The organism is Streptomyces sp. NPDC034049 (assembly GCF_055575575.1).
On record NZ_JBVISJ010000007.1, the window covers coordinates 334203 to 389985 of the forward strand.

The 55783-nt window shown below is 70.8% G+C and carries 55 protein-coding genes (2 of these 55 only partly in view); 17 read left to right on the top strand and 38 right to left on the bottom strand.

Annotated features, from left to right (window positions below; genetic code table 11):
• Window positions 1–958: the 3' portion of a protoporphyrinogen oxidase gene (gene hemG, locus ACZ52C_RS22420; protein WP_469076388.1), read on the top strand. The gene continues 545 nt to the left of window position 1, outside the view; 958 of the gene's 1503 nt are visible here — the last part of the coding sequence; its start codon lies off the left edge, out of view; the stop codon is at window positions 956–958.
• Window positions 959–963: 5 nt separating this feature from the next.
• Window positions 964–1695 carry a hydrogen peroxide-dependent heme synthase gene (hemQ, locus tag ACZ52C_RS22425; RefSeq protein WP_033529407.1) on the top strand — a complete coding sequence of 244 codons (732 nt, stop codon included), beginning with the start codon at window positions 964–966 and terminating at the stop codon, window positions 1693–1695.
• Between the two features lie 6 nt (window positions 1696–1701).
• Here the strand turns inward: hemQ and ACZ52C_RS22430 are convergent, their stop codons facing one another.
• The 7 genes from ACZ52C_RS22430 to ACZ52C_RS22460 form a co-directional block, all read right to left on the bottom strand.
• The gene (locus ACZ52C_RS22430; protein WP_469076389.1) at window positions 1702–3348 is read right to left on the bottom strand and encodes an alpha/beta hydrolase; all 1647 of its coding nucleotides are present in this window, start codon (window positions 3346–3348) and stop codon (window positions 1702–1704) included.
• A gap of 87 nt (window positions 3349–3435) precedes the next feature.
• Complete coding sequence (locus ACZ52C_RS22435; RefSeq protein WP_469076390.1) at window positions 3436–4206, bottom strand: TIGR04222 domain-containing membrane protein; 771 nt, start codon at window positions 4204–4206, stop codon at window positions 3436–3438.
• 169 nt (window positions 4207–4375) lie between these two features.
• Complete coding sequence (locus ACZ52C_RS22440) at window positions 4376–5167, bottom strand: DUF4142 domain-containing protein (protein WP_469076391.1); 792 nt, start codon at window positions 5165–5167, stop codon at window positions 4376–4378.
• A 254-nt stretch (window positions 5168–5421) separates the two neighbouring features.
• Window positions 5422–6741, bottom strand: a complete 1320-nt coding sequence (locus ACZ52C_RS22445) for an MbnB/TglH/ChrH family RiPP precursor modification enzyme (RefSeq protein WP_469076505.1) — start codon at window positions 6739–6741, stop codon at window positions 5422–5424.
• 156 nt (window positions 6742–6897) lie between these two features.
• The gene (locus ACZ52C_RS22450) at window positions 6898–7704 is read right to left on the bottom strand and encodes a DUF4142 domain-containing protein (protein WP_469076392.1); all 807 of its coding nucleotides are present in this window, start codon (window positions 7702–7704) and stop codon (window positions 6898–6900) included.
• 132 nt (window positions 7705–7836) lie between these two features.
• Complete coding sequence (locus tag ACZ52C_RS22455) at window positions 7837–8445, bottom strand: DUF4142 domain-containing protein (RefSeq protein ID WP_469076393.1); 609 nt, start codon at window positions 8443–8445, stop codon at window positions 7837–7839.
• 173 nt (window positions 8446–8618) lie between these two features.
• The gene (locus tag ACZ52C_RS22460; protein WP_469076394.1) at window positions 8619–9347 is read right to left on the bottom strand and encodes a peptidyl-tRNA hydrolase; all 729 of its coding nucleotides are present in this window, start codon (window positions 9345–9347) and stop codon (window positions 8619–8621) included.
• Between the two features lie 69 nt (window positions 9348–9416).
• Here ACZ52C_RS22460 and ACZ52C_RS22465 point away from each other — a divergent pair, with 69 nt between their 5' ends.
• Both ACZ52C_RS22465 and ACZ52C_RS22470 read left to right on the top strand, forming a co-directional pair.
• Window positions 9417–10370, top strand: a complete 954-nt coding sequence (locus tag ACZ52C_RS22465) for an ABC transporter ATP-binding protein (protein WP_469076395.1) — start codon at window positions 9417–9419, stop codon at window positions 10368–10370.
• Window positions 10370–11041 (top strand): ABC transporter, encoded by a 672-nt coding sequence (locus ACZ52C_RS22470; RefSeq protein ID WP_469076396.1) that lies wholly within the window; start codon window positions 10370–10372, stop codon window positions 11039–11041. The genes ACZ52C_RS22465 and ACZ52C_RS22470 overlap by 1 nt, the downstream gene beginning before the upstream one ends.
• Here ACZ52C_RS22470 and ACZ52C_RS22475 read toward each other — a convergent pair.
• From ACZ52C_RS22475 to zapE, 10 genes are all read right to left on the bottom strand, one after another.
• Complete coding sequence (locus ACZ52C_RS22475; RefSeq protein ID WP_469076397.1) at window positions 11033–11239, bottom strand: hypothetical protein; 207 nt, start codon at window positions 11237–11239, stop codon at window positions 11033–11035. The genes ACZ52C_RS22470 and ACZ52C_RS22475 overlap by 9 nt on opposite strands.
• A gap of 34 nt (window positions 11240–11273) precedes the next feature.
• Window positions 11274–12152 (bottom strand): polysaccharide deacetylase family protein, encoded by an 879-nt coding sequence (locus ACZ52C_RS22480; RefSeq protein ID WP_469076398.1) that lies wholly within the window; start codon window positions 12150–12152, stop codon window positions 11274–11276.
• Window positions 12153–12191: 39 nt separating this feature from the next.
• Window positions 12192–12404 carry a DUF397 domain-containing protein gene (locus ACZ52C_RS22485; protein ID WP_060886989.1) on the bottom strand — a complete coding sequence of 71 codons (213 nt, stop codon included), beginning with the start codon at window positions 12402–12404 and terminating at the stop codon, window positions 12192–12194.
• Window positions 12401–13222 (bottom strand): helix-turn-helix domain-containing protein, encoded by an 822-nt coding sequence (locus ACZ52C_RS22490; RefSeq protein WP_469076399.1) that lies wholly within the window; start codon window positions 13220–13222, stop codon window positions 12401–12403. The genes ACZ52C_RS22485 and ACZ52C_RS22490 overlap by 4 nt, the downstream gene beginning before the upstream one ends.
• A 129-nt stretch (window positions 13223–13351) precedes the next feature.
• Window positions 13352–13963, bottom strand: coding sequence for a hypothetical protein (locus ACZ52C_RS22495; protein ID WP_469076400.1), 612 nt, complete (start codon window positions 13961–13963; stop codon window positions 13352–13354).
• Between the two features lie 20 nt (window positions 13964–13983).
• Window positions 13984–15351 carry a PhoX family protein gene (locus ACZ52C_RS22500; protein WP_469076506.1) on the bottom strand — a complete coding sequence of 456 codons (1368 nt, stop codon included), beginning with the start codon at window positions 15349–15351 and terminating at the stop codon, window positions 13984–13986.
• A gap of 115 nt (window positions 15352–15466) precedes the next feature.
• Entirely contained in the window at window positions 15467–16315 is an 849-nt protein-coding gene (locus ACZ52C_RS22505; protein ID WP_469076401.1) for a slipin family protein, read from the bottom strand.
• A 220-nt stretch (window positions 16316–16535) separates the two neighbouring features.
• Window positions 16536–18050, bottom strand: a complete 1515-nt coding sequence (locus ACZ52C_RS22510; protein ID WP_469076402.1) for a SulP family inorganic anion transporter — start codon at window positions 18048–18050, stop codon at window positions 16536–16538.
• A gap of 20 nt (window positions 18051–18070) precedes the next feature.
• Window positions 18071–18649 carry a carbonic anhydrase gene (locus ACZ52C_RS22515; protein ID WP_469076403.1) on the bottom strand — a complete coding sequence of 193 codons (579 nt, stop codon included), beginning with the start codon at window positions 18647–18649 and terminating at the stop codon, window positions 18071–18073.
• Between the two features lie 713 nt (window positions 18650–19362).
• Window positions 19363–20508 carry a cell division protein ZapE gene (gene zapE, locus ACZ52C_RS22520; protein ID WP_469076404.1) on the bottom strand — a complete coding sequence of 382 codons (1146 nt, stop codon included), beginning with the start codon at window positions 20506–20508 and terminating at the stop codon, window positions 19363–19365.
• Between zapE and ACZ52C_RS22525 the strand changes: the two genes are divergently transcribed.
• From ACZ52C_RS22525 to ACZ52C_RS22545, 5 genes are all read left to right on the top strand, one after another.
• Window positions 20507–21415, top strand: coding sequence for a pyrimidine reductase family protein (locus ACZ52C_RS22525; RefSeq protein ID WP_469076405.1), 909 nt, complete (start codon window positions 20507–20509; stop codon window positions 21413–21415). The two genes, zapE and ACZ52C_RS22525, sit on opposite strands and share 2 nt — an antisense overlap.
• A gap of 121 nt (window positions 21416–21536) precedes the next feature.
• Window positions 21537–21992, top strand: a complete 456-nt coding sequence (locus tag ACZ52C_RS22530; protein WP_469076406.1) for an indole-3-glycerol phosphate synthase — start codon at window positions 21537–21539, stop codon at window positions 21990–21992.
• Window positions 21993–22163: 171 nt separating this feature from the next.
• Window positions 22164–23549 (top strand): UDP-N-acetylmuramate--L-alanine ligase, encoded by a 1386-nt coding sequence (gene murC / locus ACZ52C_RS22535; RefSeq protein WP_469076407.1) that lies wholly within the window; start codon window positions 22164–22166, stop codon window positions 23547–23549.
• Between the two features lie 13 nt (window positions 23550–23562).
• Window positions 23563–23970: a peptide-methionine (R)-S-oxide reductase MsrB gene (gene msrB, locus ACZ52C_RS22540; protein WP_319117457.1), complete on the top strand. Its 408-nt coding sequence runs from the start codon at window positions 23563–23565 to the stop codon at window positions 23968–23970.
• A 196-nt stretch (window positions 23971–24166) separates the two neighbouring features.
• Window positions 24167–25408, top strand: coding sequence for an MAB_1171c family putative transporter (locus ACZ52C_RS22545; protein ID WP_469076408.1), 1242 nt, complete (start codon window positions 24167–24169; stop codon window positions 25406–25408).
• A 57-nt stretch (window positions 25409–25465) separates the two neighbouring features.
• Here ACZ52C_RS22545 and ACZ52C_RS22550 read toward each other — a convergent pair whose 3' ends face one another.
• From ACZ52C_RS22550 to ACZ52C_RS22565, 4 genes are all read right to left on the bottom strand, one after another.
• On the bottom strand, window positions 25466–26890 hold the full coding sequence (locus tag ACZ52C_RS22550) for an FAD-dependent oxidoreductase (protein ID WP_469076409.1): 1425 nt from the start codon (window positions 26888–26890) through the stop codon (window positions 25466–25468).
• Window positions 26891–27050: 160 nt separating this feature from the next.
• Window positions 27051–28358, bottom strand: a complete 1308-nt coding sequence (locus tag ACZ52C_RS22555; RefSeq protein ID WP_469076507.1) for an MFS transporter — start codon at window positions 28356–28358, stop codon at window positions 27051–27053.
• Between the two features lie 211 nt (window positions 28359–28569).
• On the bottom strand, window positions 28570–29538 hold the full coding sequence (gene rfbB / locus ACZ52C_RS22560) for a dTDP-glucose 4,6-dehydratase (protein ID WP_469076410.1): 969 nt from the start codon (window positions 29536–29538) through the stop codon (window positions 28570–28572).
• Entirely contained in the window at window positions 29535–30611 is a 1077-nt protein-coding gene (locus ACZ52C_RS22565; protein ID WP_469076411.1) for a glucose-1-phosphate thymidylyltransferase, read from the bottom strand. Before ACZ52C_RS22565 ends, rfbB begins: the two co-directional genes overlap by 4 nt.
• A 140-nt stretch (window positions 30612–30751) precedes the next feature.
• Here ACZ52C_RS22565 and ACZ52C_RS22570 point away from each other — a divergent pair, with 140 nt between their 5' ends.
• Genes ACZ52C_RS22570 through ACZ52C_RS22585 form a run of 4 tightly spaced genes read left to right on the top strand, consistent with a single transcriptional unit; the run spans window position 30752 to window position 35278 of the window.
• Window positions 30752–31573 (top strand): SAM-dependent methyltransferase, encoded by an 822-nt coding sequence (locus tag ACZ52C_RS22570; protein WP_469076412.1) that lies wholly within the window; start codon window positions 30752–30754, stop codon window positions 31571–31573.
• Window positions 31574–31633: 60 nt separating this feature from the next.
• Window positions 31634–32770: a glycosyltransferase gene (locus ACZ52C_RS22575; protein ID WP_469076413.1), complete on the top strand. Its 1137-nt coding sequence runs from the start codon at window positions 31634–31636 to the stop codon at window positions 32768–32770.
• Between the two features lie 51 nt (window positions 32771–32821).
• Window positions 32822–33973 (top strand): DegT/DnrJ/EryC1/StrS family aminotransferase, encoded by a 1152-nt coding sequence (locus tag ACZ52C_RS22580; protein ID WP_469076414.1) that lies wholly within the window; start codon window positions 32822–32824, stop codon window positions 33971–33973.
• A gap of 24 nt (window positions 33974–33997) precedes the next feature.
• Entirely contained in the window at window positions 33998–35278 is a 1281-nt protein-coding gene (locus ACZ52C_RS22585; protein WP_469076415.1) for a DUF6365 family protein, read from the top strand.
• Window positions 35279–35296: 18 nt separating this feature from the next.
• Here the strand turns inward: ACZ52C_RS22585 and ACZ52C_RS22590 are convergent, their stop codons facing one another.
• Genes ACZ52C_RS22590 through ACZ52C_RS22600 form a run of 3 tightly spaced genes read right to left on the bottom strand, consistent with a single transcriptional unit; the run spans window position 35297 to window position 38000 of the window.
• Window positions 35297–36265 (bottom strand): NAD-dependent epimerase/dehydratase family protein, encoded by a 969-nt coding sequence (locus ACZ52C_RS22590; RefSeq protein WP_469076416.1) that lies wholly within the window; start codon window positions 36263–36265, stop codon window positions 35297–35299.
• 4 nt (window positions 36266–36269) lie between these two features.
• On the bottom strand, window positions 36270–36839 hold the full coding sequence (locus ACZ52C_RS22595; protein WP_469076417.1) for a dTDP-4-dehydrorhamnose 3,5-epimerase family protein: 570 nt from the start codon (window positions 36837–36839) through the stop codon (window positions 36270–36272).
• 9 nt (window positions 36840–36848) lie between these two features.
• Complete coding sequence (locus ACZ52C_RS22600) at window positions 36849–38000, bottom strand: nucleotide disphospho-sugar-binding domain-containing protein (RefSeq protein ID WP_469076418.1); 1152 nt, start codon at window positions 37998–38000, stop codon at window positions 36849–36851.
• 190 nt (window positions 38001–38190) lie between these two features.
• On the opposite strand from ACZ52C_RS22600, the gene ACZ52C_RS22605 reads away from it, so the two are divergent.
• The 4 genes from ACZ52C_RS22605 to ACZ52C_RS22620 are packed head-to-tail and all read left to right on the top strand — an operon-like array spanning window position 38191 to window position 43006.
• A complete protein-coding gene (locus tag ACZ52C_RS22605; RefSeq protein WP_469076419.1) occupies window positions 38191–39486 on the top strand; it encodes an NDP-hexose 2,3-dehydratase family protein in 1296 nt (431 codons plus the stop codon).
• Window positions 39483–40523, top strand: a complete 1041-nt coding sequence (locus ACZ52C_RS22610) for a Gfo/Idh/MocA family protein (RefSeq protein ID WP_469076420.1) — start codon at window positions 39483–39485, stop codon at window positions 40521–40523. The genes ACZ52C_RS22605 and ACZ52C_RS22610 overlap by 4 nt, the downstream gene beginning before the upstream one ends.
• On the top strand, window positions 40523–41821 hold the full coding sequence (rfbH, locus tag ACZ52C_RS22615) for a lipopolysaccharide biosynthesis protein RfbH (protein WP_469076421.1): 1299 nt from the start codon (window positions 40523–40525) through the stop codon (window positions 41819–41821). Before ACZ52C_RS22610 ends, rfbH begins: the two co-directional genes overlap by 1 nt.
• Window positions 41822–41869: 48 nt before the next feature.
• A complete protein-coding gene (locus ACZ52C_RS22620; RefSeq protein WP_469076422.1) occupies window positions 41870–43006 on the top strand; it encodes an acyl-CoA dehydrogenase family protein in 1137 nt (378 codons plus the stop codon).
• 60 nt (window positions 43007–43066) lie between these two features.
• Here ACZ52C_RS22620 and ACZ52C_RS22625 read toward each other — a convergent pair whose 3' ends face one another.
• The 14 genes from ACZ52C_RS22625 to ACZ52C_RS22690 all read right to left on the bottom strand — a co-directional run.
• Entirely contained in the window at window positions 43067–43903 is an 837-nt protein-coding gene (locus tag ACZ52C_RS22625) for an AfsR/SARP family transcriptional regulator (protein WP_469076423.1), read from the bottom strand.
• Between the two features lie 159 nt (window positions 43904–44062).
• Window positions 44063–44272, bottom strand: coding sequence for an acyl-CoA carboxylase epsilon subunit (locus ACZ52C_RS22630; RefSeq protein ID WP_469076424.1), 210 nt, complete (start codon window positions 44270–44272; stop codon window positions 44063–44065).
• On the bottom strand, window positions 44269–45831 hold the full coding sequence (locus ACZ52C_RS22635; protein ID WP_469076508.1) for an acyl-CoA carboxylase subunit beta: 1563 nt from the start codon (window positions 45829–45831) through the stop codon (window positions 44269–44271). The genes ACZ52C_RS22630 and ACZ52C_RS22635 overlap by 4 nt, the downstream gene beginning before the upstream one ends.
• A gap of 102 nt (window positions 45832–45933) precedes the next feature.
• Window positions 45934–46857, bottom strand: a complete 924-nt coding sequence (locus ACZ52C_RS22640; RefSeq protein WP_469076425.1) for an MBL fold metallo-hydrolase — start codon at window positions 46855–46857, stop codon at window positions 45934–45936.
• 143 nt (window positions 46858–47000) lie between these two features.
• Window positions 47001–47435, bottom strand: a complete 435-nt coding sequence (locus ACZ52C_RS22645) for a nuclear transport factor 2 family protein (protein ID WP_469076426.1) — start codon at window positions 47433–47435, stop codon at window positions 47001–47003.
• A 73-nt stretch (window positions 47436–47508) separates the two neighbouring features.
• Window positions 47509–48471, bottom strand: a complete 963-nt coding sequence (locus tag ACZ52C_RS22650) for an aromatase/cyclase (protein WP_469076427.1) — start codon at window positions 48469–48471, stop codon at window positions 47509–47511.
• A gap of 88 nt (window positions 48472–48559) precedes the next feature.
• Window positions 48560–48814 carry an acyl carrier protein gene (locus ACZ52C_RS22655; RefSeq protein WP_469076428.1) on the bottom strand — a complete coding sequence of 85 codons (255 nt, stop codon included), beginning with the start codon at window positions 48812–48814 and terminating at the stop codon, window positions 48560–48562.
• Between the two features lie 60 nt (window positions 48815–48874).
• Window positions 48875–50098, bottom strand: coding sequence for a ketosynthase chain-length factor (locus ACZ52C_RS22660; protein WP_469076429.1), 1224 nt, complete (start codon window positions 50096–50098; stop codon window positions 48875–48877).
• A complete protein-coding gene (locus ACZ52C_RS22665) occupies window positions 50088–51362 on the bottom strand; it encodes a beta-ketoacyl-[acyl-carrier-protein] synthase family protein (RefSeq protein WP_469076430.1) in 1275 nt (424 codons plus the stop codon). Before ACZ52C_RS22665 ends, ACZ52C_RS22660 begins: the two co-directional genes overlap by 11 nt.
• Window positions 51363–51582: 220 nt before the next feature.
• Window positions 51583–52176: an NADPH-dependent FMN reductase gene (locus ACZ52C_RS22670; RefSeq protein ID WP_469076431.1), complete on the bottom strand. Its 594-nt coding sequence runs from the start codon at window positions 52174–52176 to the stop codon at window positions 51583–51585.
• A gap of 60 nt (window positions 52177–52236) precedes the next feature.
• Window positions 52237–53235 carry a quinone oxidoreductase family protein gene (locus ACZ52C_RS22675; RefSeq protein WP_469076432.1) on the bottom strand — a complete coding sequence of 333 codons (999 nt, stop codon included), beginning with the start codon at window positions 53233–53235 and terminating at the stop codon, window positions 52237–52239.
• A gap of 122 nt (window positions 53236–53357) precedes the next feature.
• Window positions 53358–54044 (bottom strand): mycothiol-dependent nitroreductase Rv2466c family protein, encoded by a 687-nt coding sequence (locus ACZ52C_RS22680; RefSeq protein WP_469076433.1) that lies wholly within the window; start codon window positions 54042–54044, stop codon window positions 53358–53360.
• Window positions 54031–55077 (bottom strand): 3-hydroxyacyl-CoA dehydrogenase NAD-binding domain-containing protein, encoded by a 1047-nt coding sequence (locus ACZ52C_RS22685; protein WP_469076434.1) that lies wholly within the window; start codon window positions 55075–55077, stop codon window positions 54031–54033. The genes ACZ52C_RS22680 and ACZ52C_RS22685 overlap by 14 nt, the downstream gene beginning before the upstream one ends.
• A gap of 102 nt (window positions 55078–55179) precedes the next feature.
• A protein-coding gene (locus ACZ52C_RS22690) for a hypothetical protein (RefSeq protein WP_469076435.1) crosses the window boundary here: on the bottom strand, window positions 55180–55783 show its 3' portion. It continues 35 nt past the right edge of the window; only the last 604 of its 639 coding nucleotides appear in the window; the start codon falls outside the window, past its right edge — the gene reads right to left on this strand; its stop codon occupies window positions 55180–55182.

A 55783-nucleotide genomic window follows, 5' to 3' on the forward strand; every position in this document is an offset into this window, starting at 1 on the left:
CATCTCGATGCGCTCGGCCGTCCCGCAGCTCTTCGAGGCCGCCCGGACCCACACCTCCCTCACCGAGGCGGTCCGGGGCATCCAGGAGCGAGCGGCCGCCGCTCAGCAGACCGGGCCGGTCTTCATGGGCATCGAGGGCGGGGTGGGCCGACTGCCGCTCGCCGTCGCCGAGTCGGTGCGGGCACGCGGCGCCGAGATCCTCACCCGGACCCCCGTCACGGAACTGCGCCGCCTGGCCTCGGGCGGCTGGCGCGTCGTCGCCGGAGCCGGCAGCGCGGGTGAGCGGGGCGCCGGGGCCGCCCCGCGTGTCCTGCACGCCGACGCCGTCGTCGTGGCCGTCCCCGCCCCGGCCGCCGCCGGCCTGCTGCGGGCCGAGGCGCCCGCGGCCGCCGCCGAGCTGGCGGCCGTCGAGTACGCCTCGATGGCCCTGGTCACCCTCGCCTACCGCCGCGCCGACGTCACCCTTCCCGAGGGCAGCGGGTTCCTGGTGCCGCCGGTCGACGGCCGCACCATCAAGGCGTCCACGTTCGCCTCCCAGAAGTGGGGCTGGATCGCCGAGCGGAACCCGGACCTGCTGATCCTGCGCACCTCGGTCGGCCGGTACGGCGAGACGGCGATCCTGGAGCGCGACGACGCCCACCTGGTGGAGGTGTCGAGAACCGACCTGCGGGAGGCCACCGGTCTGTCCGCCGTTCCCGTGGAGACCCGCGTCACCCGCTGGGACGACGGCCTGCCGCAGTACCCGGTCGGCCACCACGCGCGCGTGGCCCGCCTGCGCGAGCACCTCGGCAAGCTGCCCGGCCTCGCGGTCTGCGGCGCGGCGTACGACGGTGTCGGCATCCCGGCGTGCGTCGCGAGCGCGGCCGCCGCGGTCGACCAGATCCACGGTGACCTGCGCGCGGTGCGGCACCTCACGGCCCACCCGGTGCAGAGCCTCCACGGCGGAGCGGGAGAATGAGACCCATGAGCGACGACGCCCCCACCACCGAGTCCGGCCGGATCCCGAACAAGGGCAAGCTGGCCAAGGACCTCAACGAGGTCATCCGTTACACGCTGTGGTCCGTCTTCCGGCTGAAGGACGTGCTGCCGGAGGACCGCGCCGGGTACGCCGACGAGGTCCAGGAGCTGTTCGACCAGCTCGCCGCCAAGGACGTGACCATCCGCGGTACGTACGACGTGTCGGGTCTGCGCGCCGACGCCGACGTCATGATCTGGTGGCACGCCGAGACCAGCGACCAGCTCCAGGAGGCGTACAACCTCTTCCGCCGCACCCGCCTCGGCCGCGCGCTCACCCCGGTGTGGTCGAACATGGCGCTGCACCGCCCCGCCGAGTTCAACCGCTCGCACATCCCGGCGTTCCTCGCCGACGAGACGCCCCGCGACTACGTCAGCGTCTACCCCTTCGTGCGCTCCTACGACTGGTACCTGCTGCCCGACGAGGACCGCCGCCGGATGCTCGCCGACCACGGCAAGATGGCCCGCGGCTACCCGGACGTCCGGGCCAACACGGTGGCCTCCTTCTCGCTCGGCGACTACGAGTGGATCCTCGCCTTCGAGGCCGACGAGCTGTACCGCATCGTCGACCTCATGCGGCACCTGCGCGCCTCGGAGGCCCGGATGCACGTCCGCGAGGAGGTCCCGTTCTACACGGGCCGCCGCAAGTCGGTGGCGGAGCTGGTCGCGGGCCTGGCGTAGGCGCCCCTAGAGGGGCGCGGGGAACGGCGCGATCAGCCGGGACGGGCCCGCGGCCGCCTGGCCGCGGGGCCCGGCAGGACCTGATCGCGCGGTGCCGGGCCTCGGCTCCGGCCGCCCCGCGCACGCGGCCCTCCGGTCCGGGACCCGGCCCTCCAACAGGTACGCCTCCAGGTACCCGTTGACGCACCTGTTCGTGCCTCCCGCGACCCCGTGGTTCCCCGCGTCCCGCTCGGTCACCAGGGCCGCGCCCCAGAGCCGCCGGTGCAGCTCGATCGCGCCGTCGTAGGGCGCGGCCGCGTCCCGCTCGGCCGCCAGGATCAGCGTCGGCGGCAGCTCGTCCGGCCCGGTCCGCACGTCGAGCGGCCGCTGCCGGGGGCCGCTCCAGTAGGCGCACGGCAGGTTCGTCCACACGTTGTCCCAGGTCTCGAAGGGCGCGGTCCGCGCGAGCCGGGTGTTGTCGCGGTCCCAGTCCCTCCACCGCGTCGGCCAGGGCGCGTCGTTGCACTCGACGGCCGTGTAGACGGCCTTCGCGTTCTCCTGCTCGACGGCTGCCTCCGGGTACGGCCCGGCGATCTGGACGAGCGGCTTCGGGTCGCCCTTCAGATACGTGGAGAGCGCCAGGGCGCGCTGCGGCCAGAGGTCGTCGTAGTACGCGGCCTGGAGGAACGCGCCCTGCAGCTGGGCCGGGCCCACCTTGCCGGCGGCGGGCCGGGCGGCCAGCCGTGTCGCCGCCCGCTCGTAGCTCCGCAGCACCTCCTGCGGGGTGTCGCCCAGTCCGTAGACCCGGTGGTGCCTGGCGACCCAGGCCCGGAAGTCCGCCCAGCGCCCCTCGAACGCGGCCGACTGGTCGAGGTTGTTGCGGTACCAGATCTGCTCGGGGGCCGGGTTCACGACCGAGTCGAAGACCATGCGGCGTACGTGGGAGGGGAACAGGGCCGCGTACAGCGCCCCGAGGTACGTCCCGTACGACGCCCCCATGAACGTCAGCCGTGGTTCGCCGAGCGCGGCGCGCAGGACGTCCAGGTCACGGGCGTTGTTGAGGGAGTGGTAGTGCCGCAGCGCGCTCCCGCCCCGTCGCGCGCAGTCCCGCGCGTACGCCTTGGCGCGTGCGACGCGCTCCTTCTTGTACGACTCCGAGGGGTGTGTCGGCGCCGGTGCGGGCCCCCGGTGCAGTCGCTGCGGGTCCTGGCAGGACAGCGGTGCCGAGCGGCCGACCCCTCGCGGGGCGTAGCCGACGAGGTCGTAGGCGGCGCCGAGGCGCTTCCAGTCCGGGAGGTGACCGACGAGCGGGAAGAACATCCCGGAGGCGCCGGGCCCGCCCGGGTTGAACACCAGTGCCCCCTGCCGGTCGACCTTCCGCCCCTTCGCGTCCTTGCCCCGGGCCTCGATCCGGCTGACGGTCAGGGAGATCTGCCGGCCGCCCGGCCGCGCGTAGTCGAGCGGTACCGCGAAGGTCCCGCACCGCACCACGTCCGGCAGCCCCTCCGCCACCGGGCACGGGCCGAACCGGATGCCCTCGTCGGCGGCCCGCGCGGCCGCGACGGCGACCGACTCCGCCGCCGTCCGGCTCAGGTCCCTCTCGGCGGGCGGCGCGGCACCGAGGCAGCTCAGCACCACCGCCCCGACGGTCCCGTGGAGAACGGCAGCCCGCATGGCGAATCCCTCCGAAGCACGACAGCGACAAAGGGATGTTTGGCGGTATACGGGGCGAAAGTAAAGGACTGTCAGGGAGTGTCGCCGTCACTGCCGCTGCGCGAACGCCGCCCGCAGTTCCGGGGACCCGACCGCGCCGACGCCCCGGACCGCCACGGAGACGAGGTCCGCCAGGTCGCCTCCGCCCCGGCCGGCGACGGTCCGCAGCACCCGCATCCCCTCCGGTGTCGCCCACCGTGTGCCCGGCTGCCGCTCGACCCGTGCGATGACCAGGCAGCTGAGCGTCAGCACCAGCGGCAGCGCGAACCACAGCGCGACCAGCGTCCGGTGCTCCTCGAACCCCTGCACGGGCAGCATCAACGCCAGCGCCCCCAGCACGCACACGCCCAGCGCGGCGCCCCGTACCTGCGTGACCGCGTCGGCCACGGCCGTGCGCGCGGCGTCGGGCACGGCCAGCCCCGCCGCGACGAGCCGGTCGGAGAGACGGCGTACGGGATCCGCGGCCGCGGCGGTCCGCCGTACGGGCGCTATCCGGGCCTGCCCGCCGGGGCCTATCGCGTCGATGACGGAGCGCTCCAGGTCGTCCCGGCCCTGCGGGTCCACCACCGTCACCCAGCCGGTGTGCGCGAGCAGGAGCCTGCGCCGGCCGGCCATGGAGACCAGGGTGAGGTCGGCGACGCGGGCCGGACCGCCGGAGAGGAACGCCGCCTCGTACAGCGTGAGCCGGTGGCAGTGGTGGGCGTGGTCGGCGTGGACGTCGGAGTCGGCCGCCGCCGCGCGCATCGAGGTGAGACAGAGTCGGGCACAGGACACGCCGGCGGCGGCCCAGGCCGGCAGGAGGAAGAGGACCCAGAGCATGGCGTGTTTCTATGCGCCGGTCCCGGGCCGCATCGGGCGTTGTCCGTAATCCGCAGGGAAGGTGGCCGCTCTCTTCCGTTTGTTCGCCGTCGCGGCCCGCAATTGCCAGGACCGGGCGGCGGCGGGCGGGCGGCGTCGCGGGGGCTCTGCCGGGGCTGCCGCGTCGGCGTCAGCCGTCGTCCACCGGGCCGTTGGCGGCCGGGGGCAGGGTGTAGGTCGGCGACGGGTCCGGCCGTGACGGGACGGGCGAGGGGGTCACGGGGACGGGGGAGCCGGGGTCGTTCAACGGAGTCGGCGGCGTGGGGGAGTTGGTGAGGGGCGGGGCGCTCGCCGAGGCGGCGTCGCGGGCGATCGCGTCGTAGTCGACGAGCCCGGTGGCCTCCAGCGCCTTGATGTGGTCGAGGACGGTGGTGTTGGCGTCGTCGGCCAGCTCACGGACCAGCGAGTTGCGGGTGGTGGCCCGGACCTGGGCGACGACGGAGAAGACCCTGCCGTGCGCGAGGCGCGCGATGTTGGCGAACTCGCGGTCGTAGGTCTCGCCCTGCGCCGCCGTCAGGGTGTCCAGCCATTCCTTCTGCTGGTCGCTCGGCTGGTTGGGCAGGGGCAGCGCGAGGCGGGCGGCCACGTCGCGGACCCGCGCGTCGAGGAAGGTGTGCCCCTCGACGAGATGCTCCCCGGCGGTGCGGACGGCCTGGGTGGTGCCCTTGGTCTGCGCCTGCTGTCCGGCCGGCAGCTCCCACAGCCCCGCCAGCCTGACCTTGGTGACGAAGTCCCGGTCCAGGGCGGACAGCGGGCCGTACTGCGTCGTCACGGTGGAGGCGTTGAGCACGCTCACGCCGGTGCCGGAGCGGTCCGCGTACGACCAGATCGGGAAGAGCAACGCGACGAGCGTCGCCGTCAGTCCGGCGACGATGAGTCCTGTGCCACTGAACGGTCCCCCTCTGCCGTCGGTGGTTCGCATGGTGCCTCCTGCGCACGGCACCGCACGCTGGTGCGCAACGGGTGCTTGTCGGCCTACACACCGGCATGTTACTGCCCGGTCCGAGTCAACTGCCGTATGAGGAGGAACGGTTGAGGAGGGGACAAAGGCCGTCGGATGGGGCGCGGGAAAGGGTGGGCGAATCATGCCAAACCATGGCGCACGAGACGGTAAACCCGTGTGGGGGACATGGGTCTGTTAATCGCAGCACATTCCCGCGGCCCACCCCCCTCGCCTCACCGGCGCAGCAGCACCCTGCGGGTCGCGCGGGCCAGCCGGGCCGTCGGCCGTTGCGAGAGCGGCACGGGACCCGAGCGCTCCAGCCACCAGCGGCGCACCTCGCGCAGGACGGCCGCGTCGTCCGGGCGGCCCGTGAGCAGCACGTGCTCGGCGAAGGAGAGGGCGTCCCGCCGGTAGCCGTCGGTCATCGGGTGGCCCTGCGCGTACGCGACGAAGGCCGGCCGGTACGACGCTCCGAGGATCTCCGGGAGCTCCGGCGCCACCTTGGCCACCACGTCCGCCCGCTTGGCGGCGAGGGCCCGCGCCTGCACGCCCAGCCGCACCCGGTCGAACCCCTCGGGCACCGGGGTTCCCGCGACCAGCGCCGACAGCAGCGCCGCCTGTGCCAGCCCGAGCCGCTGCCGGGCGACGGGTTCGGCCTCCTCGACCGCCTCCTCACGGGCCGTCGGCACGGCCTCGACCGCCTTCGGTTCGGCCTTCTTCAGCACCCCTCGGATCGCCCCCAGCTCCCGCTCCAGCTCGCCCGGCTCGGGGAAGTTGTCGTCGCGCTCCAGGAGCACGCCCGGCGGGGTGACCCGGGAGGCCAGGTCGGCGAGGACGTCGAGGACCTGCTGCGGGACGGGGTGGGCGTGGCTGTCGTGCCAGACCCCGTCGCGCTCGAAGCCGCCCGCGACATGGACGTACGCGATGGCCTCGACCGGCAGCTCGTCGAGCGCCTTGGCGGGGTCCTCGCCCCGGTTGACGTGGTTGGTGTGCAGGTTCGCCACGTCGATGAGGAGGCGGACGCCGGTGCGGTCGACGAGGTCGTAGAGGAACTGCCCCTCCGTCATCTCCTCGCCCGGCCAGTTGATGAGCGCCGCGATGTTCTCCAGCGCCAGCGGCACCGGCAGCGCGTCCTGGGCGATCCGGACGTTCTCGCACAGCACGTCCAGCGCGTCCCGGGTGCGCGGCACCGGCAGCAGATGGCCGGCCTCCAGCAGCGGCGACGCGGTGAGGGCGCCGCCCGCCCGGACGAAGGCGATGTGCTCGGTCACGAGGGGGGCGCCCAGCGCCTCCACGCGCTCCGCGAGGGAGCGCAGGCGCTGCTCGTCGGGGCGGTCGGCGCCGCCGAGACCGAGGGAGACCCCGTGCGGCACGACCGTGACGCCCCGCTCGCGCAGCCGCAGCAACGATTCCGCGATGTGGCCGGGGCAGACGTTCTCGGCGACGACCTCGACCCAGTCGACACCGCCGTCCGCTCCGGCCATGCGCTCCACGGCGTCGGCGATCTCCGGCCGCCAGCCGATCCCCGTCCCCAACCGTGCGATCTGCTCCATCGTCCCCGTCCCCTCCTCGGTCACGTCGGCCACGGCTTCACCAGGACCCTGTGTGTCTCCTTACGGCGGACCTGTGTTCCGGCGTGACGGAGTCATGGCCCCGACAGCCGGGGCCGAACCCCGAGGAGGGGACCTTCAGAGCAACATTTGAGCTTTCTACTGGACCTGCGGCTGCCCCTGGTCCTTGTTGATCTCCTCCGGGTCGGGACGACCGGTCGGGACCGCCCCCGACTCGAACGGCGACGGCTTCGACTGCACGTCCGGGTTGGTGGACGGCACCGCCGGGGGCGCGGCGGGCGGCAGCTGGCCGGGGACGGGCGGCGGCGGGCCGGTCGGGCTGGCGGTACCGCTGACCGAGTTGTCGGCGATCGTCGCGAAGTCGACCTCGCCGGTCTTCTCCAGGATCGTGATGTGGTCCAGCACGGTCTGGTTGGCGTCGGAGGCCAGCTGGCGGATCAGCGTGTTGCGGGTGGAGTTCCGCACGGTGGCGATCGCCGGGAAGATCTTGCCGTGCGCGGCCCGCAGCAGGTTCGCCCACGTCTTGTTGTACTCGGCCTCGGTCTTGGAGGCGGTCATCTGGTCCAGCCAGCCCTGCTGCTCCGCCGTCGGCTGGTTCGGCAGTTCGACGCCCAGCTTCGCGGCGATGACCCGCGACCGCTTGTCGAGGTCGGTGTGGCCCACGATCAGGTGGTCGGCGGCCTCTCTGACGGACTGGCTGCCGCTGCGCTCCAGTGCCTGCTGACCGGCCGGCAGCTCCCACAGGCCCGCCAGCCGCACCCGGATCAGCAGGTCGCGGTCGGCGGGGGTGAGCGGCCCCCACTGCGTGGTCACCGTGTCACCGGTGAGCGCGGCCGCGGCTGTCGCGTTGCGGTTGGGGTACGAGTAGAAGATGGGGTAGGCGACCGCGGTGAGTGTGCCGGCGATCGCCAGGGCGACGAGCACAGAGCCCTTGGAGCGTCGCAAATGAGCCTCCCGGAGGAAACCAACTGATCGTTGGGGACTGAACTGTTGCTTGGGGCGCGGAGCGTGACCGCGAGGGTGTGGCCGGGCCTGTCGGGCCCCGGGCCGCCGCCCGGAGGCGGCGCCGGGGGCGCGTCAGATCGTGCCGTTGGCGATCGCGTCGAAGTCGACCTGGCCGGTCTTCTCCAGCATCGTGATGTGGTCGAGCACGGTCTGGTTGGTGTCCGAGGCCAGCTGGCGCACCAGGGTGTTCTCGGTCATGTTCCGCACCTGCCCGATGGCCGGGAAGATCTTGCCGTGCGCGGAGCGCAGCAGGTTGGCCCAGACCCGGTCGAACTGGTCGTCGGTCGCGTTGTCCATCTGCGCGAGGAAGCCCTGCTGCTGCTCGTTCGGCACGTTCGGCAGCTCGACGCCCATCTGGGTGGCGACGTTCCGCACCCGCTCGTCGAGGTCCTTGTGGCCCACGATCAGGTGGTCCGCCGCCTCCCTGACCTCGGGGCTCTTCGACCGCGCCATGGCCTTCTCGGCGGCGGGCAGCTCCCACAGTCCCGCGAGGCGTACGCGGATGATGAGGTCCCGGTCGGCGGCCGTCAGCGGCCCCCACTGGGTGTTCACCGTGCTGGCGGCCATGTTGGCCTGCGCGGTCCCCGAACGGTCGGCGTAGGACCATACGGGGAACGCCAGCGCGCCGACGGTGACGACGAGAGCCAGGCCGGCGATGAGCGAGCCGTTGAGACGCCGCAAAGTGATCCTCCCGGGTGATGCCAACTGGTCGTTGGGGCAGTTGCTTGGCCAGTACCGGGAAGTACGTGCGGTGCGGTGGAGTTGTTCAACGGCCTTTGAACCGGCTGAGAAAGGCGCTCAGGCGGACACGATTCAGCGCGGCCCGGGCCCAGGGTCCGCCGCCGCTCAGCCGCTCAGCCGCGCAGCGGCCGGTGGTCCGCGACCACCGTGCAGGAGCCCGGGGCGATCTCCGTGAAGCCGGCGTCGCGTACGACGGGGAGGCCGGACGTGGTGAGGGTCTGCCAGTGGGCGGGGGCGGCGGTGCGGACGGCGAGCGGGAAGCCCGCGTCCCGCCAGGCGGCGCGGGCCGTGTCGTCCAGGTCCCACCAGGCGAGCTGGGCGCCGTGGCCCGCCTGGGCCATCGCCTTGCCCGCCGACATCTCCACCTCGGGGTTCAACCACAGGATCGGGGCCGCGGGTTCCGGGTCGGCCGGCGGCTCCGGGTCGTCGAGGTCCGTGCCGGAGACCTGGAGGCGGGCCAGGTCCTTGGGCCACCCGTCGAGCGGGACCGGCGGGAACACGCGTACCTCGGCCGTCTTGCCCGTCACCGTGATCCCCGGCAGCGCCTCGGCCCGCCGCCACTCCGCGCCGCGCGCCCGTCGGACCACCTTGCGGATCCGAGCGTCCTGCCAACTCCGCATCGTCTCGGCCCACTCCCCGCCCAGCGACCGCGCGTCGCTCAGCATCACCAGCACCGCCCGCGCCGCCGTCTCCAGCGCGTCCGTGCGCGCCGGGGGCGAGGCCTTCTCGATGTGCGCGACCAGCGGCAGCACGAACTGCGGTGCCTCGTCGCGGGAGGTCCGCTCGTCGCGGAAGGGGCTGTCCGGCGTGGGGCTGTCCTGAGGGGCGTCACTGGTGGTCACCCGCCCAGTCTGCCAGGCACCGGACGCGTTCCCCCGCCCCCGCTCGCTCGCCTGTACGAGGATGGGGACATGGAACGTGAGTCACTGCTGAGGCTGGAGGGGGTCGGCCGACGGTACGGCTTCCGTGGCGACTGGGTGCTGCGCGGCGTCGACCTGGAGATCGCAACCGGCGCGCTGATCCGGGTGGAGGGCGCGAACGGCACCGGGAAGTCGACGCTGCTGCGCGTCCTCGCCGGGCTCGACGCCCCCACGGAGGGCCGGGTGACGGGACGCCCGCAGACGGCGTACGTCCCCGAACGCTTCCCCGCCGCGCTGCCGTTCACCGCCGTCGAGTACCTCACCCACCTCGGTGCCGTGCACGGCCTGGACCGCCCGTCCGCCGCCCGCGCCGCGCACGCGTGGCTGGAGCGCTTCGGGGCCGCCGCGTACGCCCGTACGCCGATGGCGGAGCTCTCCAAGGGCAGCAGCCAGAAGGTCGCCGTCGCCCAGGCGCTGCTCGCCGAACCGGAGTTGCTCGTCCTCGACGAGGCGTGGACCGGCCTGGACACCGACGCCCGCGCGGAGTTGGAGCGCGTGGTGGTCGAGCGGACCGCCGCCGGTGCCGCGGCGGTCTTCGTCGACCACGACCCGCGCCGGCTCGCGGGCGCCTCCGACGCGACGTACGCGGTGGTCGACGGCGCGCTCGACCTCCGGTCGGACGAAGGGGACGCCTCGGCGGGTGCCTCCGTCGTGGTCGAGGCGCGGGGAGCGGCGGACGCCCAAGTGCCGGCCGAGGTGGGCGGGTTGGCGGCCGGGGTGGAGGAATCCCGGTCGGGCGCCCACCACTTCACGGTCCCGGCGGCCCGGTCGGACGCGCTGCTCAGGGCGTTGCTCGGGGCGCGTCCCGCCTGGCACGTGGTGCGCGTGACCCCGGTGCCCGAGACGGCCGACGCGCCCGAGCGGGCCGGCCTGCCCGCCCCCGCGGCCCCAGCCCAGATCCCGACCTCGACCCCGGAACCTGAACTGGAAGTGGAAAGCTCCTGATGACCGCCCTCCTCCGCTACCAGGCGGCCCTGCTCGTCCGCTCCCAGCGCTGGTTGCCGCCCGTCATCCTGTACGCGGCGTTCCTCGCCATCGGGGTGCAGAGCGGACAGCCGGTGCTCGACTCGCTCGGCTACACGGCCGCCGCGCTGCTGCCCGTGTCGGCGTGGCTGACGCGGATCTGCGTCACCAACGAGCCGCCCGCGGCCCGCAGTTGTACCGGGGCGGCGGCGGGCCCGGGGCGTGCGCACCTGGCCTGCGTCCTGGTCGCGTTCGCGGCGGCCGCGCTCCTCGGGACGGCGGCCACGCTCTTCGTCACGTTCATCAGCGCCCCCACGAGCACCGACCACCAGACGCGCGTCGAGGCACTCCCGGCGGCCGGCGCGGGCCTCCTGGCCGCCCTCGTCTGCGCCCTGGTCGGCACGGCCGTCGGCGCGCTCACGAACTGGCCGTTGCTGCGGTCGCCGGGCCGGGCGGTCCCCGCGCTCCTGCTCGGCGCGCTGCTGGCCCTGGTGGTGGCCGGTTCCCCGGCCAGGGCGGCCGTCACGGCCCTGGTCGACGGGTCACGGCACGCGACGATCCCCGTCCCCGTCCTGCCCCTGCTCGCGGCCGGGCTCCTCACAGCGGCCGCGACCGCCGTGGCGTGCGCCCTGACCAGGCGCCGCTCAGCCTGAACAGGCGGTCCGCTCGGCCTCCCGCCAGTCGCACACCGGACACAGGGTGATCCCCTTGTGGGACTCCGGGTACTCGGTGGGCTGCCGGCACAGGACGCACTCGGCGAGGGGAGGGCCGTCGGCGCCCCCCGTCGCCCGGGCCCGCGCCGGATCCGGTGTCGCGGCCGTCCCCTCGCCGCCGCAGTAGTCGTCGCTCATACCTCCAGCGTAGAGCGGCCGCGCACGGATGCGCTCAGGGCACCGCCACGGCCTTCGCCGCCGCCGTCCCGACCAGCTCCGACACCTTCACGAACCGGAAACCGCGCGCCCGGAGCGCCGGCACGATCTTCCGTACGGCCCGCTCCGTGACCGGCGCGGCACTCCGTGTGCAGTGCATGACCACGACGGACCCCGGCCGCACCCCGTCCAGCACCTCCCGCACCACGTCGTCCGGAACCGTCGCGAACGCGTCGCCGCTCGTCACGTCCCACTGCACCGCCGTCACCCCGGACGCGCTGAGCCTGCGCAGCGCGCGGCTGTCGTAGCAGCCGCCGGGGAACCGGAAGTACGGCATCGGATCGCTGACGCCCGCCTCCCGAAACACGCGGTATGCCCGCTCCAGATCCGCCCGCATCAGCGCGGGCGCCATGGTCGGCAGGCCGTAGCAGTTCTCGGTGAAGGCGTGATGGCTGTACGAGTGGTTCGCGACCTCGAACAGGGGGTCCCGCCCGATGGACCGCGCCTGGATCGGGTACTCCTCGACCCACCGCCCCGTCATGAACAGCGTGGCCGGAACCTTCAGCTGACGCAGCGCCGCGATCAGCTCCGGATTGTCGAACCGTTCCCCCGCGGCGGCCCGCTCGCCCTGGTCCGCGGTCATGTCCGCGTCGAAGGTGAGCGCGACGGTCTTGTCGGTACGGCTGCGCGGACCGTGCTCGAACACCGGGGTGAGCCCGGCGGGGCCCGGCGCGAGCGTGGGCGGCCGGGACGCCGACGCCGCCGAGGGGCTGGCGGTGGCGTTGACGATGCGCGTCGAGGCGTGCGGGGTGCCGCAGGCGGTCAGGGCGACACCGAGTGCGCCCAGCGCGCCCAGCGCGCGGAGCGCGGTGCTGCTTCGTGCGGGACTGATCACCGTACGAAAGTACGGCGATGGGGTCAGCCGACAGTCGGTTCAACTGCCCAACGCCGGGGAGTCCGCCCCGAAGTCACCCGCCTGGGCGATGAAGGGACCCCAGGCGGCGTGGGAGAGGGTGAGCGCGGGACCGGCGGGACGCTTGGAGTCACGAACGCGGACGACGGAGGGGAGGGGGGCGACTTCTACGCAGTCGTCGCCCTGGGCACTGCTGTAGCTGCTCCTGGTCCAGCGCGGTGCGGTGGTGCTCATAGCTCTCCTCGCATTCTCTTCAACAGGCCCACGGAGTCCTGCGGGGAGAGGGCCTGCGAACGCAGTCTGGCATAGCGCAGGGAAAGCTTGGCCACCTCCTTCCTGTCGGCGATCAGGCGCCCGCTCTCCTGACCCTCGGAGTACGCGTACCGCTGTGCGTCAGGGGTTTCGAGGAGGCGGATGGGGCCGGCCAGACAGGCGTGGTGCTCGGTGCGCACCGGCATGATCTGGAGGGTGACGTTGCGCAACGTGCTGGCCGCCAGCAGGTGGTCGAGCAGATCGACACAGACGTCCGTGCCGCCGAGGCGCCGCATGAGCACGGCCTCCTCGATGACGAAGTCGAACGTGGTCCTGGGCTCGTCGCGGAACAGTGTCTGCCGCTGCAAGCGTGCTCTGACGAGGGCCTCCAACTCGTCGTCGGGCAACGGCGGGACGTCCTCGGCGCACAGGGCCCGCACGTACGACTCCGGCTGCAACAGGCCCGGCACGAGCCGGCACTCGTACGTGCACAGGCTCACCGCGTGCCGTTCCAGTTGGGCCCACCGGCGGAACCACGACGCCAGGCCCGGTTGCCGTGAGACATGCTTCGCCGCCCTGCGCAGCGCGCCCGTGTCCCCGAGCACCCGGTCCGCCCGCTCCACGAACACCTCGTCCGCCATCCGCCTGCCCAGCTCGATCGAGGCGACCGTGTGCACGCTGAAGCGCACCAGCGGAGCGAACTGCTCCCGCGTGTAGCCGTGGTGCTCGCGCAGCGCCTGCACGAACGCCCCGAACGTCTTGAGACTGTCGGACGGGTCCGGCTCCCAGTCGACACCCATGCTCGGCCACCTCCAGATGAGTCGGATCTCCCCACGATCAACTCACCCAGCGTCACGAACGGTTACGCGTACTGTCCATCGAACAGGCGTGTACGGCGCGGTGCCGTACATGCTCGCCGCGCGCCGCCGCTACCAGTCGGTGAGGTCCACCAGGAGATCGCAGTGCGGGTCGTCGGGGCTGGGCCGGTGCCGTTCGTCCTCCTCCACGAGGGAGGGGAGTGCGGAGATGAGGGCGGTGACGGCGTCGGCGGGACGGATGTCCGCGCCGATGACCCGCGTGCCGTCGGGGTGTCGGACGTACAGCCGCAGCAGGCCGTCGCCCCGCATCAGGAAGCCGATCAGGAAGGGGTCCTCGTCGTCGCCGGGGTCCGACAGCGCGCGCAGCACGCCGAGGGTCCGCTCCTCCTCGGATTCGGGGGCGGGGGTGATCCGTTCCGGGTGGAGCCGGATCAGCGTCATCCCCATGACCTCACCGATGTCGCCGCTGCTGTAGAGCTGGGTTCCGGCCAGGGTGGTGCGCAGGATGCCGGGGATGTACGCGGGGGCGACGACGTCGTGGGGGATCTCGTAGAGGAAGGTGATGCCCTCCTCGGGGTCACCGGCGTGGACGGCGATCCGTACGGCCGCCGGGGCGGGCAGGACGCCGAGCAGGCGGCAGCCCTCGGAGAGGGGCCTGTTCAGGTGGTACAGCAGCAGACGGCTGACGGCCGCCTGCTGCTCCCGGTCCTCGGAGTGCGTCACTTGTTCCCTGGGTCAGTGGGTCATGTCCGGCGCCACGGGCCCGTGACCGCGAAGGTCGTGCCCGGGGTGTAGCAGTTGACGTACATCGTCTCGCCGTCGGGGGAGAAGGTGACGCCCGCGAACTCGCCCCATTCCGGTTCCTCGGCGGTGCCGATGTTCTGGGCGTTGCGGGCCATGGCGTAGACCTCGCCGCGGCGGGTCACGCCGTAGACGTGCTGCGCGCCGTTGCCGTCCTCGCAGACCATGAGGCCGCCGGAGGGGGCGAGGCAGATGTTGTCCGGGGATTCGCCGGGGAGTTGGAGGTCGGTGTCGGGGCCGAAGGCGATGACCAGGGTGAGGGTGCGGTGGTCGGGGTCGTAGCGCCAGATCTGGCCGTAGTGGTCGGCGGCCGAACCGTCCGAGCTGCGGGCGAAGGAGGAGACGAAGTAGACGCAGCGGCCGCCCCAGTAGCAGCCCTCCAACTTCTGCGCGTGGGTGATGCCCTTGGGGCCGAAGTCCTGGTGGCGGATGGGGGTCTGCGCGGCCAGGGGGTCGGGGACGTCGACCCACTCGATGCCGTCGAAGCAGGCTCCCGGCTCCTGGATGGGGGAGAGGTCGGGGACGCCCGGGACGCGCATCGCCTGGAGACGGCCGCCCGCGCGCAGTGAACCGAGGCCGCCCTTGGGCCTGTCGGGGAGGAAGCGGTAGAAGAGGCCGAAGGGCCGCTCGAAGGCGTCCTCCGTCTCGTAGACGACTCCCCGCTTGGGGTCCACCGCGATCGCCTCGTGCTGGAAGCGGCCCATCGCGGTGAGCGGCACGGCTCCCGAGCGCCGCGGGTCGGCCGCGTCGACCTCGAAGATGAAGCCGTGGTCCTTGGTGTAGCCGTTGGTGCCGGCCTTGTCCTCGTTCTCCTCGCAGGTCAGCCAGGTGCCCCAAGGGGTGGGCCCACCGGCGCAGTTGACCGCGGTGCCGGCGATGGCGACCTGCTCCGAGAGGACCTTGCCCCGGGCGTCGAGCGTGAGGGACGTACAGCCGCCCTTGCCCATCGGGTCGTAGGTGAGGCCCTCGATCGTGGGGACCGGGATCCGGCCGTTGTGGCGGTTCTCGTGGTTGCGGACGAGGTGGACGCGACCGTGTCTGCCGGGGAAGGCGGACATGCCGTCGTGGTTGCTGGGCACCGTTCCCTCGCCCGAGCGGAGGGGGTCGCCCTCGCGGGAGAGGACCCGATAGCGGAAACCTTTCGGCAGGTCGAGCAGGCCGTTCGGGTCGGGGATCAGGGGGCCGTAACCGGAGTGGCCGAGGGTGCTCTGCGCGGTGGCCGTGCCCACGAAGAGCTCGGAGAGGGCTCCGGTGAACGCGATGCCTGCGATACCGGCGCCCGAGCGGGCGAGGGCCTGACGGCGGGTCACTGACACGGGGAAACCTTCCTGTTGGCGGACAGGATGTGACCCGCCTGTGTGTATCACGCGGTCAACGCCACGTGAACCACGCGCGTAGAGGTCGGGGGCGGAGTCGTCCCCCGTGTCACCCGGTCGGAGGGGGCGGGAAGGGTGGGGCGGGGGGAGACGCGGGGGGTGCCTGGGGAGGTGTGGGCGGGAGGTCCGACGGGGGGCCGGCCTGGGATCGTTCCAGGAAGCGGAGGAGTTCCACCGGGAAGGGCAGGACGAGGGTGGAGTTCTTCTCGGCGGCCACCGCCACCACCGTCTGGAGCAGGCGGAGTTGGAGCGCGGAGGGGGTGTCGGACATCTCCTTCGCCGCCTCGGCGAGCTTCTTCGACGCCTGAAGCTCCGCGTCCGCGTTGATGATGCGGGCGCGGCGTTCCCGGTCGGCCTCGGCCTGGCGGGCCATGGAGCGCTTCATGGTGTCGGGCAGGGAGACGTCCTTGATCTCGACCCGGTCGATGGTGACGCCCCACTCCACGGCGGGGCTGTCGATCATCAGCTCCAGGCCCTGGTTGAGCTTCTCGCGGTTGGAGAGGAGGTCGTCGAGGTCGCTCTTGCCGATGATCGACCGCAGGGAGGTCTGGGCCATCTGGGAGACGGCGAACCGGTAGTCCTCGACCCGCACGATCGCGTTGGCCGCGTCCACGACCTTGAAGTAGACGACCGCGTCGACACGTACGGTGACGTTGTCGCGGGTGATGCCCTCCTGGGCCGGGACGGGCATCGTCACGATCTGCATGTTGACCTTGCGGATGTGGTCGATGCCGGGGACGACCATGGTGAAGCCGGGCTTTCTGGGGACGCCCCGCAGCCGGCCGAGGCGGAAGACCACGCCCCGTTCGTACTGCTTGACGACTCGGGCCGCGGCGGCGACGTAGACGACCGCGGCGGAGCCGATCGCCGCGGCGGTGATGAGCAGCGTCTCGACCATGACGACCCCCTGAGCCGTCCGCTCTCGGTGCGTGATGGGTGCGTATACCACGATATGCCGGAGGTAGGGGGTGGGGCGAGTGCCGGCCGGGGGTGGGGGTCTCGCTCACCGGCGCTTGCCGGGTGCCGCCTGCGCCCACCCGTGCCGCCCCAGCGGCACGATTGCCCGCAGCGAGGGCAGCGTGCGCCGGGACGGCACAGGTGGACGGTTCAGGGTGAGGTCAGAGCGTCGCCGACGTCGCCTTCTCCGGTTCCGGGACCGTCATCCGGACCGGTTCCGTACCTGCCGTGCTGTGGCGGGCCGCCCAGTTCTCCAGGGCGGTGCGGCAGGCGTGGTCCAGGTGGTGGAGGCCGGTGAGGTGGAGTTCCACGGGACGGTCCTGCGGGAGGGACTCCAGGCTGTCGAGGATCTTGGGCAGGCGCAGGAAGGTCGCGTTGCCGGAGAGGTAGGCCTGGACCGGTCCCGCGCCCTTGTCGATGACCTCCAGCTTGATGTGCGAGGCTTCCCAGGCGGTCTTGGCCACGGACAGCGCCAGACCGATCAGGACACCCTCGAACATGTTGACCGTGACGATCGCCACCGCCGTGGCCACCAGGATCAGCGCCTCGCCCCGGTGCGTGCGCCAGAGGGAGACGATCCCGCGGAACGGGATCAGCTTGAAGCCCGCGTGGACCAGGATGCCGGCCAGGGCCGGCAGCGGTATCAGCGCGAGCGCGCCCGGCAGCACGGCCACGAAGAGCAGCAGCCAGACACCGTGCAGCACCCGGGAGGCCTTCGTCTTCGCGCCGGCCTGGAGGTTGGCGGAGCTGCGCACGATCACCGCCGTCATCGGCAGCGCGCCCAGCAGCCCGCACACCGTGTTGCCGGCGCCCTGGGCCATCAGCTCCTTGTCGTACTCGGTGCGCGGACCGTCGTGCATCCGGTCCACGGCCGCCGCGCTGAACAGGCTCTCCGCGGAGGCGATGAGGGTGAAGGCGAGGATGGTGCCGAGCAGTGCCACGTCGGCGAGCTGGCCGAAGGCGTCCAGGCCGGGCGGCTGGATGACGTCCAGCAGTCCCTTCACCTCGACGTTCGCCACCGGCAGGCTGAAGGCCAGGGTGGCGAGGGTGGCCAGCAGGACCGCGGCGAGCGCGCCGGGGACCAGCTGGACCTTCTTCGGCAGCCGCTTCCACAGCACCATCACCGCGATGGTGCCCGCGCCGACCGCCAGCGAGGCGAGGGCGGTGGTGCTGCCGACGGCGTCGACGAAGGCGCCGGGCAGGCCCGCGATCTTGTCGATGCCGGAGGCGGGGGCCTTCAGGCCGGCCGCCGCGTAGAGCTGGCCGGCGATGATCACCAGGCCGATGCCCGCGAGCATGCCCTCGACGACGGAGACCGATATCGCACGGAACCAACGGCCCAGCTTCAGCGCGCCCATGGCGAGCTGGAGCAGACCGGCGGCGAGCACGATCACACCGAGGGCGGGCAGCCCGAACTGGCGGACGGCCTCGAAGACCAGCACGGTCAGACCGGCCGCGGGGCCGGAGACCTGGAGGCTGCTGCCGGGCATCAGCCCGGCGACGATACCGCCCACGATGCCGGTGACCAGGCCGAGTTCGGCCGGGACGCCGGAGGCGACGGCGACGCCGACGCACAGCGGGAGGGCGACCAGGAACACGACGAGCGAGGCGCCGAAGTCCTGCCGCAGATGGGGGAACCTGGGGGACGGGGACTGAGGAGAGGTCGTGGAGTTCATCTCGGACACCTGGCCGCCGGTCACAGGGTCTCGAACGTGTCGGAGTCCGCGCGGTGTTCGCGCACGGCACCTGTGTGGACCTCGTAGTACCAACCGCGCAACCGCATCCGTCCGTCCGCGAGGCGCTTCTCCACGCACGGGTAGGAGCGCAGGCGCAGCAGCTGGCTGAGGACGTGGTTCTGCACGCCGTCGGCGACCGTCGGGTCCTCGACCGCTCCTTGCGGGCGGGGGGTGGCGTTGGTCAGCCAGTCGCGTACGGCGGGTACGGCGTCCAGGTCGTCGCCGCGCACCAGGGCGCCCACGGCACCGCAGTGCGAGTGTCCGCAGACCACGATGTCGGTGACGCCGAGGACCTCCACGGCGTACTCGATCGTGGCCGTCTCACCGGTGGGGCGGTCGGCGGTGTACGGCGGGACGATGTTGCCGGCGGTGCGCAGTTCGAAGAGCTCGCCGGGGCGGGCGCCCGTGATCAGGGCCGGGACGACCCGCGAGTCGGAGCAGGTGATGAACAGGACCTCGGGGGACTGGCCTTCGGCCAGCCTGGCGAACTCCTCAGGGCGCTGTCCGAACGTACGGGCGTTGTCGATGAGGGGCTGCATGATGTGGTGACTCCTCCTGGCGCGCCTCGTGGCGCGTCGGGCTTGCACGACAGAGTGGGGGGAACGGGCGCTCCGCGGCTCAGCAGCGGAAGACCTGGAGAGCGGCCGGGGTGTGGGCCGTGAGAGGTCTCGACGCCCGGTGGTAGGGGGCCGAGGGCCGTTCGGGTGCGCTCGCGGTCGCCGGGTTCTCCCCCAGCGGCGGGCGCGCGGGCGTCCCGGGAACGGCGTGGGCGACCATGCGATGCCGGTCGCGTGTGCGATGAGGACCGGTCGGGTCCTGCGAGGGCGCGCACGGGCGGTGGGTGACCGCCGTGTCACACAGTGGCTTCGCGGTGTGGGTGTTTCCGGGCTCAGCTTTGGCCTTGGCATGACCAAGTGTGTGCGCGGCTGCGAAGGATGCCGCGGGAGTGAAGAACGCCAGGGTGAGCAGGACGGCGGCTAGGGCCGAAAGGACGGTCCGGGTCGTCGTACCTCGCAATATGAGCCTCCCCACTGGCAGTTCCTGGTGTCTCTCACGCGTCGACAATTACTCGACTTGGTCAACCGATGGTCAACCACTGGTCAAGAAACACGTTAACCCTGCAAAGTTGTTTGCAGGGTTAACTTAACGTTGCGAGCTGAAGAGAGCCTGAAAAGCGAGGGCGAGTTGGCTGGAATCGGCCCTTGACCTGGGAGGGTTCAGCTGGATCGCGACACGGCCGATGGCCGTGCGCTCAGTGCTTCACGAGTCGCTTCGCGTCGCGCGCGAGAGCGGTGAGGCGGGAGATGGCGCGGAAGTACTTCTTCCGGTAGCCGCCGTTCAGCATCTCCTCGCTGAACAGCCGGTCGAAGGGCAGCCCCGAGGCGAGCACCGGCACCTCGCGGTCGTACAGCCGGTCGGCGAGCACCACCAGCCGCAGCGCCGTGGACTGATCCGGCACCGGCTTGACGTCCGTCAGGCAGACCGCCCTGAGACCGTCCGTCAGGGCGCCGTACCGGCTGGGGTGGACGCGCGCGAGGTGGTCCAGCAGGTGCGGGAAGTCGTCGAGCGAGGCGCCCTCGGTGGCGTACGCCGCCTTGGTGACCTCCTCGTCGGAGTACGGCGCCGGAGCCTCGGGCAGACCGCGGTGGCGGTAGTCCTCGCCGTCGATGCGCAGGGAGCGGAAGTGGGCCGACAGGCCCTGGATCTCGCGCAGGAAGTCGACCGACGCGAACCGGCCCTCACCGAGCTTGCCCGGCAGGGTGTTCGACGTGGCCGCCAGGGCCACGCCCGCGTCGACCAGCTTGCCCAGCAGGGTCGACACCAGGACCGTGTCGCCCGGGTCGTCCAGCTCGAACTCGTCGATGCACAGCAGACGGTGGCCGGAGAGGGTCTGGACCGTCTTCTGGAAACCGAGGGCGCCGACCAGGTTCGTCAGCTCCACGAAGGTGCCGAAGGCCTTGAGGGAGGGTTCCGCCGGGGTGGCGTGCCAGAGAGAGGCGAGCAGGTGCGTCTTGCCGACGCCGTAACCGCCGTCCAGGTAGACGCCGCGGGGGCCCGCCGGGGCCTTGGGCGCCTTCGCCCGGCCGAGGCCGAGGAAACCGCGCCGGCCGGCGCCGGTCGCGTGCGCCCCGCCGAGGCCCGCCGCGAAGCCGCTCAGGACGCGGACGGCCTCGGTCTGGCTGGGCTGGTTCGAGTCCGGGAGGTAGGTGGCGAAGCGCACCGAGTCGAAGCGGGGCGGCGGCACCATCTCGGCGACGAGCCGGTCCGCGGGGACATGGGGCTCGCGGGTGCACAGGGACGCGGGGGCCGCTTCGGGTATCGGACCGATTCCGGACACGGTGGCAGAGGACGACGACACGGTTACCGAGTCTAAGGGTCGTGCCACACTGCACGACATGCGACGCCTGTTCCCTGTGACCGAAGAGACAGCGGCCCGGACACCGGAAGCGACCGGTGGGGCGGGTGCGGCCGAGGTGCCGACGGCGGGCGGGGGCGAGAGCCCGGCGGCGGCCGGGACGCCGGACGCGAAGGACGGCCGGCCCCCGGCGGTCGGCGGCCGGTCGGAGCTGGTCGAGCGGGAGTGGAGTCTCGACGAACTGGCGGCGGCGTACGCCTACCCCGAGCCCGCGCCCGGCGGGCGGGAGCCGTGGCTGCGGGCCAACATGGTCTCCACCCTCGACGGCGCGGCCCAGCACGGCGGGCGCTCGCAGCCGATCTCCAGCGACGCCGACATGCGGATCTTCGGCACGCTGCGCGGCCTCGCGGACGTGGTGATCGTCGGCGCGGAGACCGTCCGGCAGGAGGGGTACCGCCCGGCACGCGCGCGGGAGGCGTTCGCCGAGGCGCGCCGGGCGGCCGGACAGCCGCCCGCGCCCGCCGTCGCCGTGATGAGCGCGAGCCTGGACCTGGACTTCTCGCTGCCGCTGTTCACCTCCCCGCTGACGCCCACGCTGCTGCTCACCGGGGCCGCCGCGGCCCCGGACCGGGTCGCCGCCGCCGAGAAGGCGGGGGTCCGGGTGGTCGTCGCCGGCGACGGGATGGGCGTCGACCCCGCCCGCGCCGTGCGCGCCCTCGCCGACCTGGGGCTGACCCGGCTGCTCACCGAGGGCGGCCCGCGCGTCCTGGGCCAGCTGATCGCCGCGGACGTCCTCGACGAGCTCTGTCTGACCGTGTCGCCGATGCTCACGGCGGGGGACGCGCAGCGGATCGCCGGGGGGCCCTCGGTGGCGGTGCCCAAGCGTTTCGCCCTGGCTTCGCTGCTGGAGGAGTCCGGGTTCCTGTTCGGTCGTTACCGTCGTACGTGAAAGCGGGCGGAATCTGCCGTTCCGTATAGCTTTCGCCGGGCACACTAGAACTCTGAGGAGCGAGGGCCCGCAGGGCCCTCCGAGGAGAAGGGCGCCGGTGGTGTCGTTCACGAGCGTATTGATGATCGAGAAGGCTCTGACGTCCGCGGACGTCGAGTTCGTCACGACCCTGCACGGCGACGAGCGGGCCTCCTTCCACGTGCTGCTCCAGCCGCGCGGGAATCAGGCCGACCGGTTGCTGCGGGCCATCGACGACCTCGCCCTCGGTGAGCTGGACGAGGCGGCACGGGAGCGGGAGACGCCGGAGGGGGACCAGGCGATGGACGCGGGGGAACGGGCTCTGGAGGTGTCCTTGCAGGCGCTGCGCGGGGCCGGGAGCACGGCGGAGGGGCGTCTGATCGAGGATCATCCGCTGGACGCGCTGAAGTCGCTGGTGGAGGAGGTTTCGGCCGATGAGGTGCTGGTGCTGACCGATCCGCACTACGTGGAGGAGTTCTTCCACCGGGACTGGGCCTCGCGGGCCCGGCACAGGGTGGGGGTGCCGGTGTTGAAGCTGTTCTCGCACGCGCGGGCTTGAGGAAGGGGTGCCGTAGGGGCGCTGTTCCTCGTCGGCTGCGGGTTCGTCGTGGCTGGTCGCGCCCACGCGGCGGAGCCGCATATGGAAACAGCCCCGGCGGCAGGCAATAGGCTGGGGGCGCGCCTGCTGTGGGGCGTGGATCGTCTTCGTACCGTCGCTTGGAGAACAGACATGGCACCCGGACTGCCTTCCGCCATGGATCGGCCGCACTTCATCGGGATCGGTGGGGCCGGGATGTCGGGGATCGCCAAGATCCTGGCGCAGCGCGGGGCGAAGGTCGCCGGGAGCGACGCCAAGGAGTCGGAGACGGTCGAGGCCCTGCGGGCGCTCGGGGCGACCGTGCACATCGGGCACGCCGCCGAGCACCTCGCGGACGACGCGACGGCCGTGGTCGTCTCCTCCGCCATCCGCGCCGACAACCCCGAGCTGGCCCGCGCCGCCGAGCTCGGGATCCCCGTCGTCCACCGGTCGGACGCGCTCGCCCGGCTGATGGACGGACTGCGGCCGATCGCCGTCGCCGGCACGCACGGCAAGACCACGACGACGTCCATGCTGGCGGTCTCGCTGGGCGAGCTGGGGCTGCGGCCGTCGTACGCCATCGGCGGCGACCTCGACGCACCCGGCTCGAACGCCACGCACGGCGACGGCGACATCTTCGTCGCCGAGGCGGACGAAAGCGACCGCAGCTTCCACAAGTACGCGCCCGAGGTGGCGATCGTCCTCAACGTGGAGCTGGACCACCACGCCAACTACGCCTCCATGGACGAGATCTACGAGTCCTTCGAGACGTTCGCGGGGAAGATCGTGCCCGGTGGCACGCTGGTGATCTCCGCCGACCACGCGGGCGCGCGCGAGCTGACCTCCCGGCTGTCCGGGGTGCGCACGGTGACGTACGGCGAGCGCGAGGACGCCGACGTCCGTGTGCTGTCGGTCGTGGCGCAGGGGCTGAAGAGCGAGGTCACGGTGGTGCTGGACGGGCAGGAGATCACGTTCGCCGTGTCCGTGCCCGGACGGCACTACGCGCACAACGCCGTCGCCGCGCTGGCGGCCGGGGTCGCGCTCGGTGTGCCGGCGGCGGAGCTGGCGCCCGCGCTGGCGGCGTACACCGGCGTGAAGCGACGGCTCCAGCTCAAGGGCGAGGCCGCCGGGGTGCAGGTCATCGACTCCTACGCGCACCACCCGACCGAGATGACGGCCGACCTGGAGGCCATGCGGGCCGCCGCCGGGGACGCGCGGATCCTGGTGGTCTTCCAGCCGCACCTGTTCTCCCGCACCCAGGAGCTGGGCACCGAGATGGGGCAGTCCCTGGCCCTCGCGGACGCGTCGGTCGTCCTCGACATCTACCCGGCCCGCGAGGACCCGATCCCGGGGATCACCAGCGAGCTGATCATCGACGCGGCGCGCGGCGCGGGCGCGGACGTCACCGCCCTGCACGACAAGGCCGAGGTGCCGGCCGCGATCGCGGGAATGGCGAAGCCCGGCGATCTCGTTCTCACCATGGGCGCGGGTGACGTGACGGACCTGGGCCCCAAGATCCTGGACCGTCTTTCGAGCTGAGGGGCTGAGGCTGATGTCGTACGACGTCGAGAAGCCGGACGAGCAGTGGCGTGCGGAGCTGACGCCGGCCGAGTACGCCGTGCTGCGGCAGGCCGGCACGGAGCCCGCGTTCGTCGGCGAGTACACCGACACCAAGACCAAGGGTGTCTACTCCTGTCGCGCCTGCGGTGCCGAACTCTTCACCTCCGAGACGAAGTTCGAGTCGCACTGCGGCTGGCCGTCCTTCTTCGACCCGAAGGACAGCGACGCGGTGGAGCTGCTCGACGACCGGTCGCACGGGATGGTGCGCACGGAGGTGCGGTGCGCCCGGTGCGGCTCGCACCTCGGGCACGTCTTCGCGGGCGAGGGGTATCCCACGCCGACCGACCAGCGGTACTGCATCAACAGCATCTCGCTGACGCTGACCGCGGACGAGGGGTGAGCGTCGGCGAGGGCTGAGTGCCGGTGAGGGGCGGCCGACGGCCGGAGCCGGCTGTCGGCCGCCGGCCGCCGGTCGTGGGTCGTGGGTATTCCTTCATCTGTCGTCGCACGTCCGCCCGTTGTCGGGTTGACTACGTGACTACTGTGTGAAGAGTGTTGACGCGAGAGGTCTCTCGGACCGAGCCGGGGGGCCTGACGTGAACGGACTGGTCTACTTCCTGGCGGCCGCCGCCCTGTGGACCGGCTTCGCCGCCCAACTGCCCGGCCTGTGGCGCGACCGACGTGATCCCGTGAAGCGGGCACTCTGCGCCGTGATCTTCCTGGCCGGCTTCTGTTTCGCCCTCGGCGCCCCGCCCACCGTCGGCTTCGTCAACCGCGCCGTGGGCGTGCCCAACGCCGCCGCGTGTCTCACCTACGGTGCGCTGAACGCCTTCTCCGCCGCGTCGCTCGTGCTGATCGTCCACTGGCGCGGCGCCGACGACCCCGACCGACTGCGACGGGTCTCCCGCCGATGGCTGTACGCGTACGCCGTGATCATCGCGGCGCAGACGGCGCTCTTCGCCGTCGGGGACGCGCCCGTCGAGCGCCTCGCCGACTTCGACACCTACTACGCGCGCACCCCCTTCATCCGCGAGATGATCGTCCTCTATCTGGTGGCCCACATGGCGGCCGCCCTCACCACCACGGTCCTGTGCTGGCGCTGGACCTTCCAGATCAGCGGCTGGACCCGGCGGGCACTGGCCGTGCTGGCCGTCGGATGGCTGTGCACCAGCGCGTACGGCGTGCTGAAGATGGTGGCCGTCGCCGGCCGCTGGACCGGGCAGCACTGGGATCCGCTGAGCACCCGGCTCGCGCCGATGCTGGTCACCGTCGGCGCCGTCCTCACCTCGGCCGGTTACGTCCTGCCGCTGCTCGGGTCGCGCATCGACAGCCTGGTCGCCTTCCTGCGGCTCGGGCCGCTCTTCCGGCTCGTCGGCGCCGGGAGCACCGGTCGCGTCCGACGGAACGCCCTGCTGTCCTGGCGTTCCCTCGGTGATGTCGAGCTGCGCCTGACGCACCGGACGACGGCCATACGGGACGGACTGCGGGACGTGTCCGTCCACTTCGACGAGGCGGTCCGTGAGCGTGCCTATCGGCAGGCGCTCTCCCTCGGCTCCAGCGCGGGTGAGGCCGAGGCCATCGGGGACGCGGCCATGGTGGCCGTCGCCGTGATGTCCGGTACGCGGGAGCGGGTCGGGGGGCCGCGCCACGGGGAGCTGGACAGTGCCGCCCTGGACGCGCTCGCGGGACTCGGCGAGGGGTACGCGGGGCCCGCGGCCGGAGGGCAGGGGCTGGACACCGGGCAGCCGTCGTTGATCCGGATGTCGCGGGCGGTGCGCGCCGGGGTGGTGGAGGGGGCCGTGCGCGAGGTGCGCGCGGAGCGTGCGAAGAGCCGGTAAGGGGTGCGTCGTTGTCCGCGGGCCGGTGGGGGCTTCTCGCGCAGTTCCCCGCGCCCCTTAGGGGGCGGGCGTGTTGAGGCTTTTCAGGATGTTCCGTTCCTCCGGGGTGAGGGGAGGGCCTGCGAGGGGTGGGAGGAGCGGGCCCAGGGCCGTGGACAGGAGGAGGGTGGGGTGGAGCAGGTGGAGGGCGTCCGCCTGGAGGGTGGTCACCCTGCACATCGCGGCGGAGACCCGGTACGAGCCGGTGGCGACGCGGGTCATCCGGCCGACGTAGGCGGAGAGCAGACGGTCGGCGAGCGTGGGGGACTTGCCCCGTACCCCCGGGAACCACTGGTCCTGGCCGACCGACATGGTCCATGCCGCGTTCACCACCTTCGCGGCGGCCCGCTGCACCCGCCGGGCCAGACCGGGCGCGTCGATGCCGGTCCGGTCCAGCTCCCGGCTCAGTTCGAGCGCGCCCAGCGCGGCCACCGACATGCCCTGCCCGTAGACCGGGTTGTAGGTGGCGACGGCGTCGCCGAGCGCCACCAGCCCCTCGGGCCACCGCTCGGACTTCTCGAAGAAGCGGCGCTCGTTGCGTGTGCTGCGGCTCAGGGTCACGTCCGTCAGGGGTTCGGCGCCGGCGATCAGCCGGCCCACGAGGGGGTGGCGCAGGCCGAGGGCGAAGGGGACGAAGTCCTCGGGTGAGGCGGTCGGTTCACCGCCGCGGGTGCCGGCGAGGCTGACCAGCCAGCGGTCGCCCTCGATCGGGAGGAGGAGCCCCGCGCGACCGGGCCGGCCGCCCGTCGGGTCCGCCGTCACCTGCGCCGGAGGGAAGTTCTCCGCCCCGGCGGGGGTGCGGTAGACGCGGGTCGCGTAGACGAGCCCGGAGTCGACCACGTCCTTGCGGACGCCGGTGATGCCGAGGTCCGCGAGCCAGTGCTCGACGCGGGTGCCACGGCCGCTCGCGTCGACGACCAGGTCCGCGCGCAGGCTCTCCTCGGCCGCGCCCGGGTGGCTGTCCTTCGCGCCGGTGGTGAACCGGACGCCGGTGACCCGCTCGGCGGTGCCGAGAAGGCCGGTGGCCGAGGCGCGTCGGATCCGGACCCGGGGGGCGCTCGCGAGGACGGCGTCCCGGACGGTCCGGTCGATCAGGTCGCGGCCGGCGATGAGCAGGGGGTGGGTGTCGTGGTGGCGTGAACGGCGGTACCAGCCCTGCGGGCCCAGGGTGACCAGGCCGGAGGTGAGGCCGCGTTCCCGGGCGCCCGCCGCCAGCAGGCGCTCCCGTACCCCGCCGCCCGGCACGAGCGCGTCGATGGCGTCGCGGCCGCTCGGCAGGAGGATGTGGGCGTGGCGGCCCTGGGGGAGCCCTCTGCGCGGGCGGGGCTCGTCCGGAAGCTCGTCGCGCTCCACCACGATCACCTTGTCGACGGACCGGGCCAGGGCCGCGGCGGCGAGCATGCCACCCATGCTCGCGCCGATGACCACCGCGGTACGTGGCATGGGTCCCCCTGCGCTCGACTGTGCCTGCCTGTCCCGGACGCAAGCCCTCACCGTACCTTCAGGTGACTGTGGGGCTGGGAGATCAGGGGGGCAACCAAGTTCCGCACAGGGGGAGTCGCCGAGGTATCGCCGGGGGCGCGCCCCGAACGGCGTCAGGGGGTCATACGGACGTGCTGTCGGTGGGCGCGCTCCCGGAACCGTCCTTGCCGGCGGCACCCTGCACCGGTGCCTCGGGCTGCTCGGGGCGTGGGGTCAGCCTGACGAGCAGGATCAGCAGCAGGACCAGTCCGCCCAGACCCGCTCCGACGAGGAAGCCGGAGGTGATCGAGGTGGCCCCGACGACCGGGCCGATGATCAGTGGTGAGACGAACTGGCCCAGGAAATTGGCCGTTCCCGAGAGCGACATGGCCTGTCCGCGCATCCCCGCGGGTGCCGCCTCGCCGATCATCATGGCGAGGGCGGGCACGGAGAGGCCGCTGCCCAGGCCGAACAAGCCCGCCGCGATCGTGAGGGGGGCGGAGTGGTCCGTCAGACCGATGATCAGGAAGGCGGAGATCCATGCCGCCACGGCCAGCCGCAGGAGGTTCCCGTAGCCGAGCCCAGCCTTCAGTTTCGCGTAGACCAGACCGATCAGACTGCCCCCGATGGAGGTGCTGATGCTGATGAGAGCGATGAGGAACGGTTCGGCGATGCCGATCTCAGTCAGCCGCTGGGGCAGGAAGACCGCCACCACGTACAGGAGGAACGAGCCGAACGTCGACAGTGCGTAGAGGCCCAGCAGCCCCGGCCGCCGACGCAGCAATGTCACCGCGCCACCACGCGTGCTGCGCCCTTCGGCGGGCAGATCGGGCAACACCCGGAGCATCGCCGCACCCACGGGGATGCCGAGCAGATACACCGCGAAGGGGCCGTGCCACGACAGGCCGCCGAGAGCGCCACCGAGCAGTGGCCAGATGATGCCGCCCAGACTGATGGCCGTGGAACGCCAGCCGGCCACCCGGTCCCGCTGCTCGCCCTGGTAGAGCGCCAGCAGGGCGACGGTCGTCCCCGTGAACACCGCAGCGGCCCCGACGCCGAAGAAGAAGCGACTGATCAGGAGCGCCGCATAGGAATCGGTGAACAGCCCGGCGCCTCCGGCGACTCCGTAGAGGAAGAGCCCGCTGACGAGAGGGACGCGAAGGCCCCAGCGGTCGATGGCCCAGCCGACGAACGGGCTGACGACGGCGAGCGACAGACCGTGTGCGGTGAGGATGAGTCCGGCGCTGGTGCCGCTGACGCCGAGTTCACCGCGGATGAGGCCGACGACGGGGGCGATGATGGCACCCGCCATCACCGTGAGCGTGGAGGCGAGCAGGAGTACTAACAGCGTTGATCTGTGCGGTAAGGCAGGAACCGACGGAGTGGACGGCACGGGTGAAACCACAGGAAGCCCCTTGGGAGAGGAAAGAGCGGAAGAAGCGCGGAGCATCAAGCCGGCAAGGGGGGCGCTGCGGGCGTTCACGCGAGCGCGAAGCGACAGACGACAGGCTCGCACATCGCGGAACTCGCACCCTTGTTCTCGACTCCCGTTCCGGTTCGACGAGAGAGAAGCAAGGCGGCACCCGCGTAGCCCCTTCGTCACGAAACTACCATGTGACGTACCGGTGATCAGGTCCGGTTTCCGCCGACCGCGGCGCTGGTCAGCTGTCCAGCAAGGGCTTCCACCATCCTGGATTGTCCCGGTACCAGGCGACGACGCTCTTCAGTCCCTCATCCAGATTTCGCCGCGGAGCGTAGCCCAACTCCGACCGGATTTTCGCGTCGTTGATGGAGTACCGGTAGTCGTGGCCCTTGCGGTCCTCGACATGACGCACCATCGACCAGTCCGCGTCGCACAGGTCGAGCAGTCGCTGCGTCATCTGGCGGTTCGTCAACTCGGTCGCACCGCCGACGTTGTACGTCTCACCGCTGCGGCCCTCGGTCAGCACCAGCTGTACGGCCCGGCAGTGGTCATCGACATGCAGCCATTCGCGTACGTTGCCGCCGTCCCCGTACAGCGGTACCGGAAGTCCTCGCAGCAGATTCGTGACGAACAGCGGTATCAGCTTCTCGACGTGCTGATGTGTTCCGTAGTTGTTGGAGCAGCGGGTGACGCGGACGTCGAGTCCGTGCGTGCGGTGGTACGCGCGGGCCAGCAGGTCGCTGCCGGCCTTCGACGCCGAGTACGGCGAGTTGGGCAGCAGAGGGTCTTCCTCGGTCCAGTTGCCCGTGGGGATCGATCCGTAGACCTCGTCGGTGGAGACGTGCACCACCTTGGGCACACCGGTGTGCAGGCAGGCGTCGAGGACGCTCTGGGTCCCCAGGACGTTGCTGTGCACGAAGGCGATCGCCCCGTCGACGGATCGGTCGACATGCGACTCGGCGGCGAAGTGGACCACGGCGTCATGACCGGGCAGCACTCGCCGCAGCAGTTCCTGGTCGCAGACGTCCCCCCGCACGAAGGTCAACCGAGGGTGGTTCATCGGCAGGTTCTGGGTGTTGCCCGCGTAGGTGAGCTTGTCGACGACGGTGATCTCGGCGTCCTCGTGGCCGACGTAACCGCCGCTCAGCATGGTGCGTACGTAGTGGGAACCTATGAATCCGGCTCCCCCCGTGACGAGGATCCTCATACCAGCACCTCTGCTTGAGTGTGATCGCCGATGATCAGTCGGTTGCGCGAGTTCTCACCCTGAGCCCGCACCTGGGCCCAGCGGCCGATCACACAGCTGTGCAGATCGGGGACATCGGTGATCGACGCGCCTTCGAGCAGGATGGAGTCCTCGACGGCCGCGGAGTTGAGAACACAGTCGCGGCCGACCGCCACGTAGGGACCGACCTGGCTGTCGATGAGGTCCGTGCCGGCTCCGATCACCACAGGGCCGACGAGGCGGGACCGGATCACCCGGGCTCCGGGCTCGACGACGACTTTGCCCTTCAGGATGCTCTCCGCGTCGATCTCGCCGCGGACCTCGCCCGGGTGACCGGTGTCGAGAGCGTCGAGCAGGGCCCGGTTGCACGCCAGCAGGTCGTCGATCTTTCCGGTGTCCTTCCAATAGCCCTCGTAGGTCTGGGCGGTGACCGTACCGCCCTCGTCGATCAGGTGCTGGAGCGCGTCCGTGATCTCCAGTTCGCCGCGGGCACTGGGCCGGATGGCCCGCGCGGCCTCATGAATGGCGGCGGTGAAGAAGTACACGCCGATGACCGCGAGATCACTGTGCGGTTCGCTCGGTTTCTCCACCAGCGCGCTCACGGTGTTGTCCGCTCCGACCTCGGCCACACCGTACTGGCGCGGGTCGTCGACCTCGGTCACCAGGATCTGTGCGTCCGGCCGCCGCGCACGGAACTCCTCCGCGGCTTCGGCGATTCCGTCAGCGAGGACATTGTCGCCGAGATACATGATGAAATCGTCGTCGCCGAGAAATTCCGAGGCGATTCTCACGCAATGCGCGAGTCCGAGTGGAGCTTCCTGCCGGATGTAGGTGAGTCGCATTCCGAACCGGGACCCGTCGCCGATCGCCGCCTCGATCTGCGCGCCATGTCCCCCGACGATGACGGCGACGTCCTCCACTCCGATGTTCCGCAGGTTTTCCAGACAGTGCACCAGGACCGGCTTGTTGGCCACTGGAACCAATTGTTTTGCCATCGAGTACGTGAAGGGACGCAAACGCGTCCCTTCACCTCCGGACAGTACCAGCGCTTTCATGGGCTCCCCAGCCGTTCTCGTACGGAGACGGTGTCAGTGACAACGTGGGGGCACCCACTCGACTCCGGTTCGAGCCACCGTCGAACACGGGCTGCCAGCGTCTCTTCCCGTCACGCATCCGAGCATGAGGAGCCGAGTCGATGGCGGAGAGCGCCCTGACACCTGACGAGGTCGGCGAGGTCTACGACGACAAGGGCTGGCTCTGGGAGATCTTCATGGGCCAGAACCTGCACATCGGTTACTGGGACGTCGAGGACCCGGACGTCGATCCCAAGGACCGGCTGACCGATGTGCTCATCGAACGGCTGGGGCTGCGCCCGGGGCAACGACTGCTCGACGTCGGGTGCGGCCAGGGCAGGCCGGCGATCCGACTGGCACGGGCCAGCGGCGCCGAGGTGGTGGGCATCACGGTCAGCGCGGACCAGGTCGCCACCGGCACGGAGCTGGCAGGTGAGGCGGGCCTCGCGGACCGGGTGAGGTTCGAACGGGTCGACGCCATGAACCTGCCGTACGAGGACGCTTCGTTCGACGCCGTATGGGCGGTCGAGTCGCTGATGTATCTGTCCGACCGGCGGGCCGCCATGAGGGAGATCGCGCGCGTGCTGGCTCCCGGCGGGGTGTTCCTGCTCGCGGACTACGCCGAATCGGGCGAACTGACCGAGGAATGGCGGGAGGTCCTGGTCGAGGGGTTCACCGTGGACTCGCTGCCGACCGCGACGCAGTACGTGGACATGATGACGGAGGCGGGGCTGGCCATCGTGGAGGCGGAAGACGCGACCCCGCATCTGCGCAGGTCGGCGGCGCGGATCGGTCAGGTCGTGGCCGACAACTACCAGAAGGTCGTGGAGAAGGGCGGGGCGGAGTTCGCCGAGGAGTTCAGGTCCATGATCGGCAAGGTGTCCGAGCTGGAACGTGACCATCTCGGCTACTCGATCATCCAGGCCCGCAAGCCGGTGTCCTGAATCCGGCTGGTCCAGAGGACGTCGAGCGGGGTTCGAGTCCGGGTTCCGACGATGTGCCGCATGAGGATTCTCTTTGTGGCAGGCGGCACCTCCGGAGTGATCTTCGGCATCGTCCCGCTCGCACAAGCCGCCCGTAATGCCGGACATGAGGTCTTCATGGCCGCGCCGGAGAACGTGATGCCGATCGTCACCAGCGCGGGGATACCCGGCGTCGCCGTGTCCTCGCAGGTGATGCACGACGCGCTCGTCGACCGGCGGGGCGTCCGTGTCCCCATCCCCGAGGACCTGCACGAGCGGTACATATTCAACGGACGGACGTTCGGCCGGTATGCGGCCTCCTGCCTGGACGGCCTGCTGGCCCTGGCGGAGCGCTGGCGTCCGGATGTCGTCGTGGGCGGGGCACTCGCGTTCGCCGCCCCGCTGGTGGCGGCCCATGTGGGTGTCCCGTACGTCAAGCAGGCCATCGACATGGGGGAACCGCGCACCATCGATCTGGCCGCCGCGGCGGAGTTGGGCCCGGAGATGGAACGGCTGGGGTTGTACGAGATGCCGCGCGCGGACCTGTTCATCGACATCTGTCCACCGAGTCTGCGCCCGTCGGACGCGCCGGCCGCCCACATGATGCGCTATGTGCCGTACGCCACCCAGAAGCCGGTCGAGCCGTGGATGTACGCCCCTGGCGACCGTCCCCGTCTGCTGGTGTCGGCCGGCAGCCGGGTCACTCCGGACTCCGACTTCGACATATTGAGTGGGCTGGTGGAGAAGGTGGGGCAGTTGGACGTGGAACTGCTCATCGCGGCCCCCGAGATCGTCGCGGAGAAACTGCGCCCGCTGCCCGGTCATGTCCGCGCGGGCTGGATCCCGTTGCACCTCGCGGCCGCGACCTGTGACCTGGTGGTCCACCACGCGGGCGGCAACACCACGATGGGGTACGTCTCCTACGGCGTGCCCCAGGTGCTCATTCCCTACCTGCCCTACTGCGTCGACTACAGCCGACGCCTCAGCGACCACGGTGCCGCGGTGATGATCGACCCCGCGGACGACTCCGCGGAGAACATCCTGCGCACCTGCGCGGAGATGCTCGACACCTCCTCCTACCGGGAAAGGGCCCGGGCCCTTGCTGACGAGGTGGCCGCTCTGCCTCCGGCGGCCCAGGCCGTGACGGCGATCGAGCGGTTGGCGGCCGACGGGCTCTGAGCTCACCGCTCCGGCCGCATCCGACTTCAACTGATCTTCAGGGGATACCTCATGATCAATCTGTTTCAGCCCGAGGTCGGTGACGAGGAGCTCTCCGCCATCGCCGATGTCCTCCGCGACAAATGGCTGGGCCACGGGCCGCGGACCAAGGCGTTCGAGGCCGACTTCGCCGTACACCTCGGTGTCGAACCCGACCGCGTCATCTTCCTGAACTCGGGTACGGCGGGCCTCTTCCTCGCCGTCGAGACGCTGGGCCTGTCCGAGGGCGACGAGGTCGTCCTGCCGTCGATGAGCTTCCTCGCGGCCGCGAACGCCGTCATGTCGGTGGGCGCGCGGCCCGTCTTCTGCGATGTGGACCCTCGGACCATGAACCCGCGGTGGGAGGACGTGGAGGACGCCCTCACCTCCCGTACCAAGGCGGTACTGCTGCTGCACTACGGCGGCTACCCGGGCCAGGTGAAGGAGATCGCGGAGCGCTGCCGGGAGCGGGGCATCACCCTGATCGAGGACTCCGCCTGCTCCATCGCGTCGGCCGTGGACGGGCAGACGGCCGGCTCCTTCGGTGACCTGGCCATGTGGAGTCTGGATGCCGCGAAGATCCTCACCACCGGCGACGGCGGTCTGCTGTACGTGCGCGACCCCGAACAGGCCGTCCGGGCGCGTCGCCTGGCGTACCACGGCCTGGCCCAGCCCACGGGCCTCGGCTACGCCAAGGTCTCGCACCGTTGGTGGGAGCTCGACGTGCCGGAGATCGGCCGCCGAGTGATCGGCAATGACCTGACGGCCGCGATCGGCGCCGTGCAGTTGCGGCGACTGCCCGGTTTCGTCGCGCGGCGCAGGGAAATCGTCGCGGCGTACGACCGGGCTCTGGCGGACGTCGACGGTCTCCGGCTGCCTCCGCCGCTACCACGGGGCCATACTTCCTCGCACTACTTCTACTGGGTGCAGATGGATCCGAGGATCCGTGACGAAGTGGCCTCCGACCTCCTGGCGGCGGGCGTCTACACCACCTTCCGCTACGCGCCCCTGCACAGGGTTCCCGCCTACGGGTCGGACCGTGTGCTCCCCGCCACCGACCGCGCCGCCGGCGAGACGCTGTGTCTGCCGTTGCACGCCGGGCTCGACGAGAACGACGTCAGCACGGTCGTGGAGCAGGTCCGCAAGGCCGTGACCTCACGCGGCCGGGCCGTCGGCGGCGTCTGACGGATCGGCAGAGGAGAGAACGACGTGAGACTGCTTTTCATGGCCACGCTGTCCGAGACGCTGCACGAGGTCACCATCGGCCTCGACCTCGCGGAGCAGCTCAAGGACGCCGGAATCACCTGTCACTTCGTCGTCGACGTGTACAACGAACGTCAACTGGCCGCCACCGAGCACTCGTACACCCTGGTCGACACCTCGCTGGGAGCCCGCGTCCGCGATGTGGTGGGCCGGGCCGTACGGGACTTCCGGCCCGACGCGATCGTCGTCAGCGACTACATGGCCCACTGGATGACGCACCTCGTCAACTACGACATCGACCCCTGGTTCATCGACGAGTTCGACGTGCCGGTCATCCCGATCGACACCATGGCCCTGGAGAACACAGGCCTGGAGGTGGAGATCCTCGGCAGGACCACGCGAGTGAGCGACCGCATCCTCACCTCGCCCGTACACCTCCTTCCGGTGCCGGGGACCCAGCCCCTGGCCAGGGCGGGCGGGCGTGGCCTGCCCTACCGGGCCAACCGCACGATCACCCCCGCCCCGCCGGAGGCCCGGGAGCGTCTCCGGCGGTCGCTGGGCATCGGCCCCGAGGAACGCCTGCTGATGATCCCCACCCTGCCATGGCAGCGGATCATGCAGCACCGCGCCGGCCCTCGCACACGCGAACTCGCCCTGCGGGTGCCTCTGCTGGTCGGCCACTACCTGCGGCGGCTCCCCGGCGACACGCGCTTCCTGTTCGTCGGGCCCGTCCTCGACGGCTTCGATCTCCCGGCCGACCGGGTGCATGTGGAGGCTTCCTACAGCGCCCAGCGCTACCTGGATCTCCTGTCCGTGTCCGACGCGGTGCTGGCGCTCTTCCTGCCGTCATTCGCGCTGGAGCGGGCGGTGCTCGCCGACATCCCGGCCCTTTTCACCGTCAACTCCTTCGAGGTCGACGGCGAGCAAGGCGTTCGGCGGCTGGCCGAAGCCTTCGGAGGGAACTGCTCCCCGGATGTCCGCTCCTGGCTGGCCGCATTTCCCGGTCCCGTGCCGCCCTTCCACATGTGGCCGCTCCAGTGGAACGACGTCGTCGGCCGCCTGCTGGAGGACAACCCGCTCACGACGACCGCGCTGCGAACGGAGCTCTTCGACGAGGCGGCGGTGGTGGCCGGGCTGGAGGGCGTCCTGTACGACGAGGGGGTCCGGGGCCGGCTGGCCGGGGCCCGGCGCACCTACCGGGACGCCCTCGACGGGCTGCCGGACACCGTCGAGGTGTTCATGACCGCGGCGCGGCGGGCAGGGGTGACACCCCGAGCCCGCCGCTGAACGTCGCCGAGGGTGGGGTCACACCGAGCCGAGGAGCGCCCGCAGTGACTCGTCCGGCGCGCGCCGCGGCCGCCAGTCCAGGAGCCTCCCGGCCCGTGTGATGTCCAGTTCCTGCCATGTGGCCCCGGAATTGGCCGCACCGCCGTTCCGGGCCGCACGCGGCCCGGAACGCGCGTCGTGATCCTCGGGACGGCTGACCGGTACTCCGCTCAGCTCCACGAGCCGGTCAACCAGTCTCTGCACCGGTACCGCCCGGCCACTGCCCACGTTGATGACACGTCCGGCCACGCGAGCTCGCGGTGCCCGCGCGCACTCCCACAGCGCGGCCGCCACGTCCGCGGCGTCGACGAAGTCGCGCCACGCGGACATCTGCGGCAGATCCAGCTCCAGCGGGCTGTCCCCGCCATGCGCCGAGAGCCGGCGGGCGAGCGCGCCGAGCAGACTCCCGCCGGGCGCGCCGGCACCGCACACGTTGGAGACACGCAGGACGACCCCGTCCAGGTCCGAGTCCTCCGCCGCGCGCAGCACCGCCCGCGTCGCCCGCAGCTTGGACTCCCCGTACTCCGTGTCCGGGGCGGGCGGGTGGTCCTCGGCGAACCGGCTGCCGAAGGGGCCCGGCCCGTACTCGTGCACCGTGCCCAACTGGATCAACCGCGGACCACTCCGCATCAGGCCCACAGCCTCGACCAGGCGGTCCACCAGATCCACGTTGGCCGCCGTCCGCGCCTCCGGGGTCGCTCCCCAGGCGAGCCCCGCCGCGTTCACGACGACCTCGGCCTCCGCCCCCTCGAGTACCCGCGCGATCCGTGCGGGCGGCTCGACGAGAAGGTCGAGTCGTACCGACCGGAAGGACGGACCCGTCACGGGTCCCTCGAAGGGGCTCCGGGAGACAGCCGTCACCCGGGCTCCCCCGGCGCCGAAGGCGGTGCAGACATGGCGCCCCAGGAAGCCGCCCGCGCCCAGCACCACCACCGAGTTCACCGTCATCGCCTCACCCTCGCCACTCGGGCAGGATTCCCGCGACGAGGGTTTTCGCCAGTGAGGGTGCCGTGGCGTCCCGGTCGGAGATCAGCGGCGGTTCGGTGAACCCCCACGGCAGGGCGAGATCGGGGTCCAGCGGATCGATGTTGATCTGCGTACCGGGTACGTACGTCGTGGACACCACGTACGAGATGCACGTGTCGTCGGCGAGGCTGAGGAACCCGTGACCGAACCCCTCGGGGATGAACAGGCTGCGGCCCGTACCGGCATCCAGTTCCGTGACGGCGTACCGGCCGAACGACGGCGAACCCGTTCTGAGGTCGACGACGATGTCCCGCAGCGCGCCCCGCACACAGGAGACGTACTTGGCCTGCCCCGGTGGGACGGCCACACCGTGCAGTCCGCGCAGCACGTTGCGGTGGGACACCGAGTAGTTGATCTGTCTCGGCCGAAAAGGCCGGCCCAGGATCGCTTCCAGGACATCGGTCCGCAGTGACTCGTAGAACGTTCCGCGATCGTCGGCCAGCTGTTCCGGTGTGACGACGTAGACACCCGGGAGGGCGGTCTCGGCAACACTCATGACGCCACCTCAACCTGCCGCGGCTTCCCGGTGAACCACGACGGCCCTCTCCAGGTCGCCCACCACCTGTGCGGCCATCGGCATCGCACCGGTCTCCGCACGCAGCCGCGCGGCCGCGTCCCGGTACGACGCGTCGGCGAGCATCTCGCGGACGGCGTCGGCGATGTTCTCCGCGCTGTCGTCCTCCGGCGCGATCAGCTTGGCCGCGCCGTACGCGCTGATCCGTTCGCTGTGCTCCTCCAGCCCCGGCAGATACGGGACGAAGATCTGGGGCACCCCGGCTGCCAGGCAGGTCAGGGTGATGTTGCCGCCGGCGTGATGGACCATCAGGTCGCAGGTGGGGGCGAGAACGTCCACGGGGAGCCAGCCGGCACGCGCGCCGTCGGGCAGCGGCCCGAGCCGCTTGGCGACGTCATCGGGCGTGGCGATCAGCAGCTCGACATCGAGCGGTGCGACCTTCTCCACCAGCCCGGTGAGCAGGTCGAAGTCGTCATCCGGAGTGACCCTGCTCCCGGCGCTCACCAGGACGCGCGGCCGGTCGGACTTGGTGTACATCCAGGGTTCGAGGGGGCTCTGCGTGCTGCACGCGATGTGGCGCAGCGGCAGCGCGACCGGCGCTGTCGGGGGCCGCACGCTCGACGGCATGAGGCTGACGGAGAAGGCGGGCGCGGGTACTTCCCGCAGCCCCAGACGCTCCATCTCCGGCGCCAGTTCCGCGGTCGCCGCGAGGTCGATGACGAGGGGCTCCGCGATGTCGGTGGCGAACCGCACCCAGGGCACCCCGGCACGGTGCGCCGCGAGCGGGCCCGCGTAGGCGAGGACGTTGCTCACCACGAGGTCCGGGCGCCACTGGTCGACGAGGTCGAGCAGGGCGTCGAGGGAATGGGCGGCGAGGCGGCCGAACATGCGCCCGATGGCGATGTTGCGCTCCGGTCCGTGGGGCGGGGTCGGCACGAGGACGCCCTCCCGGTTGACCCGGCAGTCCTGGATGGTGCGTGATGTCACCGGGACGGCGGGGATTCCCGAGTTGAGGATGGCCGACATCGTCACCTCGGGCCCGGACATGATGACCTCGTGCCCCGCATTGCGCGCCGCCTGCGCCAGCGGAATGTCCGGGAAGATCGTCCCGGCGCCGTTGCCTCCCACAAAGAGCATCTTCATGCGGGCATGGTCCAACCCGTTCTTCGAGCCTCACTCGAAGGCGTGCGAGCCCGACCGTCACGGGCCTTCGAGCGGATCTCGAAGACGGTGCCGAAGGCTGGGGACACCGAGTAGCTCGCTGTGACCGCGGTCCGGTGTGCCCGGCCGGGCGTCGCATCACCTTTTCGAGGAGGCCGTTGTGTTCCGGCACATGTCCGAGTTCCACGGCTGGTTCACCGAGCGCCGACGGACCCACCACCGGGTGACTCCCACGCGCCTGGACCGGCTCGACGGCTGGTCCCTCCACCCGGAGACGGGGAACGTACAGCATGCCAGCGGACGGTTCTTCTCGGTCGAGGGAATCGAGGTCGGCACCGACGATCCGGAGGGCGGGACCTGGGCACAACCGATCATCGTGCAGCCGGAGGCGGGGATCCTCGGCGTTCTGGTCAAGGAGTTCGCGGGCGTCCCGCACTTTCTTCTCCAGGCCAAGATGGAACCGGGGAACATCAACCTGCTCCAGCTGTCTCCGACGGTGCAGGCGACCCGCAGCAATTTCACGCGGGTGCACCGGGGCGGGGCGGTCCCCCATCTCGAGCACTTCCTCGCACCGCGCCGCGGCCGGATCCTCTTCGACGCCCTGCAGTCGGAACAGGGGTCGTGGTTCCTGCGCAAGCGCAACCGGAACATGATCGTCGAGGTGACCGAGGACATTCCCCTCGACGAGAGCTTCTGCTGGTTGACGCTGGAACAGATCGGCGAACTGCTGCGCGTCGACAATCTCGTCAACATGGACACCCGCACTGTGCTCTCCGGGCTGCCGGCGGCCTTCGGCGGCGCGTACGGCAGCGCCGACCCACGGGGTCGGGCACGGCACCGGATGTCGGAGCTGCTGAGTTGGTTCACCGAGGCGAAGGTCTCGCACCGGCTCGACCGGCGCCGCCTTCCCTTGACCGCGGTGAAGGGCTGGACGTGCTCCGGGGAGAGCGTGGAGCACGAGGACGGCCGGTACTTCTCGGTGATCGGCGTGGACGTGGAAGCGGAGGGACGAGAGGTCAACCGCTGGTCGCAGCCCATGCTCGCCCCGGCATCCCGGGGCGTGATCGCGTTCCTCACCAGGCATTTCGAGGGCGTGCTTCATCTGCTGGTGCGGGCGCGCAGCGAGGCCGGCACCTTCGACGTGGTGGAGATGGGGCCGACCGTTCAGTGCGCGCCGGACAACTACCGGCACCTTCCGCCGGAGCGGCAGCCGCGTTTCCTGGCGGAGGTCCTGGCCGCGGATCCGTCACGGATCCTGCTGGACGTCGTCCACTCGGAAGAGGGCGGCCGCTTCTACCACGCGGAGAACAGGTACCTGGTGCTCGAGGCCGCCGAGCACATTCCCGACGACGTGGGCGAGGACTTCGTCTGGATGACACCCGAGCAACTCGCCGCGCTGACCCGGCACAGCAACCACGCCAACGTCGAGGCCCGCAACCTGCTGACCTGCCTGAGGTTCCTGCGGTGAGCGCCGGACCGCGCGCACGGGCCGACCGCCCGGTACGCCTCGGCCTCCTCGGATGCGCGGACATCGCGGTGAGGCGCGTGCTGCCGGCCGTGGACCGCATCGCGGAGATGTCGCTCGGCGCCGTGGCGAGCCGCAGCGGGAGCCGTGCCAAGGAGGTCGTAGGTGTCTTCGGCGGCGATCCGGTCGAGGGGTACGACGCCCTGCTGGAACGGCCGGACATCGATGCCGTGTACGTTCCGCTGCCCGCGGCACTGCACGCGCGGTGGATCGAGCGGGCCCTGCTCGCCGGCAAGCACGTACTGGCGGAGAAACCGCTGACGACGAATGTGCGGGAGACCAAGCGACTTGTCGGCTTGGCGCGGGCAGCGGGTCTGGTGCTGATGGAGAACGTCATGTTCGTCCATCACCCGCAGCACCACCGGGCCCGGCAGCTGTTGGAAGGGGGCGCCATCGGCGAGCCACGCGTGCTCGTCGCGTCCTTCACGATCCCGCCCCGCCCCACAGACGACATCCGCTACCGGGCGGAGCTCGGCGGCGGCTCCCTGTTCGACGTCGGGGTGTACCCGCTGCGTCTGGCCCAGTTCCTCCTCGGCCCCGACCTGGAGGTCGTCGGCGCGACGCTGCGCGGTGCGCCGCGGCTCGGAGTGGATGTGGCGGGCAGCGCCCTGCTGCGGGCCCCGGACGGGGCGACCGCGCAGCTGTTCTTCGGGATGGAGCACCACTACACGTCCCGGTACGAGGTGCTCGGCAGCGCGGGACGTCTCAGTCTCGACGTTGCTTTCACACCGTCGGCGGACCATGCGCCCACGCTCGTCGTGGAGCGGCGGGAGGGAGCCGAACGATTGAGGCTGGAGCCCTACGACCAGTGCGCCGGCACGGTCCGGGCCTTCGCACAGGCCATCAGATCCGGGGCCGGCACGGGCGGTGAGGCGAGCGTGCGGCTTGCGGAACTGATCGCCGAGGTCCACCGGAGTGGAACACGTGAGACGCGGTCGGACCTGCGACCGACGAGTGACGCCGTGGGAGGCGATGAGTGATGAACGACGCCAAGGCCCGCATCCTTGATCAGGTTCGGGCGTATCACGGCACTGACGACAGGGAGTTCGTACCGGGGCAGACGGCGGTGTGGCCCTCGGGGGCGGTGTTCGACGCGGAGGACCGGGTCGCCCTGGTCGAGGCCGCGCTGGACATGCGGATCGCCGCCGGTGTGAGCTCCCGGCGCTTCGAGCGCGAGTTCGCCAAATTCTTCAGGCTTCGCAAGGCACATCTCACCAACTCGGGTTCGTCGGCGAACCTGCTGGCGCTGTCGGCGTTCACCTCACCCCAACTCGAGGACCGTCGGCTGCGGCCCGGCGACGAGGTGATCACCGTCGCCGCCGGGTTCCCGACCACCGTCAACCCCATCATCCAGAACGGGATGGTGCCGGTCTTCATCGATGTCGAGCTCGGCACCTACAACACGACGCCGGAGCGGATCGCCGAGGCCATCGGGCCCCGCACCAGGGCGATCATGATCGCGCACTCGCTCGGCAACCCGTTCGCCGTCGAGGAGGTCGCCGACCTCGCCGAGGAGCACGGGCTCTTCCTCATCGAGGACAACTGCGACGCGGTCGGTTCGACCTACCGGGGGCGGCTGACCGGAACCTTCGGTGACATAGCGACCACCAGCTTCTATCCGGCCCACCACATCGCGATGGGCGAGGGCGGCTGCGTGCTGACCAACAACCTCGCGCTCGCCCGGATCGTCGAGTCGATGCGCGACTGGGGCCGGGACTGCTGGTGCGAACCCGGAGAGGACAACCGGTGCGCCAAGCGGTTCCAGTACCAGCTGGGCACCCTGCCGAAGGGGTACGACCATAAGTACATCTTCTCGCACGTCGGCTACAACCTGAAGGCGACGGATCTGCAGGCCTCGCTCGGGCTGAGCCAACTGCGCAGGCTGCCCGACTTCGGGGCGGCACGGCGTGCCAACTGGCGGCTGCTGCGGGCAGAGCTGGAGGGTGTGCCCGGCCTGATCCTGCCGACACCGACCCCGGACAGCGATCCGAGCTGGTTCGGCTTCGCCGTCACCGTCGGACCGGACGCGCGATACAGCCGCGAGGGCCTGGTGTCCTTCCTGGAGAGCCGCAAGATCGGCACCCGGCGCTTCTTCGCCGGCAATCTCACCCGTCACCCGGCGTACGCGGACAGCCCGCACCGGGTCAGCGGATCGCTGGCCAACAGCGACCTCATCGCCGAACACACCTTCTGGGTCGGGGTCTATCCGGGGCTCACCGAGGACATGGTCGGCTACATCGCCGAATCCATCCGTGACTACGCGGTGAAGAACTCCTGACACCGGTTGCCGACGTGATGTTCCGTGATGATCCAGGAGGAAATGATCATGCCCACAGGGCTGCACCGGCCGCCTCTGCTCTCGGCGGCCCGGGAGATGGCGCCACTGGCCGCAGAACACTCCGCGACCGGGGAGGAACTGCGCAGACTGCATCCGCTCGTCGTCGAAGCCGTGGTGAACGCCGGCTTCCCGCACCACTTCGCTCCGGAAGAGAGCGGGAGCCCGGCAGGGACGTTCACTGAACTGATGGACGCGGTCGTCGCGTTGGGTGAGGGATGCGCATCGGCCGCGTGGGTCGCCTCGGTGATGGCGAGCGCGGGCAGGCTGACCGCGTATCTACCCGCCGAGGGTCGGGCGGAGGTGTGGGAGAAGGGCTCCGGCACGGTGGTCACCGCGGGGTTGATGCCCTCGGGGGAGGCACGGCCGGTGCCCGGCGGATGGCGGGTGAGTGGGGAGTGGGCATACGTCAGCGGAGTCGATTTCTCCGACTGGACGCTGCTCGCGGCCCGCACCGAGGGGACAGCGGCGCCTGCTGTCCGGGTGTTCGCGGTGCCACGCGGCGATCACTCCGTCGTCGATGCGTGGTACACGATGGGCATGCGCGGCACGGGCAGCCATACGGTGGCCCTCGACGAGGTGACCATACCGACGGAACGCTCGGTTCCGCTGGACGTGCTGCTCAGGGGGACGGCTCCGGAAGCGGGGGCACTCTGCCATCGCGTACCGATGAAGGCGGTCAACGGCCTCACTCTGACGACTCCGCTGCTGGGCAGCGCCCGTGGAGCTCTGCGCCGCTGGCGGGCGCTCGTGCGGGCCAAGCTCGCCGCCCCTGCCGGAGCGATCTCCGGTGCCGTCGGGCAAGGGGCCTTCGAGCAGCTGATGGCGCGCGCGGACGGTGAGATCGACGCGGCCCAGCTGCTTCTGGAGCGGGTGGCCCGTGTACTCGACCGGGGCTCGCTGACGGAACTGGTCACCGCCCGCAACGGGCGGGACTGCGCGCTCGCGGCGGAGTCGCTGGCCACGGTGGTGGACCGGCTGCTGCGCACGGCCGGCACTCGCGGCCAGGTGGAACAGGAGGAACTCCAGCGCCGGTGGCGCGATGTCAACTGCGGTGCGGGGCACAGCGGTCTGCAGTTCGCGGGCGCCGCGGAGGTGTACGCGCGTCTGGTGACCGCGACGGACTGAACAACCGGACGGCGGCGCGGACCCGAGGGTCCGCGCCGCCATCAGCTTCCCCCACGGATGTCAGGTCGCCGACGCCCTGCCCGCCGGACTGGCCACCCGGTACTCCCGGGGTACCGGAAGCCGCCGGACCGCGGCGCGGTCCGGCGGCGGGTTCAGCACCTCCAGCTGGAGCCGCTGCAGTTCAGGAGCGGGATCGAGGCCCAGTTCCTCGTCGAGGATGCGGTGCAGGGTCCGGTACGCCTGCAGAGCCTCCGCGCGGCGACCGGAGTGGTTGAGGGCTGAGATCAGCCGACCGTGGAACCACTCGTTGAGCGGGTACTCGTTGACCAGCACCCGGAGTTCGGGGATGGAGTCGTGCTGCCGTCCGAGTTGCGTCTCCGCTTCGATACGGAGCTGCAGTGCTCTGATCCTCAGCTCTTCGAGGTGGGCGATACGACCCGTCAGCACATCGCCGGCCGGGATGTTGGACAGAGCGGGGCCGCGCCACAGTCCGAGTGCCTCGCGCAGGTGCTCCAGGGCGGATTCCGGTCTGCGGTCCTGGAGGCAGGTCCGGCCCTTCGCGATGAGCCGCTCGAAGATCTTGACGTCGACCTCCTCGTCCTCGGCCATGATCACGTAACCTGGTGCGCGGGTCGCCAGCAGAGTTCGCTCACGCGGCACCACACCCTCGTTCACGAACATTTTCCGGGCGTGATAGATGTACGTCTGTAAGGTCGTGAGCGCGCTTTTCGGCGGGGCTTCTCCCCAGAGTTCTTGAATGAGTGATTCCGCGGTGACGATCTCTCTGGGCCGGGTGAGGAGAAGTGCCAGTGTCTGACATACCTTGGGTGTGCTCGGCAGATGAGATCTGCCGTCCTCGGTGAGGATTTCGAACGGTCCTATCAGGTTGAATCGCATTGCCTACCCCCCGTGACGGTGCGTCGAATTTGGCGTGATCAGAGGGATTCGAACCCACGGTCATACACTAGATGCCAGAGGCACATCTGCGGGTAGGCGTTTTATGGAAGTGTCAACTTAAGTACTTCGTCAGGTGAAAGCCCTTGCCGTCCCGGCGCCCTAGATCCCTTCCTTCCAGCCGGGCCTGGGCGACGCGGCCCAGGAACGCGCCCCCCTGTAGGCGGATGCGGAGTCCCACCGCGCCCTGCGCCGGTGCGTCGTCGCCGGTGGTGCCGCCTGCTCCGCCAGGATCGTGGCGAGCACCACCGCGAGCGCGGCCGTCTCCTCGGCTGTGGGTTCGCCACGTGTGATGCGCCAGGCCCCTTTCACTGCGGCTGGTTCCCGTGCTTCCGGCCGGGCAGTTGCGCGTGCTTGTCCCGCAGCATGTCCAGCGCGCGAATCAGGGCACTCCGGCTCTCCGCCGGGTCGATGACATCGTCGACAAGGCCCCGTTCTGCCGCGTAGTAGGGGTGCATGAGTTCTCTCCGGTACTCGTCCACACGCCGACGGCGTGTGGCATCGGGATCGGCGGAGGCCGCGATCTCCCGACGGAAGACCACACCCGCGGCGCCTTCCGCCCCCATCACGGCTATCTCGTTGACCGGCCAGGCAAGGGAGATGTCGCAACCGATGGACCGGGAGTCCATGACGATGTAGGCACCGCCGTACGCCTTGCGCAGGATCAGCTGAATACGCGGCACCGTCGCGTTGCAGTACGCATAGAGCAGCTTGGCTCCGTGCCGGATGACGCCGCCGTGCTCCTGGTCGACTCCGGGAAGGAAGCCGGGCACGTCTACGAGGGTGACCAGTGGAATATTGAATGCGTCGCAGAACTGGACGAAACGCGCTGCCTTTTCGGAGGCTTCGATGTCCAGAACTCCGGCCATGACGAGCGGCTGATTGGCCACGACACCGACGGTCTGGCCCCCCATACGGGCCAGCGCGCAGATGACATTGCGCGCCCAGTGCTCGTGCACCTCGAAGTAGTCGCCGCCGTCGGCGAGTTCCTCGATGACCCGGTGCATGTCATAAGCACGGTTGGGATCGGCCGGCACCAAGTCCGACAGCGAATCGGTGCGTCGGTCCCCGGGGTCGAGCACGGGTTCCGCCGGAGGCAGTTCACGGTTGTTGGACGGTAGGTACGAGAGCAGGTGGCGCACGTCCGCCAGACAGGACTCCTCGTCGTCGTGGGCGAAGGCCGCCACACCCGATACCGCGGCATGGATGTCCGCCCCGCCCAGCGCGTCCTGACCGATCCGTTCTCCGGTGACCGCCTGGACGACGTCCGGGCCGGTGATGAACATCTGCGAGGTGCCCCGCACCATGAAGACGAAGTCGGTCAGGGCCGGTGAATAGGCCGCGCCGCCGGCGCAGGGCCCCATGATCACGCTGATCTGGGGCAGGACACCGGAGTTGCGGACGTTCCGCTGGAAGATCCCGCCGTATCCGGCCAGGGCCGTGACACCCTCCTGGATGCGTGCCCCAGCGCCGTCGCAGAGTCCCACGATCGGAGCGCCCGCCGTCTCGGCGAGATCCATGATCTTGTGGATCTTCTGCGCGTGGGCCTCTCCCAGGGCGCCGCCGAAGACGCGGAAGTCATGGGCGTACGCGAAGACCGTCCGGCCATTCACCTCGCCCCAGCCGGTGACCACCCCGTCGGTGGCGGGCCTGCGGGCCTCCATGCCCAGACCGGTGGCCCGGTGCCGCCGGAACGCCTCCGTCTCCACGAAGGTCCCCTTGTCGAAGAGGAGCGCGAGTCGCTCACGGACGGTGAGCTTGCCCTTGCCCCACTGCGCCTCGGTCGCCTTCGGATCGGGCCCGGCGTGGACCTCCGCGCGCAGCCTGCTCAGTTCCTCCGTGCGGGTGCGCATGTCGGCCGTCGTCGGCATCACCGAGGAATCGACCGGGTCTTCCGCACCCCGCTCCGGTGGCTCGGAGCGCCTGCTCGGTGGGACTTCCTCGGTGATGCTCACACTGCCCCCTTGCGTGACTCAGGCGAAGCATGCGGGAAGCCCGCCGTGGTAATCGACCATCTCGGAGAAGAGCAGTCCGATGTCCAGCGGCTGCCCGAGGGGCGCTCCCTGGGCCTCGGCGTACGCTCTGTGCAGATTGGGCACGAGCCGTTCGGAGTCGAGCAGCTCGGCGTACTCGCCGAGGTGGGCCGCCCGGGCCGTCTCCAGCGGAGTGAGGCCGGCCTCGAGTCCCTGCGCTGCCAGTTCCTGTACCCGGCGCAGGTACCTCTCGGTGACATCCAGCAGTTCGGCACCGCCCACGGGCCCGTGCCCCGGTACGACGGTCAGGGGGCCCAGGGCACGCAGGTGCCGGAGCACCTCCAGTGAGCCCGCGACCGACCCCATCATGCAGAAGGGCGTCGCGCCGGACATGACCAGGTCACCGGTGAACAGGACGCGCTGCTCCGGGAGCCAGACGACGGTGTCGCTCCTGGTGTGGGCCGGGCCCAGGTGGATCAGTTCGGTGCGCACCTCACCGATGTGCAGGGTGAGCCGGTCGCCGAAGGTGACGGTGGGCAGTTCCACGGTCAGCTCGCCCCAGTGGACATCGGGCCACAGACTGGTGAGGTGGAGGCCCACCTCGTCCATCTCCGTGCGGGTTCCCTCATGGGCCACGATCACCGCGTCGGTGGCGAAGACCTGGTTGCCGAAGGTGTGGTCGCCGTGCGAGTGGGTGTTGACGACGAACCGCGGCGGCCGAGGGGAGACGGGGGCGATGGCCTCCTTCAGCGCCAACGCCCTGGCTTCGGTGGCGGCGGTGTCGACGAGCGCGGAGCAGCCGCCCGCGACGACCAGCCCCGCGTTGTTGAGACACCACCCCCCGTCGGGCTGCACATAGGCGAAGACGTGCTCCGCCACCTCATGCAGGCGGGGAGTCCGCCCTACCGCGTGGCGCGCGTTCACGTACACCTCCTGGGGGATGGACACGTCCGATCCGGACCTGCGGGTGGACCCGTGCTCGGATTTCCAATGTGGCTGGTTCGGGTCGAGCCCCGGTCGAGCGACCGGCTCCTCCCGGTCAGAGGGCCGGTTCGCTGGTGCCCGGCTCAGAACATCTGGTCGTGGGTGACCAGGCGGGACTTGAGCTCGATGAGTCCCGCGTCGACCACGAGAACGTCGTGCACGGTACAACTCGGGTTGATCTCCGGTTCGGCACCCGGCCGTACCGTCACCACCAGCGCGTACACGGTGGAGCGGATGGTTCCGTCGGCCTGGGGCTCCAGCGCGATCTGGTTGAACCAGTGGCGGCGGCGCACCTGCTGGCCGTCGAACTTCTTGTGGAACTCGACGAGTTCACGGGCGATGCCGGCTCGGGTCCGGGCGGGGACCGCGCCCGGCGAGTGCTGGAACACCCCGTCCTCGGTGAAGGTCGCCGCGTATTCGTCGAACCTCCGGTTGTCCAGGTGCTGCATCTGGTGCGCGTAGAAGTGCTGTACCTGGGAGTGGAGTTGGGTGAGGGAAGTGCTGTCGACAGTGGTCACAGGAGGTCCTAGGAAGGGTCGGCGGTCCGTGATCGACCGGGTGTCTCTGACGGTTGGTTGTCATCGCGGGGCTTCAGACCCGGTCGCGGGCCGCCCGGGATTCGGCGAACGCGGCCGCGTGCCGCATCGTGGTCAGGCTGTTGTGGCCGAGTGCCGTACGGACATGGGCGCGGGCCTCGGCGAGGGTCCGGCCTTCGCCGAGCACCTCGGTGACGGCGGCGGGGTCCAGTGCCACGGTGTGCCGAGCGGTGAGCACCATGGCGCCCCCCTCGCCCTCGGTGAACTCCCACAGGCCGCTGTGGCCGATCAGCAGACGGGGCGTCACCAGTTGCTTGTACGCGATCCAACGGTCCGTCTCGCAGACCCGGGTCGACCGGGTGGCGTGCGTCGAACCGTCCGCCGTCACGGTCTCCATCTCCAGATCCTGCGCTCCCGCTTCCGTCTGCGACATGCGGACCCGGCCCACATGCGGCAGCCGCTCGGGCCACAGGTCGGCCCGGTGGACGAACTCGTAGGCGTCACAAGCTCTTCCGGCCACCTCCACGGTGTCGGTGAACGAGAACACGACGTCGTCCACCGGATGGCCCAGGCCCGCGACGCGTGCCAGAGCCTCCAGTTCCTCGGGACTGTTGCGGTCAAGGGCCTCCGTGATCCACCGCACGGTGGCCGGGTCGTCGTCCGCAGCGGTGAAGTCGTGCAGCAGCACTATCCGGGTGCCGCCGTCACGCGTGGCCTCGAACCGCCATGCGCCGCCCATCGAAGCGATGGGAGACCGGCTCCGCTCCTGTCGGAACGAGATGTGCAGTGCCTCGGGATCCAGCTCGCGCCGCGAGGTCCAGTTGCGGATCTCGCCGTTGACGGTGGCCCAGATCTCGAAGCGCTCCGAACGGTCACCGCGCTCCAAGTGCCTCACATGCACGCTGGGACCAAAGATGGCGGGCCACAAGGTCACATCGGCGACCAGGCCGTACAGCGCCTGGGGAGACGCGGCCACGTGCAGGGTGTGTTCGGTGTGGTACTGCCGCGGTTCGTTCATGGTGTCGCTCTCCTAGGGGCGAGTCTGCGGTCCTGCCCGACTCCGGGGCCGGCGCCCGGTCACAGGGCCCGGCGGAGCAGGGCGGCGGTCAGGCGGCGTGCGCCAGGCCGTTCACGAGGTCGACCAGTTCCCGCGGCGTCTTGACCTCGGAGATCTCCTGGTCGGGTACGACCACGCCGAACTCCTGCTTGATCTGGGACGCGGCCTCCATGAGGGCGAGCGAGTCGTACCCCATGTCCTCGAAGGACCAGTGCGCGAAGTCGTCCGCCGGGTCCACGCCGTCAACGGCACCCGCGCACTCGGCGAGGATGCGGCGTGCGTCGTCGATGGTCATCTGAGCCATGGAAGGTCTCCTACGGTCTGAGAAGGTCGGAAAGGTTCGGTCGTGCCAGGTCGGAGCCGGTCAGTGGCCGATGGCGCTCACGACCACGGCGGAGTTGAAGCCCCACCGGCCGCGGGCGAGGACCAGCGCGTGCCGGACGGGGAGTTCGCGTGGCTCACCGTGGACCAGGTCGATACCGAAGTCGTCCGGTGTCCCCGAGCCCGTCGGGGTGGGCGGAACCACACTGTCCCGGATCGACGCCACGGCGGTCACCACGTCGAGCGGACCGCCTCCGGCGTACAGGCGCCCGGTGAGCGCCTTGGGCGCGGTGACCGGGACGGCCTCCCTTCCGAACAGCCCGCTGATGGCCTGCGCCTCGGCGGCGTCCAGTTCGGGCACACCGGCACCGTCCGCGAAGACGACGTCGATGTCCGCCGGTTCCAGTCCGGCCTCCGCGAGAGCGACCTCCGCGGCACGCCGCAGCGCCGGCGGGCGGTCCGAGCCGGGTGCGGGATCGAAAGTGGAGGCGTAGCCCCTCAGCTCGGCGTACAGCTGCTGCGCACCGCGTTCGCGGGCGCTGCGCTCGTCCTCCAGCACCAGCATCGCGCCGCCCTCGCCGGGCACGTAACCCGAAGCCTGGGCGTCGAAGGGCAGATAGGCCCGCGCGCTGTCGGTCTCCGTGCTGACCAGACCGCCGGCCAGCTGGGAGACGTAACCCCACGGGTCGAGCGCGGAGTCGACGCCTCCGGAGAGCATCAAGGGGGTGCCTCGCCGGATGGTGCGACGGGCGTGGCCCAGCGCGTCCAGTCCACCCGCTTGCTCGGCGACGAGGGCCGCGCTCGGTCCGCGCATCTTGTGACGGATCGAGATCTGCCCGGTGTTGACGGCGTAGAACCAGGCGAAGGACTCGTAGACGCTCACGGAGCCCGGCCCCTTGTTCCACAGCTTGCTGAACTCGCGGTGGGTGAAGTCAAAGCCGCCCAGGGCATTGGCGGTGACGACCCCCATGTCGTAGTCGAGCAGGTCCTCCGGTGACACCGAGGCGTCGGTCAGCGCCCAGGCCGAGGCGGCCAGGGCCAACGTCGTGGAACGGTCGGTCTGCGGGAGGAGCCTGCTCGGGAGGTGTTCGGCGGGGTCGAAGTCGTCGATCTGCCCGGCGAGCGCCGCCGGGTAGCGGGAGGCGTCGAAGCGGGTGACCGGGCCGATGCCGCTGTGTCCGGCGAGGACGGACTTCCAATAGGTCTCGGTCCGCAGCCCGTTGGGTGCGGTGACGCCCATACCGGTGATCACGGTTCTACCCGTCATGCCGTGCTCCTTCCGGGGAACGCAGGACCATCGCGCTCTGAAAGCCGCCGAACCCGCTGCCGACGGTCAGGACCGTGTCCACCCTCTGCTCGCGTGCGGTCAGCGGGACGTAGTCGAGGTCGCACTCGGGGTCGGGCTGGTGCAGGTTGGCCGTGGGCGGCACGACGTCGTGCCTGATGGACAGGGCGCACGCGGCGATCTCGAGCGAGCCGATGGCGCCGAGGGAGTGCCCCACCATCGATTTGATGGAGCTGACCGGAACCCGGTACGCGTGGTCCCCAAGACTCAGCTTGAAGGCGGCGGTCTCGTGGCGGTCGTTCTGCTTGGTACCGGAGCCGTGGGCGTTGACGTAGTCGACGACCGTCGGGTCGATGCGCGATTCGTCGAGCGAGGCGCGGATCGCCTCCGCCATCTCGCGGCCGTCCTTCTTCAGGCCGGTCATGTGGTGCGCGTTGCAACGCGTGGCGTAGCCGGTGATCTCGGCGTAGATCTGGGCTCCGCGCGCCCGGGCGGCCTCGTACTCCTCCAGTACGAACATCGCCGCGCCCTCGGCGAGCACGAACCCGTCGCGGGAGGCGTCGAACGGGCGGGAGGCGTGCTCCGGATCGTCGTTGCGGGTCGTGGTGGCCTTGATGGCGTCGAAGCAGGCGACCACGATCGGGGAGATCGGGGTGTCCGCGGCACCGCTGACCATCACATCGACGGTGCCTTCCCGGATGAGCTGGACGCCGTGGCCGACCGCGTCGAGACCGGAGGTACAGCCGTCCGACACCATCGTCACGGGGCCCTCGGCACCCGCTGCCCACGCGATCTCGGCCGGCATGACACCCGGGCTGAGGTAGTCGAACATGTGCGGGGACATGTAATTCGGGTCGACCAGCCACTCGCGTCCGCGGTCGGACATGACCAGGTACTCGTTCTCCAGGCTGGTCGCGGAGGCCACGGCGCTGCCGAGACTGACGCCGATGCGGTGGGGGTCCACCCCGCTCAACTCCAGGCCGCTGTCCGCCACGGCCTCGCGCGTGCAGGCGACCGCGAACTGGCTGGCCCGGTCCATCCTGCGGATCTCCCGTGGGGTGAGCCCCTCGTCCTCGGGCGAGAAGTCGACCTCGGCAGCGGTCCGGGACCGGAACGCGGAGGCGTCGAAGAACGAGATGGGCCGCGTGGCGGTGCGGCCGGCGGTCAGCAGATCCCAGAACGCCTTTGTTCCCGGACCGCCGGGGGCGCGTACCCCGATCCCGGTGATCACCACCCGCCGGCTCATCGGCCGTTCCCCGTATGGCCGGAGCCGTGACCGCGGACCGCGCAGCGCGCCGCGGGACGGACTTCCTTGGAGCACAACATCGCGTCACATTCCTTTCAGCTTGCCCGGCAGGTGTGGCCTCCGCTGCCGGGCGTTTCGCCGTCGGCTCATGACTCTGATGTCGGGGTCTCGAGCACCGCTCGAAACCCGGTCAGACTGATCGTCCCGACCGGCGGCCGGGTCAGGCGACGTAGGGCCGCCGGGCACGCGCCTCACGGAGCGCGTCGGCCCACCACATCAGCTGGTCGAGCAGTTTCTTCGCTGCGGAGTTGAGGCCCTCCGCTGCGACCGGCTCACCGTCGGCGTCGAACTTGTCGAACACCTGCGGGATGCAGACGCCGTCCCGCATGGTCACGGTGTGCATCTCCACGAAGACGGATCGCAGCTGTTCCACCGCCCGCAGTCCACCCGAGATGCCGCCGCCGTAGCTGACGAAACCGACGGGCTTGGCCTGCCACTCGGTGTAGACACAGTCGATCGCATGCTTCAGCGCGGCCGGGTAGCTGCGGTTGTACTCGGGGGTGACGATGGTGAAGACATCCGCGTCGGCGATGCGCTGGGCGTACGCCCGCAGCGCCGCCGAGACGTACTGTCCGTTCTCGTCGGGGTCCTGCAGTACGGGGGGCAGTCCGGCCTCGGCGAGGTCGATGACGTCGACCTCGAGGTCACCGCGGGCACGGGCCTGGCGTGCGAACCAGTCACCCACCACGGGTCCGAGACGGCCCTCGCGGGTGCTGCCGATGATCACGGCCAGACGAGTGGGCGCGACAGACATGGTGTTCTCCTTAAGCGACGTCGTGCTGAGAGGAAGGGGAAAAGGGGAGAGGACGGCCGGTCATCCGACGCGGCCGGTCAGAAGGACGATGCGGCCCATCTGGGCGCGTGACTCGACGAGTTCGTGGGCTTTGGCCACGTCCTCGAGCGGGAGCGTGGCGTGGATCGCGTGTCGCACCGTGCCGTCGGTGAGGTGCCGGACCAGTGCCTCGTGGTCGCGGAGGTACTGCTCCGGACGGGCGTTCCGCCACGCGGAGAGCGCGAAGCCGGTGACGAACCGCATCCCGATGAGTTCCATGGGGGAGATGCTCGGGATGGCCAGGCCGCCGCCGGCCGAGCCGTAGAACACCAGTCGGCCGAACGGCGCGAGGAGTCCCACTCCCCGGCGCAGCACGTCTCCGCCGACACTGTCCAGGATCACGTCCACGCCCTGGCCACCGGTGGCGTCCCGTACCCGGTCGGTCCAGTCGTCGCGGGAGTAGTCGACGAGGACGTCGGCGCCCAGCTCTCGGGCGAACTCCAGCTTGCGGGCGGACCCTCCGGTCGCGATCACCGTTCCGGCGCCGGCTGCCTTGGCCAACTGCACGGCCAGGTGCCCGATGCCGCCGGAGGCAGCGTGCACCAGCACGCTCTCGCCGGGCCGAAGGGACGCCGTGCCCATGGTGCCCATGGCGATGGGACCGGAGGACGGCAGGGCAGTGGCCTGTGCCGCGTCCATGTCGACCGGCACCGGAAGGACGGTGTCCGCGTCGACGACCACGTACTCGGCGTACGCGCCGTGCAGCGTGAAGGCACCCACCCGGTCTCCTTCGCGGACACCGGTCACCCCTGGGCCCAGGCCTGCCACCACTCCGATCACATCACCCCCGAGTACGACGGGGAAGGTCGGACGCCACATGGGCGCGGGGAAGATGTCTCGACGCATCTGGGTCTGCGCGAAACCCACACTCACCGCTTCTGTCGCGATGAGGACCTGTCCCGGGCCGGGGCGCGGCACCGGTGTGTCCTCCAACCGCATCACTTCCGGTGGGCCGAACTCATGGATACGGATGGTGCGCATGTCTTTCCTCCGGTCGTCGGCTGTCGACCGCAGCCGCGGGACGCGCCTCGACCACATCTGGACGTGTGCGGACCCGTCTCGGGGGCGGTCTCAAGGGCCCTCCGCCTCGGTGCGGGCGGCGGTCAGGGTGTGGTTCTGGGCGCGGGGCGGTCGGTGGTCCGTTTGAGCTCGAAGAAGCCCGGGTCGGTCGCAAGGGTGCGGAACGCCTCCCACAACCGGTCCGCACGCTCGGCACGGGGGATTTCGTCGAACACGGGCCCGAACTGGCCTGCGTGCCCGTTGACGGAGATCGTGGGTACACCGACGAGCTGCTGCTGGAGGCCCCCCGAGGGCACGGCCGCGTGGGAGGCCCGCAGAACCTCGTCCCATTCGGTCGAGTCCGCCTCGCGGGCCAGCCGTGCGTCGAGTCCCGTCTCGTTCAAGGCGGCCTCGACCACGGCGCCGATCCCGTCCATGGCGTCGATCAGCACTGTCTGCCAGGTGTCCGCGGTCGCCCGTTGCACCGGCGCGAAGATCCCGTCGGGGTCGTGGAAACGACGTCCCATGGCCGTGTAGAGAGGGCCGACGGCCTCGTCCCCATGGGTGCGGCGCGCCGCGGCCACCACCCGTATCGGACCCCAGTACCTGTCCATCAGCCGCTGCCGCTGCTCGGACATGTCCGAGCCGCTGTTCTGGAGCGCCAGGCTCATCTCGTGCCAACGCACCGTCAGCGGGTGCCGCTCCGAGACCTCGACGATCCAGCGTGAGGTGATCCACGCCCAGGGGCAGAGCGGATCGAACCAGAAGTCGACGGTGTCAGCGGTTCTCATGGGGTCTCTCAGTTCCTCTTCTGTCGTCCTGAACGGTGTGGCCGTGCGACTGCGAGGCCCCGTCCTCGATCCTCGCCAGTGCCTCGAGAACAGCGCGGTGTTTCGCGTCCCGGAGGGCCGCCCGCCCCGTGCCGGTCCCCGGTCCGAAGGTCCGGTCGGCCGTGTCGCCGAGCCACGCGACGGTCTCCTCGGTCATGCGGGGTCGGCCGAGGTCCTGCCACGCGCGCTCCATTCCCGGTGCCGTGGCGGTGAGCCAGCGGCGCAGACCGCCCTCGCCGCCGCCGAGATGGAACGCCTCGAACGGGCCGATCGCGGACCAGCGGACTCCGAGCGACCGGCTCACCACGGTGTCGAGCTCGGCCATGGTGACGACGCCCTCCTGGACGAGGTGGATGCTCTCCCGCAGCAGCGCGGCCTGGAGTCGGTTGGCCACGAAGCGCGGTACCGGTTTCCGCAGGACCACAGGTTCCCTGCCCACGGACCGGTAGAAGGCGAGGCAGGCGGCGACGGTCTCCTCGGAGGTACGGCTCCCGGCGACGACCTCGACCAGCGGAATGAGGTGCGGGGGGTTGAACGGGTGTCCCACGAGCAGTCGCCCGGGATCGTCCATCCCGGTCCCCATGTCGTCGGGGAGCAACTTGGAAGTGGAGGACAGCAGCAGGGCCGAGTCAGGCGCCGCGGCGCCGACACGGCGGAAGAGATCCTGCTTGAGGCGCAGGTCGTCCGGGGTGCTCTCCTGGACCACGTCGGCGTCGTGGACGGCGCGGTCGAGGTCCGTCTCGAACTCCAGGCGTCCGGCCGGGTACCGCGGGTCGCCCCGTCCTTCCTCCCGCTCCGGCAGGAAGGGGCGCAGGGCCTGGGTGACGGTCTGCTCCGCGTCGGCGCGTCTGCTGTGGACCCGGACGTGGAAGCCGTGGGACAGGAACAGGGCGATCCAGCCCAGGCCGATGGTGCCCGCACCGATGACGGCGACCGTGCGGGGCCGGACCGGGGGGCCGTGCGCCGGTGCGTGGTGGTCCGTCGTGTCGCGCATTGCCTCGTCCGTTGTCTCAGGGGACGGTTCCCGCCCCCGGGTGCGGCTGCCGAAGGCGTGCTCCGGCGACCGCACCCGGGACGGGCGACCGTCAGTGGTCAGCTACCGAACCTGGGTCGTCGAGAGGGTCACGGGCTTCGCCGGGTCGGCGTAGCACTGGAAGGGGTCCCACTCGTTGGTGGTCGGCTGCAGGCGGTACCAGTAGAAGGAGGGGTCGTCGAAGCTGGAACCGCCGGGGGCCGTGGTGAGCGTTCCGGCGGCCCCCGGGGCCCGCAGGGTGACCTCCAGGTTCGGAAGGTCGTACTCCACCCCGCCCGCGAACTGGCCGTCCGACCTCAGGACGAGATCCTGGCCCCTGCGCTCGACCCACTGCTTGGCAGCGCCCAGGTTGCTGCCGCCGGTGAGCTTGTAGCTCACCAGATTCGCTCCGGCGGGCAGCCGATAAGCGATCTTCACGTCGGTCAGCGTCTTGTTGTACGCGGCGACCGCGTTGATCGGCGCGGAGTCGAAGACCACCTTGAACGACTGGTAAGGAGCAACGCTGTCGGGAGCCGTGGTCGTGAAGCCACGCGTGTACTCGGTGACCGGAATCCACGTCCCCGACACGCGTGTCTGGCACACGTACGGCACGGTGCTCGCACTCGTGGCCGCCGACGCGCTTCCCGCCGAGGCCAGGACACCGGTCATGGCGACGCACGCCGACATG

Coding starts and splice junctions, on each gene's coding strand:
- hemQ (WP_033529407.1), top strand. CDS start 964: ATGAGCGACGACGCCCCCACCACCGAGTCCGGCCGGATCCCGAACAAG.
- ACZ52C_RS22430 (WP_469076389.1), bottom strand. CDS start 3,348: ATGCGGGCTGCCGTTCTCCACGGGACCGTCGGGGCGGTGGTGCTGAGC.
- ACZ52C_RS22435 (WP_469076390.1), bottom strand. CDS start 4,206: ATGCTCTGGGTCCTCTTCCTCCTGCCGGCCTGGGCCGCCGCCGGCGTG.
- ACZ52C_RS22440 (WP_469076391.1), bottom strand. CDS start 5,167: ATGCGAACCACCGACGGCAGAGGGGGACCGTTCAGTGGCACAGGACTC.
- ACZ52C_RS22445 (WP_469076505.1), bottom strand. CDS start 6,741: ATGGAGCAGATCGCACGGTTGGGGACGGGGATCGGCTGGCGGCCGGAG.
- ACZ52C_RS22465 (WP_469076395.1), top strand. CDS start 9,417: ATGGAACGTGAGTCACTGCTGAGGCTGGAGGGGGTCGGCCGACGGTAC.
- ACZ52C_RS22470 (WP_469076396.1), top strand. CDS start 10,370: ATGACCGCCCTCCTCCGCTACCAGGCGGCCCTGCTCGTCCGCTCCCAG.
- ACZ52C_RS22475 (WP_469076397.1), bottom strand. CDS start 11,239: ATGAGCGACGACTACTGCGGCGGCGAGGGGACGGCCGCGACACCGGAT.
- ACZ52C_RS22485 (WP_060886989.1), bottom strand. CDS start 12,404: ATGAGCACCACCGCACCGCGCTGGACCAGGAGCAGCTACAGCAGTGCC.
- ACZ52C_RS22490 (WP_469076399.1), bottom strand. CDS start 13,222: ATGGGTGTCGACTGGGAGCCGGACCCGTCCGACAGTCTCAAGACGTTC.
- ACZ52C_RS22505 (WP_469076401.1), bottom strand. CDS start 16,315: ATGGTCGAGACGCTGCTCATCACCGCCGCGGCGATCGGCTCCGCCGCG.
- ACZ52C_RS22510 (WP_469076402.1), bottom strand. CDS start 18,050: ATGAACTCCACGACCTCTCCTCAGTCCCCGTCCCCCAGGTTCCCCCAT.
- ACZ52C_RS22515 (WP_469076403.1), bottom strand. CDS start 18,649: ATGCAGCCCCTCATCGACAACGCCCGTACGTTCGGACAGCGCCCTGAG.
- ACZ52C_RS22525 (WP_469076405.1), top strand. CDS start 20,507: ATGCGACGCCTGTTCCCTGTGACCGAAGAGACAGCGGCCCGGACACCG.
- zapE (WP_469076404.1), bottom strand. CDS start 20,508: ATGTCGTGCAGTGTGGCACGACCCTTAGACTCGGTAACCGTGTCGTCG.
- ACZ52C_RS22530 (WP_469076406.1), top strand. CDS start 21,537: ATGATCGAGAAGGCTCTGACGTCCGCGGACGTCGAGTTCGTCACGACC.
- murC (WP_469076407.1), top strand. CDS start 22,164: ATGGCACCCGGACTGCCTTCCGCCATGGATCGGCCGCACTTCATCGGG.
- msrB (WP_319117457.1), top strand. CDS start 23,563: ATGTCGTACGACGTCGAGAAGCCGGACGAGCAGTGGCGTGCGGAGCTG.
- ACZ52C_RS22550 (WP_469076409.1), bottom strand. CDS start 26,890: ATGCCACGTACCGCGGTGGTCATCGGCGCGAGCATGGGTGGCATGCTC.
- ACZ52C_RS22555 (WP_469076507.1), bottom strand. CDS start 28,358: ATGCTCCGCGCTTCTTCCGCTCTTTCCTCTCCCAAGGGGCTTCCTGTG.
- rfbB (WP_469076410.1), bottom strand. CDS start 29,538: ATGAGGATCCTCGTCACGGGGGGAGCCGGATTCATAGGTTCCCACTAC.
- ACZ52C_RS22565 (WP_469076411.1), bottom strand. CDS start 30,611: ATGAAAGCGCTGGTACTGTCCGGAGGTGAAGGGACGCGTTTGCGTCCC.
- ACZ52C_RS22570 (WP_469076412.1), top strand. CDS start 30,752: ATGGCGGAGAGCGCCCTGACACCTGACGAGGTCGGCGAGGTCTACGAC.
- ACZ52C_RS22575 (WP_469076413.1), top strand. CDS start 31,634: ATGAGGATTCTCTTTGTGGCAGGCGGCACCTCCGGAGTGATCTTCGGC.
- ACZ52C_RS22580 (WP_469076414.1), top strand. CDS start 32,822: ATGATCAATCTGTTTCAGCCCGAGGTCGGTGACGAGGAGCTCTCCGCC.
- ACZ52C_RS22590 (WP_469076416.1), bottom strand. CDS start 36,265: ATGACGGTGAACTCGGTGGTGGTGCTGGGCGCGGGCGGCTTCCTGGGG.
- ACZ52C_RS22595 (WP_469076417.1), bottom strand. CDS start 36,839: ATGAGTGTTGCCGAGACCGCCCTCCCGGGTGTCTACGTCGTCACACCG.
- ACZ52C_RS22600 (WP_469076418.1), bottom strand. CDS start 38,000: ATGAAGATGCTCTTTGTGGGAGGCAACGGCGCCGGGACGATCTTCCCG.
- ACZ52C_RS22605 (WP_469076419.1), top strand. CDS start 38,191: ATGTCCGAGTTCCACGGCTGGTTCACCGAGCGCCGACGGACCCACCAC.
- rfbH (WP_469076421.1), top strand. CDS start 40,523: ATGAACGACGCCAAGGCCCGCATCCTTGATCAGGTTCGGGCGTATCAC.
- ACZ52C_RS22620 (WP_469076422.1), top strand. CDS start 41,870: ATGCCCACAGGGCTGCACCGGCCGCCTCTGCTCTCGGCGGCCCGGGAG.
- ACZ52C_RS22625 (WP_469076423.1), bottom strand. CDS start 43,903: ATGCGATTCAACCTGATAGGACCGTTCGAAATCCTCACCGAGGACGGC.
- ACZ52C_RS22635 (WP_469076508.1), bottom strand. CDS start 45,831: ATGCCGACGACGGCCGACATGCGCACCCGCACGGAGGAACTGAGCAGG.
- ACZ52C_RS22650 (WP_469076427.1), bottom strand. CDS start 48,471: ATGAACGAACCGCGGCAGTACCACACCGAACACACCCTGCACGTGGCC.
- ACZ52C_RS22655 (WP_469076428.1), bottom strand. CDS start 48,814: ATGGCTCAGATGACCATCGACGACGCACGCCGCATCCTCGCCGAGTGC.
- ACZ52C_RS22660 (WP_469076429.1), bottom strand. CDS start 50,098: ATGACGGGTAGAACCGTGATCACCGGTATGGGCGTCACCGCACCCAAC.
- ACZ52C_RS22665 (WP_469076430.1), bottom strand. CDS start 51,362: ATGAGCCGGCGGGTGGTGATCACCGGGATCGGGGTACGCGCCCCCGGC.
- ACZ52C_RS22670 (WP_469076431.1), bottom strand. CDS start 52,176: ATGTCTGTCGCGCCCACTCGTCTGGCCGTGATCATCGGCAGCACCCGC.
- ACZ52C_RS22675 (WP_469076432.1), bottom strand. CDS start 53,235: ATGCGCACCATCCGTATCCATGAGTTCGGCCCACCGGAAGTGATGCGG.
- ACZ52C_RS22680 (WP_469076433.1), bottom strand. CDS start 54,044: ATGAGAACCGCTGACACCGTCGACTTCTGGTTCGATCCGCTCTGCCCC.
- ACZ52C_RS22685 (WP_469076434.1), bottom strand. CDS start 55,077: ATGCGCGACACGACGGACCACCACGCACCGGCGCACGGCCCCCCGGTC.